Origin of the sequence: Sphingobacterium sp. 1.A.4 (genome assembly GCF_002734245.1) — a bacterium.
In the GTDB taxonomy this organism is placed as follows: domain Bacteria; phylum Bacteroidota; class Bacteroidia; order Sphingobacteriales; family Sphingobacteriaceae; genus Sphingobacterium; species Sphingobacterium tenebrionis.
The window spans coordinates 1-55,635 of record NZ_PEAZ01000034.1 but is presented as its reverse complement, the minus strand read 5'-3'; the positions used below and the strand labels follow the sequence as shown (position 1 = coordinate 55,635).

General features: G+C 39.1%; 69 protein-coding genes. 49 read left to right on the top strand and 20 right to left on the bottom strand.

Annotated features, from left to right (window positions below; translation table 11 throughout):
* Positions 1-59: 59 nt before the first annotated feature.
* From rplC to CRJ00_RS03240, 34 genes are all read left to right on the top strand, one after another.
* Positions 60-677 (top strand): 50S ribosomal protein L3, encoded by a 618-nt coding sequence (rplC, locus tag CRJ00_RS03405; protein WP_099365480.1) that lies wholly within the window; start codon positions 60-62, stop codon positions 675-677.
* Positions 678-682: 5 nt separating this feature from the next.
* Positions 683-1,312, top strand: a complete 630-nt coding sequence (gene rplD, locus CRJ00_RS03400; RefSeq protein ID WP_099365479.1) for a 50S ribosomal protein L4 — start codon at positions 683-685, stop codon at positions 1,310-1,312.
* A gap of 1 nt (position 1,313) precedes the next feature.
* Entirely contained in the window at positions 1,314-1,604 is a 291-nt protein-coding gene (rplW, locus tag CRJ00_RS03395) for a 50S ribosomal protein L23 (protein ID WP_099365478.1), read from the top strand.
* 6 nt (positions 1,605-1,610) lie between these two features.
* Positions 1,611-2,438: a 50S ribosomal protein L2 gene (gene rplB, locus CRJ00_RS03390; protein WP_099365477.1), complete on the top strand. Its 828-nt coding sequence runs from the start codon at positions 1,611-1,613 to the stop codon at positions 2,436-2,438.
* Positions 2,438-2,704: a 30S ribosomal protein S19 gene (rpsS, locus tag CRJ00_RS03385; protein WP_002997495.1), complete on the top strand. Its 267-nt coding sequence runs from the start codon at positions 2,438-2,440 to the stop codon at positions 2,702-2,704. Before rplB ends, rpsS begins: the two co-directional genes overlap by 1 nt.
* A 6-nt stretch (positions 2,705-2,710) precedes the next feature.
* Entirely contained in the window at positions 2,711-3,142 is a 432-nt protein-coding gene (gene rplV / locus CRJ00_RS03380; RefSeq protein ID WP_099365476.1) for a 50S ribosomal protein L22, read from the top strand.
* Positions 3,143-3,153: 11 nt separating this feature from the next.
* Positions 3,154-3,936, top strand: coding sequence for a 30S ribosomal protein S3 (gene rpsC / locus CRJ00_RS03375; protein WP_099365475.1), 783 nt, complete (start codon positions 3,154-3,156; stop codon positions 3,934-3,936).
* Between the two features lie 53 nt (positions 3,937-3,989).
* Positions 3,990-4,412: a 50S ribosomal protein L16 gene (gene rplP / locus CRJ00_RS03370; RefSeq protein ID WP_099365474.1), complete on the top strand. Its 423-nt coding sequence runs from the start codon at positions 3,990-3,992 to the stop codon at positions 4,410-4,412.
* A 92-nt stretch (positions 4,413-4,504) separates the two neighbouring features.
* Positions 4,505-4,723, top strand: a complete 219-nt coding sequence (gene rpmC, locus CRJ00_RS03365) for a 50S ribosomal protein L29 (protein WP_099365473.1) — start codon at positions 4,505-4,507, stop codon at positions 4,721-4,723.
* Between the two features lie 13 nt (positions 4,724-4,736).
* On the top strand, positions 4,737-4,991 hold the full coding sequence (rpsQ, locus tag CRJ00_RS03360) for a 30S ribosomal protein S17 (protein WP_013665010.1): 255 nt from the start codon (positions 4,737-4,739) through the stop codon (positions 4,989-4,991).
* Position 4,992: 1 nt separating this feature from the next.
* Positions 4,993-5,361, top strand: a complete 369-nt coding sequence (gene rplN / locus CRJ00_RS03355) for a 50S ribosomal protein L14 (RefSeq protein WP_037498951.1) — start codon at positions 4,993-4,995, stop codon at positions 5,359-5,361.
* Positions 5,362-5,363: 2 nt separating this feature from the next.
* Positions 5,364-5,708 (top strand): 50S ribosomal protein L24, encoded by a 345-nt coding sequence (gene rplX / locus CRJ00_RS03350; RefSeq protein ID WP_099365472.1) that lies wholly within the window; start codon positions 5,364-5,366, stop codon positions 5,706-5,708.
* Positions 5,708-6,277 carry a 50S ribosomal protein L5 gene (gene rplE / locus CRJ00_RS03345; RefSeq protein ID WP_099365471.1) on the top strand — a complete coding sequence of 190 codons (570 nt, stop codon included), beginning with the start codon at positions 5,708-5,710 and terminating at the stop codon, positions 6,275-6,277. Before rplX ends, rplE begins: the two co-directional genes overlap by 1 nt.
* Positions 6,270-6,539: a 30S ribosomal protein S14 gene (gene rpsN / locus CRJ00_RS03340; protein WP_093364161.1), complete on the top strand. Its 270-nt coding sequence runs from the start codon at positions 6,270-6,272 to the stop codon at positions 6,537-6,539. Before rplE ends, rpsN begins: the two co-directional genes overlap by 8 nt.
* Before the next feature lie 144 nt (positions 6,540-6,683).
* A complete protein-coding gene (rpsH, locus tag CRJ00_RS03335) occupies positions 6,684-7,082 on the top strand; it encodes a 30S ribosomal protein S8 (protein ID WP_099365470.1) in 399 nt (132 codons plus the stop codon).
* 20 nt (positions 7,083-7,102) lie between these two features.
* Positions 7,103-7,657 carry a 50S ribosomal protein L6 gene (gene rplF / locus CRJ00_RS03330; RefSeq protein ID WP_099365469.1) on the top strand — a complete coding sequence of 185 codons (555 nt, stop codon included), beginning with the start codon at positions 7,103-7,105 and terminating at the stop codon, positions 7,655-7,657.
* Between the two features lie 5 nt (positions 7,658-7,662).
* Positions 7,663-8,016 carry a 50S ribosomal protein L18 gene (rplR, locus tag CRJ00_RS03325; protein ID WP_099365468.1) on the top strand — a complete coding sequence of 118 codons (354 nt, stop codon included), beginning with the start codon at positions 7,663-7,665 and terminating at the stop codon, positions 8,014-8,016.
* Between the two features lie 13 nt (positions 8,017-8,029).
* Positions 8,030-8,548 carry a 30S ribosomal protein S5 gene (rpsE, locus tag CRJ00_RS03320; protein WP_099365467.1) on the top strand — a complete coding sequence of 173 codons (519 nt, stop codon included), beginning with the start codon at positions 8,030-8,032 and terminating at the stop codon, positions 8,546-8,548.
* A gap of 4 nt (positions 8,549-8,552) precedes the next feature.
* Entirely contained in the window at positions 8,553-8,732 is a 180-nt protein-coding gene (gene rpmD, locus CRJ00_RS03315) for a 50S ribosomal protein L30 (RefSeq protein WP_099365466.1), read from the top strand.
* A 112-nt stretch (positions 8,733-8,844) separates the two neighbouring features.
* Complete coding sequence (rplO, locus tag CRJ00_RS03310; protein ID WP_099365465.1) at positions 8,845-9,291, top strand: 50S ribosomal protein L15; 447 nt, start codon at positions 8,845-8,847, stop codon at positions 9,289-9,291.
* 6 nt (positions 9,292-9,297) lie between these two features.
* Positions 9,298-10,644, top strand: coding sequence for a preprotein translocase subunit SecY (gene secY / locus CRJ00_RS03305; RefSeq protein WP_099365464.1), 1,347 nt, complete (start codon positions 9,298-9,300; stop codon positions 10,642-10,644).
* A gap of 6 nt (positions 10,645-10,650) precedes the next feature.
* Positions 10,651-11,433, top strand: coding sequence for a type I methionyl aminopeptidase (map, locus tag CRJ00_RS03300; protein WP_099365463.1), 783 nt, complete (start codon positions 10,651-10,653; stop codon positions 11,431-11,433).
* 72 nt (positions 11,434-11,505) lie between these two features.
* Complete coding sequence (infA, locus tag CRJ00_RS03295; protein ID WP_021071231.1) at positions 11,506-11,724, top strand: translation initiation factor IF-1; 219 nt, start codon at positions 11,506-11,508, stop codon at positions 11,722-11,724.
* A 40-nt stretch (positions 11,725-11,764) separates the two neighbouring features.
* Positions 11,765-11,881 (top strand): type B 50S ribosomal protein L36, encoded by a 117-nt coding sequence (gene ykgO, locus CRJ00_RS03290; protein WP_013665024.1) that lies wholly within the window; start codon positions 11,765-11,767, stop codon positions 11,879-11,881.
* A 27-nt stretch (positions 11,882-11,908) separates the two neighbouring features.
* The gene (gene rpsM / locus CRJ00_RS03285) at positions 11,909-12,286 is read left to right on the top strand and encodes a 30S ribosomal protein S13 (RefSeq protein ID WP_099365462.1); all 378 of its coding nucleotides are present in this window, start codon (positions 11,909-11,911) and stop codon (positions 12,284-12,286) included.
* 10 nt (positions 12,287-12,296) lie between these two features.
* Positions 12,297-12,686, top strand: a complete 390-nt coding sequence (rpsK, locus tag CRJ00_RS03280) for a 30S ribosomal protein S11 (RefSeq protein ID WP_099365461.1) — start codon at positions 12,297-12,299, stop codon at positions 12,684-12,686.
* A 67-nt stretch (positions 12,687-12,753) separates the two neighbouring features.
* Positions 12,754-13,362, top strand: coding sequence for a 30S ribosomal protein S4 (gene rpsD / locus CRJ00_RS03275; protein WP_099365460.1), 609 nt, complete (start codon positions 12,754-12,756; stop codon positions 13,360-13,362).
* Between the two features lie 82 nt (positions 13,363-13,444).
* Positions 13,445-14,437: a DNA-directed RNA polymerase subunit alpha gene (locus CRJ00_RS03270; protein ID WP_099365459.1), complete on the top strand. Its 993-nt coding sequence runs from the start codon at positions 13,445-13,447 to the stop codon at positions 14,435-14,437.
* 102 nt (positions 14,438-14,539) lie between these two features.
* The gene (gene rplQ, locus CRJ00_RS03265; protein ID WP_099365458.1) at positions 14,540-15,268 is read left to right on the top strand and encodes a 50S ribosomal protein L17; all 729 of its coding nucleotides are present in this window, start codon (positions 14,540-14,542) and stop codon (positions 15,266-15,268) included.
* Positions 15,269-15,399: 131 nt separating this feature from the next.
* Positions 15,400-16,533, top strand: coding sequence for an aspartate aminotransferase family protein (locus tag CRJ00_RS03260; RefSeq protein ID WP_099365457.1), 1,134 nt, complete (start codon positions 15,400-15,402; stop codon positions 16,531-16,533).
* A gap of 9 nt (positions 16,534-16,542) precedes the next feature.
* Positions 16,543-17,508 carry an acetylornithine carbamoyltransferase gene (locus tag CRJ00_RS03255; protein WP_099365456.1) on the top strand — a complete coding sequence of 322 codons (966 nt, stop codon included), beginning with the start codon at positions 16,543-16,545 and terminating at the stop codon, positions 17,506-17,508.
* Between the two features lie 6 nt (positions 17,509-17,514).
* Positions 17,515-18,303, top strand: a complete 789-nt coding sequence (argB, locus tag CRJ00_RS03250; RefSeq protein WP_099365455.1) for an acetylglutamate kinase — start codon at positions 17,515-17,517, stop codon at positions 18,301-18,303.
* Between the two features lie 41 nt (positions 18,304-18,344).
* On the top strand, positions 18,345-19,145 hold the full coding sequence (gene proC, locus CRJ00_RS03245; RefSeq protein WP_099365454.1) for a pyrroline-5-carboxylate reductase: 801 nt from the start codon (positions 18,345-18,347) through the stop codon (positions 19,143-19,145).
* Positions 19,138-20,211, top strand: coding sequence for a M20 family metallo-hydrolase (locus tag CRJ00_RS03240; RefSeq protein ID WP_099365453.1), 1,074 nt, complete (start codon positions 19,138-19,140; stop codon positions 20,209-20,211). The genes proC and CRJ00_RS03240 overlap by 8 nt, the downstream gene beginning before the upstream one ends.
* Positions 20,212-20,266: 55 nt before the next feature.
* On the opposite strand, the gene CRJ00_RS03235 is transcribed toward CRJ00_RS03240, so the two are convergent.
* A complete protein-coding gene (locus CRJ00_RS03235) occupies positions 20,267-20,737 on the bottom strand; it encodes an Lrp/AsnC ligand binding domain-containing protein (RefSeq protein ID WP_099365452.1) in 471 nt (156 codons plus the stop codon).
* 380 nt (positions 20,738-21,117) lie between these two features.
* Between CRJ00_RS03235 and CRJ00_RS03230 the strand changes: the two genes are divergently transcribed.
* The gene (locus tag CRJ00_RS03230; RefSeq protein ID WP_245153270.1) at positions 21,118-22,167 is read left to right on the top strand and encodes a hypothetical protein; all 1,050 of its coding nucleotides are present in this window, start codon (positions 21,118-21,120) and stop codon (positions 22,165-22,167) included.
* Between the two features lie 39 nt (positions 22,168-22,206).
* Here the strand turns inward: CRJ00_RS03230 and ruvC are convergent, their stop codons facing one another.
* A complete protein-coding gene (gene ruvC, locus CRJ00_RS03225; RefSeq protein WP_099365451.1) occupies positions 22,207-22,770 on the bottom strand; it encodes a crossover junction endodeoxyribonuclease RuvC in 564 nt (187 codons plus the stop codon).
* A gap of 87 nt (positions 22,771-22,857) precedes the next feature.
* Here ruvC and CRJ00_RS03220 point away from each other — a divergent pair, with 87 nt between their 5' ends.
* Both CRJ00_RS03220 and CRJ00_RS03215 read left to right on the top strand, forming a co-directional pair.
* Positions 22,858-23,832 carry a lysylphosphatidylglycerol synthase domain-containing protein gene (locus CRJ00_RS03220; RefSeq protein WP_099365450.1) on the top strand — a complete coding sequence of 325 codons (975 nt, stop codon included), beginning with the start codon at positions 22,858-22,860 and terminating at the stop codon, positions 23,830-23,832.
* 16 nt (positions 23,833-23,848) lie between these two features.
* Entirely contained in the window at positions 23,849-24,949 is a 1,101-nt protein-coding gene (locus CRJ00_RS03215) for a glycosyltransferase family 2 protein (RefSeq protein WP_099365449.1), read from the top strand.
* 21 nt (positions 24,950-24,970) lie between these two features.
* Here CRJ00_RS03215 and CRJ00_RS03210 read toward each other — a convergent pair whose 3' ends face one another.
* Positions 24,971-25,714, bottom strand: coding sequence for a lysophospholipid acyltransferase family protein (locus CRJ00_RS03210; RefSeq protein ID WP_099365448.1), 744 nt, complete (start codon positions 25,712-25,714; stop codon positions 24,971-24,973).
* A 136-nt stretch (positions 25,715-25,850) separates the two neighbouring features.
* Here CRJ00_RS03210 and CRJ00_RS03205 point away from each other — a divergent pair, with 136 nt between their 5' ends.
* From CRJ00_RS03205 to CRJ00_RS03195, 3 genes are read left to right on the top strand one after another with little or no spacing between them, the layout of a single operon-like run.
* On the top strand, positions 25,851-26,117 hold the full coding sequence (locus CRJ00_RS03205; RefSeq protein ID WP_099365447.1) for a DUF2089 family protein: 267 nt from the start codon (positions 25,851-25,853) through the stop codon (positions 26,115-26,117).
* Between the two features lie 5 nt (positions 26,118-26,122).
* Positions 26,123-26,722, top strand: coding sequence for a hypothetical protein (locus tag CRJ00_RS03200; protein WP_099365446.1), 600 nt, complete (start codon positions 26,123-26,125; stop codon positions 26,720-26,722).
* A gap of 2 nt (positions 26,723-26,724) precedes the next feature.
* Entirely contained in the window at positions 26,725-28,089 is a 1,365-nt protein-coding gene (locus tag CRJ00_RS03195; protein WP_180268409.1) for an alpha/beta hydrolase family protein, read from the top strand.
* A 66-nt stretch (positions 28,090-28,155) separates the two neighbouring features.
* Here CRJ00_RS03195 and CRJ00_RS03190 read toward each other — a convergent pair whose 3' ends face one another.
* The 3 genes from CRJ00_RS03190 to CRJ00_RS03180 all read right to left on the bottom strand — a co-directional run bounded on the left by CRJ00_RS03190 (position 28,156) and on the right by CRJ00_RS03180 (position 31,021).
* Entirely contained in the window at positions 28,156-29,097 is a 942-nt protein-coding gene (locus tag CRJ00_RS03190; protein WP_099365444.1) for a hypothetical protein, read from the bottom strand.
* A 108-nt stretch (positions 29,098-29,205) separates the two neighbouring features.
* On the bottom strand, positions 29,206-30,357 hold the full coding sequence (gmd, locus tag CRJ00_RS03185; RefSeq protein ID WP_099365443.1) for a GDP-mannose 4,6-dehydratase: 1,152 nt from the start codon (positions 30,355-30,357) through the stop codon (positions 29,206-29,208).
* 109 nt (positions 30,358-30,466) lie between these two features.
* Positions 30,467-31,021, bottom strand: a complete 555-nt coding sequence (locus CRJ00_RS03180; protein ID WP_099365442.1) for a hypothetical protein — start codon at positions 31,019-31,021, stop codon at positions 30,467-30,469.
* A 402-nt stretch (positions 31,022-31,423) separates the two neighbouring features.
* Between CRJ00_RS03180 and CRJ00_RS03170 the strand changes: the two genes are divergently transcribed.
* Both CRJ00_RS03170 and CRJ00_RS03165 read left to right on the top strand, forming a co-directional pair.
* Positions 31,424-32,350, top strand: coding sequence for a lysylphosphatidylglycerol synthase transmembrane domain-containing protein (locus tag CRJ00_RS03170; RefSeq protein ID WP_099365441.1), 927 nt, complete (start codon positions 31,424-31,426; stop codon positions 32,348-32,350).
* Positions 32,350-33,060: an SDR family NAD(P)-dependent oxidoreductase gene (locus tag CRJ00_RS03165; RefSeq protein WP_099365440.1), complete on the top strand. Its 711-nt coding sequence runs from the start codon at positions 32,350-32,352 to the stop codon at positions 33,058-33,060. The genes CRJ00_RS03170 and CRJ00_RS03165 overlap by 1 nt, the downstream gene beginning before the upstream one ends.
* A gap of 229 nt (positions 33,061-33,289) precedes the next feature.
* Here the strand turns inward: CRJ00_RS03165 and CRJ00_RS03160 are convergent, their stop codons facing one another.
* The 5 genes from CRJ00_RS03160 to CRJ00_RS03140 form a co-directional block, all read right to left on the bottom strand.
* Complete coding sequence (locus CRJ00_RS03160) at positions 33,290-37,060, bottom strand: sensor histidine kinase (RefSeq protein ID WP_099365439.1); 3,771 nt, start codon at positions 37,058-37,060, stop codon at positions 33,290-33,292.
* A gap of 87 nt (positions 37,061-37,147) precedes the next feature.
* A complete protein-coding gene (locus CRJ00_RS03155) occupies positions 37,148-37,921 on the bottom strand; it encodes a succinate dehydrogenase/fumarate reductase iron-sulfur subunit (protein ID WP_099365438.1) in 774 nt (257 codons plus the stop codon).
* A gap of 38 nt (positions 37,922-37,959) precedes the next feature.
* Positions 37,960-39,894, bottom strand: coding sequence for a fumarate reductase/succinate dehydrogenase flavoprotein subunit (locus tag CRJ00_RS03150; RefSeq protein ID WP_099365437.1), 1,935 nt, complete (start codon positions 39,892-39,894; stop codon positions 37,960-37,962).
* A 50-nt stretch (positions 39,895-39,944) separates the two neighbouring features.
* Positions 39,945-40,724 (bottom strand): succinate dehydrogenase cytochrome b subunit, encoded by a 780-nt coding sequence (locus CRJ00_RS03145; protein ID WP_099365436.1) that lies wholly within the window; start codon positions 40,722-40,724, stop codon positions 39,945-39,947.
* A gap of 196 nt (positions 40,725-40,920) precedes the next feature.
* Positions 40,921-41,508, bottom strand: a complete 588-nt coding sequence (locus CRJ00_RS03140; protein ID WP_099365435.1) for a porin family protein — start codon at positions 41,506-41,508, stop codon at positions 40,921-40,923.
* Between the two features lie 72 nt (positions 41,509-41,580).
* Between CRJ00_RS03140 and CRJ00_RS03135 the strand changes: the two genes are divergently transcribed.
* The 5 genes from CRJ00_RS03135 (at position 41,581) to pruA (ending at position 45,567) form a co-directional block, all read left to right on the top strand.
* The gene (locus CRJ00_RS03135) at positions 41,581-41,796 is read left to right on the top strand and encodes a hypothetical protein (RefSeq protein ID WP_099365434.1); all 216 of its coding nucleotides are present in this window, start codon (positions 41,581-41,583) and stop codon (positions 41,794-41,796) included.
* A gap of 1 nt (position 41,797) precedes the next feature.
* A complete protein-coding gene (locus tag CRJ00_RS03130) occupies positions 41,798-42,142 on the top strand; it encodes a tRNA-binding protein (RefSeq protein ID WP_099365433.1) in 345 nt (114 codons plus the stop codon).
* Positions 42,142-42,618 carry a nucleoside deaminase gene (locus CRJ00_RS03125; protein ID WP_099365432.1) on the top strand — a complete coding sequence of 159 codons (477 nt, stop codon included), beginning with the start codon at positions 42,142-42,144 and terminating at the stop codon, positions 42,616-42,618. Before CRJ00_RS03130 ends, CRJ00_RS03125 begins: the two co-directional genes overlap by 1 nt.
* A gap of 92 nt (positions 42,619-42,710) precedes the next feature.
* Positions 42,711-43,322 (top strand): superoxide dismutase, encoded by a 612-nt coding sequence (locus tag CRJ00_RS03120; RefSeq protein ID WP_099365431.1) that lies wholly within the window; start codon positions 42,711-42,713, stop codon positions 43,320-43,322.
* A 610-nt stretch (positions 43,323-43,932) separates the two neighbouring features.
* Positions 43,933-45,567: an L-glutamate gamma-semialdehyde dehydrogenase gene (gene pruA, locus CRJ00_RS03115; RefSeq protein ID WP_099365430.1), complete on the top strand. Its 1,635-nt coding sequence runs from the start codon at positions 43,933-43,935 to the stop codon at positions 45,565-45,567.
* Positions 45,568-45,715: 148 nt separating this feature from the next.
* On the opposite strand, the gene CRJ00_RS03110 is transcribed toward pruA, so the two are convergent.
* From CRJ00_RS03110 to CRJ00_RS03075, 8 genes are all read right to left on the bottom strand, one after another.
* Positions 45,716-46,615, bottom strand: coding sequence for a helix-turn-helix transcriptional regulator (locus CRJ00_RS03110; protein ID WP_099365429.1), 900 nt, complete (start codon positions 46,613-46,615; stop codon positions 45,716-45,718).
* Positions 46,616-46,704: 89 nt separating this feature from the next.
* Positions 46,705-47,001 carry a cyclic-phosphate processing receiver domain-containing protein gene (locus tag CRJ00_RS03105; protein WP_099365490.1) on the bottom strand — a complete coding sequence of 99 codons (297 nt, stop codon included), beginning with the start codon at positions 46,999-47,001 and terminating at the stop codon, positions 46,705-46,707.
* 402 nt (positions 47,002-47,403) lie between these two features.
* Complete coding sequence (locus CRJ00_RS03100; RefSeq protein WP_099365428.1) at positions 47,404-48,051, bottom strand: hypothetical protein; 648 nt, start codon at positions 48,049-48,051, stop codon at positions 47,404-47,406.
* A gap of 508 nt (positions 48,052-48,559) precedes the next feature.
* Positions 48,560-49,690, bottom strand: a complete 1,131-nt coding sequence (locus CRJ00_RS03090) for a hypothetical protein (RefSeq protein ID WP_099365426.1) — start codon at positions 49,688-49,690, stop codon at positions 48,560-48,562.
* A gap of 11 nt (positions 49,691-49,701) precedes the next feature.
* On the bottom strand, positions 49,702-50,571 hold the full coding sequence (locus tag CRJ00_RS03085) for a hypothetical protein (protein ID WP_180268408.1): 870 nt from the start codon (positions 50,569-50,571) through the stop codon (positions 49,702-49,704).
* Between the two features lie 33 nt (positions 50,572-50,604).
* On the bottom strand, positions 50,605-50,775 hold the full coding sequence (locus CRJ00_RS18760) for a hypothetical protein (RefSeq protein WP_180268407.1): 171 nt from the start codon (positions 50,773-50,775) through the stop codon (positions 50,605-50,607).
* 26 nt (positions 50,776-50,801) lie between these two features.
* A complete protein-coding gene (locus tag CRJ00_RS03080) occupies positions 50,802-51,167 on the bottom strand; it encodes a hypothetical protein (RefSeq protein WP_099365424.1) in 366 nt (121 codons plus the stop codon).
* 68 nt (positions 51,168-51,235) lie between these two features.
* Entirely contained in the window at positions 51,236-52,381 is a 1,146-nt protein-coding gene (locus CRJ00_RS03075) for an AAA family ATPase (RefSeq protein ID WP_099365423.1), read from the bottom strand.
* A gap of 384 nt (positions 52,382-52,765) precedes the next feature.
* Here CRJ00_RS03075 and CRJ00_RS03070 point away from each other — a divergent pair, with 384 nt between their 5' ends.
* On the top strand, positions 52,766-54,244 hold the full coding sequence (locus tag CRJ00_RS03070; RefSeq protein ID WP_099365422.1) for a DUF5687 family protein: 1,479 nt from the start codon (positions 52,766-52,768) through the stop codon (positions 54,242-54,244).
* Between the two features lie 38 nt (positions 54,245-54,282).
* Positions 54,283-54,978 carry an ABC transporter ATP-binding protein gene (locus CRJ00_RS03065; protein ID WP_099365421.1) on the top strand — a complete coding sequence of 232 codons (696 nt, stop codon included), beginning with the start codon at positions 54,283-54,285 and terminating at the stop codon, positions 54,976-54,978.
* A 166-nt stretch (positions 54,979-55,144) separates the two neighbouring features.
* Here CRJ00_RS03065 and CRJ00_RS03060 read toward each other — a convergent pair.
* On the bottom strand, positions 55,145-55,635 hold a 491-nt coding region (locus CRJ00_RS03060; protein ID WP_144038088.1), incomplete at its 5' end, for a transposase.

Genomic DNA, 55,635 nt, shown 5'->3' with positions numbered 1-55,635 from the left:
ATTGTGTCTTGAGCGAAGCCCTACTGCTTCGATGGACTTTTAATTAATTTATTTATAACATGTCAGGAATTATTGGTAAAAAAGTAGGAATGACCAGCCTGTTCAACGCTGATGGGAAGAACATCCCATGTACAGTAATCGAGGCTGGGCCGTGCGTGGTAACGCAGATACGTACGGTAGAGAAGGACGGTTATTCAGCTGTTCAACTTGGATTTGATGATGCCAAGGAAAAGAACACAACCGCACCTTTAAAAGGACACTTTGCGAAAGCAGACGTAAGTCCTAAGCGTAAACTAGTTGAATTCAAAACTTTCGAGGATGAGAAACAACTAGGTGACGTTGTTGATGTTACTTTATTCGAAGAAGGCGAGTACGTAGATGTAGTTGGTACTTCTAAAGGTAAAGGATTTCAAGGCGTTATGAAGCGTCACGGATTTGGTGGTGTAGGTGGTGCGACTCACGGTCAGCACAACAGACTACGTGCACCAGGTTCATTGGGAGCTTCTTCTTGGCCTTCCAGAGTATTCAAAGGTACTCGTATGGCAGGTCGTACAGGTGGAGACAGAGTAAAAGTTCAAAACTTACAAGTATTGAAAGTTTATGCTGAGCAAAACCTAATCGTTGTTAGTGGTTCCATTCCAGGAGCTAAAGGTTCATATGTAATCGTAGACAAATAGTAGAGATGGAAGTTAACGTATTAAATTTATCAGGTAAAGAAACAGGTGCCAAGGTGCAACTTCCTGAATCAGTTTTCGGCTTAGAGCCAAACGACCATGCGATCTATTTGGATGTGAAACAATACTTAGCGAACCAACGCCAAGGAACAGCCAAAGCAAAACAACGTAATGAGATCGCGGGTTCAACTCGTAAATTACACAAACAAAAAGGTACTGGTGGTGCTCGTGCGGGCTCTATCAAATCTCCATTGTTTAACGGAGGTGGTCGTGTATTCGGTCCAGTTCCACGTGACTACAGTTTCAAATTGAACAAGAAATTGAAACAATTAGCACGTAAATCTGCATTATCTTACAAAGTACAAGAGAACAATGTTTTAGTATTGGACGAAGTAAACTTCGATACGATCAAAACTAAAAACTACTTGGCTTTAGTAAATGCATTAAACATCGCTGACGAAAAAACCTTATTGGTATTGCCAGCGTACAACAAAAATGTTTATTTATCAAGCAGAAACTTGAAGAAAGCAAAAGTTGTTGTAGCATCAGATTTGAATACATATGATGTATTGCACGCTACAAAATTATTGTTGACAGCAGATTCTGTTAAAACTTTGGAGGAAGCATTCGCTAAGTAATATGGAAATTATTAAAAAACCTATTTTAACGGAGAAAGCTTCATTGTTGACGGAAAAAGGAAACCGTTACGCTTTCAAAGTAGATCATAGAGCAAATAAGATTCAAATCAAAACAGCTGTTGAAGCTATGTTCGGTGTTACTGTGGTAGCAGTAAACACAGCGGTAGTTGCTGGTAAAGCAAAAAGCCGTTATACAAAAGCAGGATTTGTTTCAGGAAGAAGCCCTAAGTATAAAAAAGCCATCATCACGGTGAAAGATGGTGAAACTATTGACTTTTACAGTACACTATAATAAGAAATGGCAGTTAAAAGATTCAAACCGGTTACCCCTGGTACTCGTTTTAGAGTAGGTGCTGATTACTCGGACGTTACAACAAACGTTCCTGAGAAATCATTAGTAGTTGGCATCAATAAGCGTTCAGGTGGTCGTAATAACTCCGGTAAAATGACTATGCGTTACATCGGTGGGGGACATAAGAAAGCATACCGATTAATTGATTTCAAACGCGATAAAAAAGACGTCCCTGCAAAGGTAGCTACAATTGAGTACGATCCGAACCGTACAGCACGTATTGCATTATTGCACTACGCTGATGGTGAGAAGCGTTACATCATTGCTCCAGCTGGATTGACCGTTGGTCAGACAGTAGTTGCAGGCGAGAACGTTGCCCCAGAAGTAGGTAATACTATGCCATTGGCAAACATCCCATTGGGTTCTATCATTCACAACATTGAATTGAACCCTGGACAAGGTGGTTCCATTGCACGTTCAGCAGGTACATATGCACAATTGTCTGCACGTGATGGCAAGTATGCAATCATCAAATTGCCTTCAGGCGAGACACGTATGATCTTATTGACTTGTGTTGCTACGATTGGTTCAGTATCAAATGCTGAGAAATCGAACCAAGTATTAGGTAAAGCGGGTCGTAAGCGTTGGTTAGGCCGTCGTCCAAGAGTTCGTGGTGTGGCTATGAACCCGGTAGATCACCCTATGGGTGGTGGTGAAGGTCGCTCTTCAGGAGGTCACCCTCGTTCACGCACAGGAGTTTTAGCGAAAGGCTACAAAACTCGTTACAAGAAGAAAACATCGAATCGTTACATCATTGAGAGAAGGAAAAAATAATGGCTCGTTCAATTAAAAAAGGTCCTTATATCGATCACAACTTAGAAAGAAAAGTTCTTTCTATGAATGAAACAAACAAGAAGTCAGTAATTAAGACTTGGTCTCGTAGATCAATGATTTCACCTGATTTTGTTGGCCATACCTTCGCAGTGCACAACGGGAATAAATTCATTCCGGTTTATGTAACAGAGAATATGGTTGGTCACAAGCTTGGTGAATTTGCGCCTACGCGTACTTTCAGAGGCCACGCAGAAAAGAAAAAATAATAGGTAATGGAAGCAACAAAAAAACTCAAAAAATCTGTTTTAATTAAACAGCGCAAAGAGCAGGAAAAAGCTCAAGTAGGAGGAGCTTCTACTGCCAAATTATTAAACTGCCCTACATCGCCTCGTAAAATGCGTTTAGTGGTAGATCTAATCCGTGGTCAGAAAGTAGAGAACGCTCTTTACATTCTTAAACATACAAGCAAAGAAGCTGCAGTAAGAGTTGAGAAATTATTATTGTCGGCGATCAAAAACTGGGAAGCAGCAAACGAAGGTTCTTCAGTTGCAGACAGTGGCTTATATGTAAAAGAAGTATCTGTAGGTGGTGGTCGTCAATTGAAGAGATTACGTCCAGCTCCACAAGGTCGTGGTTACAGAATCCGTAAGCGTTCAAACCATGTAACTTTGGTAGTAGATAGTTTAAATAACGTTAATAACTAATAAATAAAAGAATGGGACAAAAAGCAAATCCAATAGGTAGCAGATTAGGGATCATCAAAGGATGGGATTCTAATTGGTTCGGAGGCAACAACTATTCTGATAAGTTAGTTGAAGACGAAAAAATCAGAAAATATCTTTCAGTACGTATCGCCAAAGGCGGAGTAGCGAAGGTTGTTATCGAGCGTACGTTGAAACGTATCACGGTAACTATCCACACTGCACGTCCAGGAATCGTTATCGGAAAAGGTGGTCAAGAAGTTGATAAGATCAAAGAAGAGTTAAAGAAATTAACTAAGAAAGATGTTCAGATCAACATTTTCGAGATCAAACGTCCGGAATTAGACGCGAAATTGGTTGCAGAAGGTATTGCAAAACAATTAGAGGCTCGTATTTCATTCCGTCGTGCAATGAAAACAGCTATCGCATCTACTATGCGTATGGGTGCTGAAGGTATCAAGGTAATGTGTTCTGGTCGTTTAGGTGGTGCTGAGATGGCACGTACCGAGCAGTACAAAGAAGGAAGAACTCCTTTGCACACATTGCGTGCTGATATCGATTATGCATTAGCAGAAGCATTGACAACTTACGGTAAGATTGGTGTTAAAGTATGGATCTGTAAAGGTGAAGTATACGGAAAGAGAGATCTTTCTCCTAACATCGGTCAAGCATCAGGCGTAAAAACCCGTGGTGGAAACGAAGGTGGTAATGACCGTCGTGACAACCGTGGAGGTGGCCGTCGTGATAACAACCGTGGAGGTCGTCGCGATAACAACCGTGGTGCAAAAAGAGATTAATTAATTAAAGATTTAAAACTATCTGTCTAGACAGAGTTAAATAGAATACGAACATGTTACAGCCAAAAAGAACGAAGTTCAGAAAGATGCAGAAAGGCCGTATGAAAGGTAATGCTTCTCGTGGAGCAGAATTAGCTTTCGGTTCTTTCGGTATCAAATCAATGGAGCCAGCATGGATCACTAGCCGTCAGATTGAGGCAGCTCGTATTGCCGTTACACGTTACATGAAACGTGAAGGTCAAGTATGGATCCGCATTTTCCCTGACAAACCAGTTACGAAAAAACCTGCAGAGGTACGTATGGGTAAAGGTAAGGGTGCTCCAGAATATTGGGTAGCGGTAGTGCGCCCAGGCCGTATGTTATTTGAAGCAGAGGGAGTTCCATTGGAAATCGCGAAAGAAGCATTACGCTTAGCTGCTCAAAAATTACCGGTTCAAACGAAGTTTGTTATACGTAGAGACTACGTAGAAGCATAATAATCGTCGGTAATGTCCCATGTTAAGCCTTACAGCCGTTACCTGTAAGGCCTAGTAAAACAAGCGGATAACCCGGCACAACAAATTGAAAAATGAAAAATTCAGAAATCGTAGAATTATCAACTGAGGATTTAACAGCTCGTCTCGCTGAAGAGAAAGCTGCCTTGAACAAATTGAAATTTGCACATGCTGTTTCTGCTATTGAAAACCCTAACGTGATCAAAGCAGCTCGCAAAGTTATTGCACGTATCTCTACCGAGATCTCTAAGCGTAATAATGCAGCAAAATCTGAAACAGCCGCTGAGGCATAAAATTTAAGTCGAAATGGAAAGAAATTTAAGAAAAACAAGAATCGGCTTAGTAGTTAGCAACAAGATGGACAAGTCTATCGTAGTGGCTGTTGAGCGTAAAGTGAAGCACCCAATTTACGGTAAATTCGTTAAGAAAACTACTAAATTTAAAGCTCATGACGAACAAAATACCTGCGGTATCGGCGATACGGTATTAATTATGGAAACTCGTCCGCTGAGTAAGACTAAGAACTGGAGATTAGTAGAAATTTTAGAAAGGGCTAAATAACATGGTACAACAGGAATCAAGACTAAATGTAGCTGACAATAGCGGTGCTAAAGAGGTTTTAGTAATTCGTGTATTGGGCGGTACGCGCAAGCGTTATGCATCTATCGGTGATAAAATTGTTGTTACCGTTAAGAGCGCTATCCCTTCAGGAAACGTGAAAAAAGGATCAGTTTCAAAAGCTGTAGTAGTACGTACGAAAAAAGAAATCCGTCGTAAAGATGGTTCTTACATTCGTTTCGACGACAATGCTGCAGTATTGTTAAATAACAACGATGAACCACGCGGTACACGTATCTTTGGCCCAGTAGCTAGAGAGTTACGTGAGAAGCAGTTCATGAAGATTGTATCACTAGCACCGGAGGTTTTATAATTATGGCACAGAAAACACAAAAAACTACGCACAAAATCAAAATTAAAAAAGGAGATTTAGTGAAAGTTATCGCTGGTAACTCTAAAGGTGTTCAAGGAAAAGTATTGCAAGTTTTAGTGGATGCTAACAGAGCAGTAGTTGAAGGCGCTAACATCGTTAAAAAACACACTAAACCTAGTGCAGCAAATCCTAATGGTGGTATCATCGAGAAAGAAGCTGCCATCAACATCTCAAACTTAGCTTTAATCGATCCTAAGACAGGTAATCCAACCCGTGTAGGACGTAAAGTGAATGCAGATGGTAAAATAGTTCGTTACGCTAAAAAATCAGGGGAGGAAATCAAATAATGACATACGTTCCAAGATTAAAAGTGAAATATGCGGAGGAAATCCGTACAGCACTTAAAGAGAAGTTCCAATACAAGAGCGTTATGCAAGTTCCTAAATTGGAGAAAATCGTTGTTTCCCAAGGTATCGGTGCTGCAACAGCTGACAAGAAATTGATCGATAACTCGATTACTGAGTTAACGACTATTACTGGTCAACAAGCAGTTCCTACGAAATCGAAGAAGGATATTTCCAACTTCAAATTACGTAAAGGTATGCCAATCGGAGCACGTGTTACTTTGCGTGACAACAACATGTATGAATTCTTAGATCGTTTGATCGCAGTTTCATTGCCTCGTATCCGTGACTTCCGTGGTATCAACGATAAAGGTTTCGATGGACGTGGTAACTACAACTTAGGTATCACTGAGCAAATCATCTTCCCTGAGATCAACATTGACAAGATCAACAAGATCGCAGGTATGGATATTACTTTCGTAACATCTGCTAAGAATGATATCGAAGCTTTAGAGTTATTGAAACAATTCGGATTACCATTCAAAAATCAAAACACGAACAACAATGGCTAAAGAAGGAATCAAGGCGCGTGAAGTAAAGCGTCAAAAATTAGTAGCAAAATTTGCAGAGAAACGTGCGGCATTAAAAGCTGCAGGTGATTACGCTGCATTAGACAAATTGCCTAAGAATGCTTCTCCTGTTCGTTTGCACAACCGTTGTAAATTAACAGGCCGTCCTAAAGGATATATGCGTCAATTCGGTATCTCTCGTGTAACATTCCGTGAGATGGCATTAGACGGAAAAATCCCAGGGGTGAAAAAAGCTTCTTGGTAATTCATAAAAAATTTATACTTTTGCCCGGATAAATCGCTTAATGCGATTTATCGGGTTTTTTTTGCATTGCAATATTTTTAACAGATAGCAGGTCTATTTCTTAGGTTAGAAGATAGAAACCGTTATCATAATTTAATACATATAATGAATACAGATCCAATAGCGGATTACCTTACCCGAGTAAGGAATGCCATCAAGGCCAACCACAGGGTTGTTGAAATTCCTGCATCGAACCTTAAAAAAGAAATCACAAAAGTTCTTTTCGACAAAGGTTACATTGCTAATTACAAATTTATTGAAGAAGGACCTCAAGGTTCGATCAAGATTGCGTTGAAATATCACCCAATTAGCAAAGTACCGGCTATTCGCACATTGACACGTGTGAGTAAACCTGGTTTAAGAAAGTATGCAAGTGTTGACAACTTACCTCGTGTATTGAATGGTTTAGGAATTGCGATTTTGTCTACTTCTAAAGGAGTAATGTCAGACAAAGAAGCTGCCGTTCAAAACGTTGGTGGAGAGGTTTTATGTTACATTTATTAATCTAGGAAAAAAACACAAAAATGTCAAGAATTGGAAAAGCGCCAATCGCTATCCCTTCGGGAGTATCGATTACAGTTTCAGACAAGAACCTGGTAACTGTTAAAGGCCCTAAAGGTGAGTTATCACAACAAGTAGACAGAGACATTACGGTACAACAAGAAGATGGTAACATCGTCGTAACTCGTCCTACAGAACAAAAGAAACACAAAGCATTACACGGATTATACCGCGCCCTGTTGAACAACATGGTGGTAGGTGTAACAGAAGGGTACAAAACTACACAAGAGTTAGTGGGTGTTGGTTACCGTGCATCAAACACTGGTAATACATTAGAATTAACTTTAGGATTCTCTCACCAGATTGTATTCGTATTGCCAAAGGAAATTACTGTAACAACAACTGCTGAAAAAGGAAAAAACCCAACAATTACGTTGGAGTCTACCGACAAACAATTGATCGGACAGATCGCGGCTAAGATCCGTAGCTTCCGTAAGCCAGAGCCATACAAAGGAAAAGGTATCAAGTTTGCGGGTGAAGTATTAAGAAGAAAAGCAGGTAAATCAGCTAAAAAATAATAACCATGGCAGGAATTAAATCAGCTCGTAGAGAGCGAATCAAAAAAGGAATCAGAAAACACCTGGCTGGATCAACAGAACGTCCACGTTTAACAGTTTTCAGAAGCAATAAAGGTATCTACGCACAGATTATTGATGATGTAAATGGTAAAACTTTAGCATCTGCATCTTCAAACTCAAAAGACTTTGCGGCCTCAGGCAACAAAGTAGAGCAATCTAAAGCTGTTGGAAAATTAGTTGCAGAGAAAGCGATCGCAGCAGGAATTAGCAAAGTAGTTTTTGACCGTAATGGGTACTTATACCACGGCCGTGTTAAGTCATTGGCTGAGGGTGCTCGCGAAGGCGGTTTAGACTTTTAATCAATTAAGGAAAATGGCATTAAGCAATATTAAAAGAGTAAAATCAAGCGAGATTGAATTAAAAGATCGCTTAGTAAGCATCCAACGTGTAGCGAAAGTAACTAAAGGTGGTCGTACATTTAGTTTTTCAGCTATCGTGGTAGTTGGAGATGAGAATGGTATCGTAGGATACGGATTAGGAAAAGCTAAAGAGGTTACTGAAGCGATCACTAAAGGTATCGACGATGCGAAAAAGAACTTGGTAAAAGTTCCTATCATCAAAGGTACAGTACCTCACGAACAATACGGTAAATACTCTGGTGGTTCAGTTTTGATCAAACCAGCGGTAAGTGGTACAGGAGTTCTAGCGGGTGGTGCTATGCGCGCCGTGTTAGAGTCTGCAGGTATCAAAGACGTATTGGCGAAATCATTAGGATCATCAAACCCACACAACGTGGTTAAAGCAACAATCGATGCATTAGCAAACATGCGTGATGCGTATACCGTTGCACAACAACGCGGTGTCGATTTAAACAAAGTATTTAACGGTTAATATCATGGCAAAAATTAAAATTACCCAGATAAAGAGCGTTATCGACAGAAGCGAGCGCCAAAAGAAAACTATTGAGGCATTAGGATTGAAACGTATCAACCACTCAGTAGAAGTTGAAGCTACAGCAGCGATCATTGGTATGGTTCGTAAAGTGAACCACCTAGTTGCAGTAGAGGCAATCTAAGAATTTCCAAATGGAAGGGATACTCACTATCCTTTCCATTTTGTTAATACTATTTTTTAATTGTTACTACCTGTTTAGTGAGAGCGAAGGGGTAACATCATTCAACAAGAAAATGAATTTAAGTAATTTAAGACCAGCAGCTGGTTCAACGAAAACAAGAAAACGTATTGGTCGTGGTCAAGGATCTGGACGTGGTGGTACTTCCACTCGTGGTCACAAAGGAGCAGGATCTCGTTCAGGTAACTCTACGAAGATCGGTTTCGAAGGTGGTCAGATGCCTTTGCAACGTCGTGTGCCTAAATTTGGTTTCAAAAACCACAACCGTGTAGAGTATGTAGGTATTAACTTAGATGTATTACAAGGTTTAGTGGAGAAACATAATTTAACTTCGGTTGATTTTGAAGCATTACGTGTTCACGGATTGGTATCAAAGAATGATTTGATCAAGATTTTAGGACGTGGTGAATTCACTGCAAAAGTAGAAGTTAAAGCACATGCATTTTCAGCTTCAGCTCAAAAAGCTATCGAAGCAGCAGGCGGTTCTATCGTTAAATTGTAATACTACATGAAGAAACTAATCACAACCTTAACCAATATATGGAAGATAGACGAATTACGTAATCGTATTTTGAATACGTTACTATTTCTTCTAATATACCGCATCGGATGTCACGTGGTATTACCAGGTGTAGATCCAGATGCTCTGGTACAAAATAGGGAAGGTGGTAATGACATTCTTAACCTGATTAATATGTTCGCCGGAGGTTCATTCTCCCGTGCGGCTATTTTTGCGTTAGGGGTAATGCCATACATCTCTGCTTCTATCGTTGTGCAGCTATTGGGGATTGCTGTTCCTGCATTTCAAAAGATGCAGAAAGAAGGAGAGTCTGGTCGTAAGAAAATGACGCAGATCACACGCTACCTAACCGTGGCAATTACGTTGGTTCAAGCAGTTGCTTATGTGAAGACTCAAATCGGTCCTGAAGCTAAAACAATTGCAGATCCTATGTTCTCCATTCTTTCCGCTATCGTTTTGACAGCAGGTACATTGTTTGTGATGTGGCTTGGTGAGAAAATTACGGATAAAGGTATTGGAAATGGTATCTCCTTGATCATCATGGCAGGTATTATTGCTCAATTACCGGCAGGTATTACTGCTGAATGGGCATCTCGTATGACCCAAGGTGGTGGTGGTCCGATTCCATTGTTGATCGAATTCGTTGCTTTATTCTTTGTTGTGATCTTTACGATCCTTATCGTACAAGGTGTTCGCAAGATCCCTGTACAGTATGCGAAGAAAATCGTGGGTAACAAACAGATCGGTGGAGTTCGTCAGTATATTCCTCTGAAGGTAAATGCGGCAGGTGTAATGCCGATTATCTTCGCTCAGGCAATCATGTTTCTACCTATGTCTTTAACCCAGTTCTTTCCGAATGTGCAATCAGACTTTTTGACTTCGTTGAGTAACTATACATCCGTTACGTATAATGTGGTATTTGCTTTATTGATCATTGCATTTACCTTCTTCTATACCGCGATTATGGTTAATCCGCAGCAAATGTCTGAAGACATGAAGAAGAACGGAGGTTTCATCCCTGGCGTTAAACCAGGTTATGAAACAAACTTATTTATTGATAACGTCATCTCTCATATTACATTTCCAGGGGCAATCTTCGTTGCGATTATTGCCATCTTACCTGCGATTGCTACTTTGTTCGGTGTGAACAATCAATTTGCACATTTCTATGGCGGTACCTCCCTTTTGATTTTGGTAGGTGTTGTTCTGGATACCATTCAACAAATTGAATCGCACTTATTGATGCGTCACTACGACGGATTGATGAAAACGGGTAGAGTTAAAGGAAGAAGTACGGCTAGTACTGTGGAAGGTTACGATCAATCAGCATTATAATTCTGAATGTCTAAAGTATATTATAAAACAGCAGAAGAGATTGAGCAGGTGCGGGAGTCAGCAAATGTACTCTCGCAATTGCTTGCTGAAATTGCTGGAATCATTGAGCCTGGGGTAACCACGCTTTCACTTGATAAGTTTGCGTTTGATTTTATCAGTGATCATAAGGGTACACCAGCATTCCTAAATTACCATGGGTTTCCATATTCACTATGTATCTCGGTAAACGATCAGATCGTTCATGGATTTCCAAGTGACTATGCACTTAAAGAAGGGGATATTGTTTCCGTTGATGGCGGTGTTAACCTGAATGGTTTCATTAGTGATTCTGCTTATACTTTTGCAGTCGGAGAAGTATCTGATGAGGCGAAACAATTGCTTGAAGTTACCAAGGCTTCTTTATATGCCGGTATTGAGCAAGCAGTTGCTGGAAAAAGAGTAGGTGATATTTCATCTGCAGTTCAAGAATACGTTCAACCTTATCATTACGGAATCGTCCGTGAACTGGTAGGGCATGGAGTTGGTTTTCACTTACATGAAAAGCCGGAAGTTCCGAATTATGGCAAACGTGGTTCTGGACCAAAATTGGAAGAAGGTTTGGTGATCTGTATCGAACCGATGATCAATGCGGGAAAGGCCGGTGTTAAATTTTGGGACGATGGCTGGACGGTAAGTACAGTTGATGGTAAGCTTTCTGCTCACTTTGAACAGATGGTAGCCATCCGAAAAGGCGCTCCAGATGTGTTGTTGAATTTTGAAGCAATAGAGAAAGTTTTAGAGAAAAAGTAATTGGTTTTCAATTATTTTTATTTATCTTTGCACTCCTGTTTGCGGGTTAATACATAAAATAAAACGGTATATATGGCTAAACAAGCCTCAATAGAACAAGACGGCATCATAAAAGAAGCACTTTCTAATGCAATGTTTCGCGTAGAATTAGAGAATGGGCATGAGATCATTGCCCACATTTCTGGTAAAATGCGTATGCATTATATTAAGATTTTACCTGGAGATAAAGTAAAGCTTGAAATGTCTCCTTATGATTTAACAAAAGGAAGAATTACATACCGCTATAAATAAGAATTTTTTCTTGGAATAGCTTTTAAAAATAATACTCAAGATGAAAGTTAGAGCATCAATTAAAAAACGTAGCGCGGATTGTAAGATTATCCGTCGTAAAGGAAAAGTTTTCGTAATCAATAAAAAGAACCCTAAGTTCAAACAACGTCAGGGTTAATTTTAACATAATCGCTTAAAATATTATATGGCAAGGATCGCAGGTATAGATTTACCTAAAAACAAAAGAGGTGTTATTGGCCTTACCTATATTTTTGGTATTGGTCGCAACACTGCTGCTTATATCCTAGAGAAAGCAGGCATCAGTGAAGACGTGAAAGTTCAAGAGTGGAATGATGATCAATTAGCAGCTATTCGTACTATCATCAATGATGAGATCAAAGTAGAAGGTGCTTTACGTTCAGAAGTACAATTGAACATTAAACGTTTGATGGATATTGGATGTTACCGTGGACTACGTCACCGTAAGCACCTTCCAGTTCGTGGACAACGTACTAAGAATAACTCTCGTACGAGAAAAGGTAAACGTAAGACAGTTGCAAACAAGAAAAAAGCTACTAAATAATAAGTAAGAAATGGCTAAAAGTAAAAAAGTTACTAAAAAACGTATCGTAGTTATCGAGCCTGTAGGACAAGCTCATATCAACGCTACTTTTAACAACATCATCGTAACTTTGACTAATAATCAAGGTCAAACAATTTCATGGTCATCAGCTGGTAAAATGGGATTCAAAGGTTCTAAAAAGAATACTCCATACGCTGCTGGTCAAGCTGCAAGTGATTGCGGGAAAGTTGCTTACGACTTAGGGTTACGTAAAGTTGAAGTTTTCGTAAAAGGACCGGGTGCAGGCCGTGAGTCAGCAATCCGTTCACTGCAAACAGTTGGTATCGACGTTACAACAATCAAGGATATTACTCCACTTCCTCACAACGGTTGTCGTCCTCCAAAACGCAGAAGAGTTTAATAACAATATTTGTTTAAGATAAGATTCGTCAGCTATAGGCTGATAGATACTTCAAACAGCACAAGAAATGGCAAGATATACAGGACCTAAGTCCAAAATAGCTCGTAAATTTAGAGAGCCAATTTTCGGCCCAGATAAGGCCTTAGAGAAAAAGAATTATCCTCCAGGTCAACATGGACCATCAAAAAGAAGAGGTAAACAATCTGAATACGCAATTCAGTTGTTAGAAAAGCAAAAAGCAAAATATACTTACGGAGTTTTAGAGCGTCAGTTCTCTAACTTGTTCGTAAAAGCGGCAGCTAAACAAGGTATTACTGGTGAGAACTTCTTGAAATTATTAGAAGCACGTTTAGATAATATCGTTTACCGTTTAGGAATTGCTCCTACACGTTCAGCTGCGCGTCAATTAGTATCGCACAAACACATTACAGTTAACGGCGAAGTTGTTAACATTCCATCATATAGTGTTCGCCCAGGTGACGTAGTTGCCGTTCGCGAACGTTCTCAATCTCTTGAGGCTATCGTTAATTCCGTAGCTGGAAGAAAAATCAACAAATTTGGTTGGTTAGAGTGGAATGCAAATGAGCTTAAAGGTACTTTCTTAAGCTACCCTGAAAGAGCAGACATTCCTGAGAACATTAAAGAAAACTTAATTGTAGAGTTGTACTCTAAATAATAATTGATAACAACATGCATTTCATAAGGAGATGCATGTTGTTATTTTCTCATGTATAGTAAATAAACTTAAAAGAACATAAATGGCAATTTTAGCATTTCAAAGACCGGATAAAGTTATCATGCAGAAATCTACTGATTTTGATGGTACCTTCGAATTTCGTCCATTAGAGCCAGGATTTGGAGTAACTATTGGTAATGCTTTGCGCCGTATTTTATTGTCCTCACTAGAAGGATATGCAATTACGTCGATAAGATTCTCAGGCGTGTCGCACGAATTCTCTACCATCAAAGGTGTTGTAGAAGACGTTACGGAAATCATCTTAAACTTGAAACAAGTTCGTTTCAAGAAATCAGGTGAACAAGGCGATAACGAAAAGATCTTTGTAGTTATCAATGGTCAAGATCAATTTACTGCTGGTGATATTACGAAATTCTCCAACAATTTTACAGTTCTTAATCCTGATTTAGTTATCTGTAACATGGATAGCTCTGTTACTGTTGAGGTTGAACTTTCAGTAGCTAAAGGACGTGGATATGTAAATGCAGAGGAGAACAAGGTAACAGATGGTCCAGTAGGCGTAATCGCAATTGATTCTATCTATACTCCGATCAAGAATGTTAAATACACCATTGAGAATTACCGTGTAGAACAAAAGACTGACTACGAGAAATTGTTGTTGGACATTTCTACAGATGGTTCTATTCATCCAGAAGAAGCTTTGAAAGAAGCGGCTAAGATCCTTATCCAACACTTTATGTTGTTCTCTGACGAAAACATGTTGTTAGAGTCTCAAACTAAAGAAGAAACTAAGGTAGTTGATGAAGAGATCCTTCACATGCGTAAGATCTTGAAAACTGAATTGGTAGATCTAGATCTTTCTGTACGTGCATTGAACTGTTTGAAAGCTGCAGATATTCGCACATTGGCTGAGTTGGTAACATACGACGTAGCTGATATGTTGAAGTTCCGTAACTTCGGTAAGAAATCTTTGAGTGAAATCCAAGAATTGGTAAAATCGAAAGGTTTATCATTCGGTATGAACTTGGCTAAGTACAAGTTAGACGAAGAATAATAATTAACAATAATAATAAGCGACCTGTTGCGTAATTCCTCTTAGAGGTGGGTTGGTTCAACTCAGGAAATAAGAACGGTACGCACAAAAACAATTAACAAAATGAGACACGGAAAAAAAGTAAATCACTTAGGCCGCACTGACAGTCACCGTAAGGCGATGTTAGCTAACATGGCGACGTCATTGATCAAACACAAACGTATTACGACTACTTTAGCGAAAGCAAAAGCATTACGTACTTATGTGGAGCCTTTGATTACAAAATCTAAAAACGACACGACTCACTCACGTCGTACGGTATTCGCTTACTTAAAAGACAAAGATGCTGTTACTATCTTGTTCCGCGAGATTTCAGAGAAAGTAGCATCTCGTCCAGGTGGTTACACACGTATCATCAAATTGGAAAACCGTTTAGGTGATAACGCGGAGATGGCATTCATCGAATTAGTAGACTATAACGAAGTTTATGGTAAAACTGCTAAGACTGAGAAAAAAGCTACTCGCCGTCGTGGAGCTACTAAGAAAAAAGCTACTGAAGCTACTGAAACTAAAGCAGCAGCAACTCCAGCAACTGATGATTTAACAATCGTTGAAGGTATCGGTCCTAAAATTGCTGAAGTATTAACTGCAGCTGGAATCAGCACTTACGCTGAATTAGCAAAAACTGATGCTGAAAAAGTAAAAGAAATTTTAACTGAAGCAGGATCTAACTTTAACACTGCAGATCCTACTACTTGGGCTGAGCAAGCACAATTAGCTGCAGATGGTAAATTCGAAGAATTAGAAAAACTTAAAGCCGAATTAGACGGTGGTAAAAAAGTTGACGAATAATATTTTCGGTTTATAGAAAAAAGAGAGGTATCAGTTTTGATACCTCTTTTTTTATGGTATTTTAACCCAAATCGTTTTTATTTTATTTGTACATTTGACATTCTAAACTTTATTATTTTATTACACAATCCATGGAACTTTTTAATGTTTATCCTGTAACTCCCATTAATATCGTAAGAGCTAAAGGATCAATCGTTTGGGACGAACAAGGTACGGAATACCTTGACTTGTATGGTGGACATGCCGTAATATCTATCGGACATACGCATCCGCACTATGTAGAATCAATTACCAATCAATTAAATAATATCGCTTTCTATTCGAATTCGGTATTGATTCCAATCCAACGACGATTGTCAACCCTATTAGGGGAAGTTTCCGGAAAGAATGACTTTAGTCTATTCTTGTGTAATTCAGGTGCTGAAGCTAATGAGAATGCGTTGAAATTGGCCTCTTTCCATACGGGAAGAAAGAAAGTCATTGCATTCAGTAAATCCTTCCACGGGAGAACTTCCTTGGCGGTGGCTGCTACCGATAACCCAAGTATTGTTGCCCCGGTCAATCAAACGGAGAATGTTGTTTTCTTGCCATTCAATGATGAGGAAGCATTAACAGAAGCATTTGCTTCATATGGCAATGAAATCGCGGCAGTGATTATTGAAGGGATCCAAGGAGTGGGTGGAATCAGAGAGGCCTCCATTCCTTTCTTAAAATTAATTCGTTCGCTTTGTGATCAATATGGATCTGTATTCATTGCAGATTCGGTGCAATGTGGTTATGGAAGAACCGGACTTTTCTTTTCCCATGATTATGCAGGGGTGGTAGCTGATATCTATTCCATGGCGAAAGGAATGGGCAACGGTTTCCCAATAGGAGGAATCATTATCTCTCCTAAATTTAAGGCCTCATTTGGACTTTTAGGCACTACCTTCGGGGGTAACCACTTGGCCTGTGCTGCAGCGGTTGCTGTTTTAGAAGTCATCAAACAAGATAATCTGCTGGCAAACGCAGAAGCTATCGGAAATTACCTGATCGAAGAATTGAAAAAATTTGATAAGGTTTTGGAGGTACGCGGAAGAGGATTGATGATCGGTATTGAATTACCTGAGGAATTGGCCCAAGTGAAAAAGGATCTTTTATTGAAAAATAGAATCTTTACGGGTGAAGCCAAGCCAAATGTTATCCGGTTGCTTCCGGCATTGAATATGAACAAAGAAATGGCAGATCGTTTTTTAACTGCATTTGACGAAAGATTAAAAGCATAAATCAACAAAATGAAGAAGTTTTTTTCCGTTGCGGATGTCGATAACCTAAAGGATATTGTTGCAGAAGCATTAGCTATAAAGGCGAATCCGAATGCCCAAGAAGCATTAGGAAAACATAAAATGTTAGGCTTGGTATTTTTGAATCCCAGCCTGAGAACACGTTTAAGCACGCAGAAAGCTGCCATGAATTTAGGGATGAATGTCATGGTGATGAATATGGACAAAGACGGGTGGGCGTTGGAGACACGCGATGGTGTAGTGATGAATGGTACGACCGTAGAACATATTCGTGAGGCTGCGGCTGTTATGGGCGAATATTGCGATATCCTCGGCCTACGATCTTTCCCAACCTTGAAAGATAAAGAGGCAGATTATTCAGAAGATCTATTCAATAAGTTCATCAACTATTGTGGGGTTCCCGTAGTTTCCTTAGAGAGTGCTACCAGACATCCACTACAGAGCTTAACGGATCTTATTACGATTACGGAACACAAGAAAAAGGATAAACCTAAGGTTGTTCTGGCTTGGGCTCCACATGTGAAGGCGCTTCCTCAGGCTGTTCCTAATTCATTTGCCGAATGGATGAGCAAGGCACAGGCGGAAGGGCTATTGGATTTTACTGTAGCACAACCTGCCGGATATGAGCTGAATGAGGATTTTACCCAAGGAGCACATATTACTACTGACCTTCAAGAAGCCTTGAAAGATGCCGATTTTGTGTATGTGAAAAACTGGTCTTCCTATAAAGAATACGGCGCTGTCTATCCAGTGAATGAAAACTGGATGATGGATAATGAGAAATTGAAATTGACCAATGATGCGAAGGTTATGCACTGTTTGCCGGTCCGTCGGGATTTGGAATTATCCTCCGAGATTTTGGATGGACCAAATTCGTTGGTGATCAAAGAAGCAAGCAATAGGGTGTGGGCTGCTCAAGTGGTATTGAAAAGAATGTTGGAGGACTTGAAAAGCTAAGAATTCATGTCGGTATTAAATATTATTAAGATTGGTGGGAATGTGATCGATGATGCCAATCAATTATCTGCCTTTTTGGAGAAATTTTCAGCGCTGCCAGGTCGCAAAATCCTGGTTCATGGCGGTGGTAAAATTGCGACCCGTATCGCAAGCGATATGGGAATTGAGGCCAAAATGGTAGAAGGAAGAAGAATAACGGATGCAGCGATGTTGGATGTGGTTACCATGGTCTATGCCGGGTTGACCAACAAAAATATTGTTGCTGAACTTCAAAAATATAACTGTGATGCTGTCGGCTTATGCGGGGCAGATGCAAACGTGATCAAAGCTGTAAAAAGACCTGTAAGAGAAATCGACTATGGTTTTGTGGGTGATATTCTTGCCGATTCCATCAATGGTTTAGCCATTAAAAAGCTATTGGAAGCAGAATTTATCCCGGTATTCTCTGCCATTACCCATAATGGACATGGGCAGCTCCTGAATACCAATGCAGATACTATTGCTTCTTCATTGGCGGTTGCACTGTCTAAACTATACGAAGTATCACTGATTTATTGTTTCGATAAAAATGGTGTTCTAAAAGATGTAAATGATGATAATTCCGTGATTGAGACCATTAAATCCTCGGAGTTTGAAACTTTAAAGGAAGGAAAAGTAATTCATGATGGCATGATCCCAAAGCTATTCAATGCTTTTGATGCCATATCCAAAGGAGTTACCAACGTCTATATTGGCCATGCCAATAACCTGCATCTTTTTCAACAGCGTAAATTCGGAACCTGTTTGATTGCTTAACAGCGGGGAACTATTTTCCCCCTATAAACGAACCTAAACACATGAATAGAATTACGATTATTGGCGGAGGAAACATAGGATTATCCTTAGCTAGAGGCTTGGTAAAGGCAGCTTATTGCGATGCCTCATCTATTACGATTACACGCCGCAACCTTTCCTCTTTAGAAGAGGAAAAGAAAGATGGGTTTAACGTAAGTGACCAGAACCCCGAAGCTATTTCTGATGCTGACTATATCGTATTGGCTATTCTTCCTCAACAGATCCGAAAAGTGATGGATGAGATTGCGCCTACACTAAGAGCCGATCAGACCATAATTTCGGTTGCATCAGGTGTATCCTGTGCAGATATCAAAGAGGTATTAGGACAAGATAAGGTCGTCATTCGGGCCATGCCCAATACGGCTATTGCCATTGGACAATCCATGACCTGTATCTCCACAGATCAAGCAGACCAAGAAAAGATCGATGAGGTTTCGAAAATGTTTGAATCCGTAGGGTCTGTCGTGGTAATCAACGAAGATCTGATGACCTCGGCCACAGCCTTGTGTGCCTGTGGGATTGCCTTTTTTCTGAGAGGTATCCGAGCCGCCAGCCAAGGAGGGGTAGAGATTGGTTTCCATGCGCATGATGCCCTTAAAATGGCCATACAGACGGCCAAGGGAGCTGCTGATCTCTTACTTCAAATGGGAAGCCATCCTGAAAGCGAAATCGATAAAGTTACTTCACCAAAAGGTTGTACCATTGCCGGGTTGAATGAAATGGAGCATAACGGCTTCAGCTCAGCCTTTATCAAAGGCATTAAATTATCAGCTAAAAAAGCAGGAGGATTATATAATGACTGATGTAGATTTACTGATTGCAGAAAGTACTGATCTCTTACAGCAATTGATCCGGACAACCTCCTATAGCAGGGAGGAAGCCGAAACCGCAGACATCATAACCCAATTTTTAATCAATGCGGAGATACCTTCCGAACGCGTAGGTAGTAATGTGATTGCATACAATAAGTATTTTGAGGACTCCAAGCCGACCATTTTACTCAATTCGCACCATGATACCGTAAAACCAAATCCTGCCTATACCAAGGATCCCTTTCTCCCGCAGATAGAGGATGGTAAACTTTTTGGATTAGGAAGCAATGATGCAGGAGGATGTTTAGTTTCTTTGATTGCCGCATTCCGGTATTTCAATGAACTCCAGGGCCTTCCTTTCAACCTCTGTCTCTTAGCTTCGGCCGAAGAGGAGGTGTCTGGTAAGGGTGGGGTAGAAGAGGCTTATAAATACCTAAAACCATGTGATTTTGCCATTGTAGGCGAACCAACCCTATTGGATTTGGCTATTGCCGAAAAAGGATTGATGGTACTCGACTGTGAAGCAATTGGCGAAGCTGGCCATGCTGCAAGGAACGAGGGAGTAAATGCCATCTATCAAGCATTGGAAGATATACATTGGTTTCAGACGTATGAATTCCCTAAGAAGTCTGCATCCTTAGGGCCGGTGAAAATGAGTGTCACCATGATCGAAGCAGGCTCACAACATAATGTAGTTCCGGCAAGTTGTAAGTTTGTGGTGGATGTGCGCACCACCGATGTTTATAATAATGAAGAAGTACTTCAGATTATTAAAGATAACATAAAGAGTGTAGTTCAGGCGCGTTCTACGCGGTTAAATCCATCTTCTATCCCCATGGACCACCCTATAGTAAAAGCTGGACTAGCTTTAGGGAAAAAGACCTATGGCAGCCCGACTATGAGCGATCAGGCATTACTGCCGATTCCTTCTGTAAAAGTAGGACCAGGAGACTCAGCAAGATCCCATTCGGCCGATGAATTTATTTATCTGAAAGAAATTGATGAAGGGATCCGATTTTATATCGCCCTATTAGAAAATATGAAAAGCGGAATATAATTCATATCCCGCTTTTCTTTTTCACATGTAGCGTCTCCTTTGGAATACGCTTCTATTATAAAGTGATCTGTCTTTTAATGCTTTCTTCAAGCGAGATGATCGTCTCTGTACGTTGGATTCCCTTTAAGCCTTGGATATCCTCGTTCAAAACTTTTCTCAAATGAGAGGTGTCGCGGCAAACTATTTTAGCGAATGCACTGTACTGACCCGTACAATAGTGCAATTCCACAACTTCTTTAACCTGTTTTAGCTGTTCCACAGCATCTGCATACTGCGAACCTTTCTCTAAATAGATACCTAAGAAGGCGGTGATGTCAAATCCGACCTTTTGAGGGTTGATAATTAGGTTCGATCCACTAATTATGCCTAATTCTTCCATTTTTTTCATCCTAACATGGATGGTTCCTCCGGAAACTATCAGTTTTTTTGCAATTTCAGTGTATGGAATCGAAGCATCTTCCATTAAAATGGATAAAATTTGAACATCCAGGTTGTCTAAATCGTAATTTGAATAGTTTTTCTCCATAAAAATGGTATTTATTTGTTATTAAAATAGTTTATTTTTAAAAATATCGAAAAAAATCAAATAATTTTCAATTTTTTTCGATTAAATATTAAATTTGATTCAACAAACATGGTAATTCATTGAAAATATCATGTTCCTTCCCTCAAAATAACATAGGTTTATAATTGGTTAGCGTTGAAGCTTCTCGCCCGAGAAGCTTCTTCCATTTAAAATCCAACCTCAAAAACCTGAGTATTTTATATTTTTTCAAAAATAACAACATTTATTGGTATTTTAATAATCGATTAATAATATTTTGGTAATTTAATTAACATATTTGCATTTGACTATTGGAGTTATAATTACTTAATATTTTGTACATTCGAAAAGCTGATAAATTAATGGATATGAAAGAGGATGATGTAAAGATTTCGAGGAAGAAGCCGATTTTTCCAGTTGGCCCCGGCTTATTAAAATACCTAAAAGCCTATCAAAGGGATGGGAAATTACCTCTGGCCTATCGCGATCTATTGAATTTTCATGAAACGATTCCTTCTATCGATAAAAATGGGGATGATACCCTTTGGGAAATCCCGCTTTACCCACCACATGTACAGGACCAATTGTATGATCAACTGAAGATTGTTTATGCACAATTGAAAGCTTCGGGAAATACCCGTATCGTACAGCATAAAGTAATCGAAAAAATCGAATTCTGCGCCTTTGGCAATACCCATCCTTTTCGAATCAAGATCGTCAACCGGTTGAACGATGTGTATGATTACTTCTATATCAAGCAAGCCGATGCTTCCAGAATATATGGATTGGAATTGGAAGAGATCCTTTCCCCCAATCAGGTGAATTACCTGTATGATCGGGATACCCTAGTGGAGGAGCATATCGTCGGGATACCAGGTGATACCTTTAGTAAAGGTCGGATGTTTTCACCAGATTATAACCAGACCAGGATTGCCAAGGAATTTGTGAAATTTAATGAACGATGCGTGATTTCCATGTTAGGCGATATGAGGGCATATAACTTTGTGATGCAGATTACCCCTGATTTTGATGATTTCCAATTCCGGATTCGGGCCATTGACTTTGATCAGCAGTTTTACGAAGGTAATATCAAGGTATATATGCCACAGTTCTTCAAAGAGAACTTTCCTTATGTAAAGCTGTCTATGGAACATCTCAATGATAAAACAGTACTCCAATACCAACAAGAAGAGCGATCCTCCATTGTACATCGGGTCCGTAGTGAAAGACATCGAATCAAAGATTTGCGGGATGCATCCAAAACCCAACAACTTTCCACGCCAGAGAATATCGAACGATTAAAGGTACAATATGCCAAATATTATGATAATGAAAATTATTTCCATTGCGAATCCATGACCGACATCATCGAAATGAATGTGAAAAACGTCATCCGCCAAGTCCAACTATAGCAAACTGGCTCAGCGGTTCTGAAGAAAAGACATCATTTTTTACTTTACTCTTTTCTGATTGTCCTTGACAAAGGCCTCCCAACCTGAATAGGATTTACCGGTTTGAGTATCGTTTTGTTGGAATGAATGACATACCGCTACGGCAAGGCCGTCAGTGGCATCCAAAAATTCAGGAGTTTCTTTGAACCCCAATAAATTCTGCAGCATAGCAGCCACTTGCTCCTTACTGGCATTTCCATTCCCGGTAACTGACTGTTTAATCTTCCGAGGGGAATATTCAAAGATGGGAATATCCGATTGCAGTGCCGCAGCCATCGCCACGCCCTGTGCCCGACCTAGCTTAAGCATCACTTGGATATTCTTTCCGTAAAATGGGGCCTCCAAGGCAACGCAGTCGGGTTGATACTGTTCAATCAATGCAGAAGTCTTTTTGAAAATCCGCTGAAGCTTTAGGGCATGATCATCCAGATGCCCCATCTTGATCACGCCGAGGGTGATCAGGGAAATCTTTTTGTTCACTTCTTTTACAATACCATAACCCAGAACTACCGTTCCAGGGTCGATACCTAAAATAATCCTTTCCTTCGCTTTTTCCTTTTGCATGCTACAATATTACGATTTTGTCAATCATTGCACATTAAAAACCGTTATTAATTAAAAAATTGTTAAAATTGTGCTTTCATAACGGAGTTGACAAAGATTCAAAAAAAATATCTCAATATTCTCATTAAAGTCGGCATCGTGGCTTTGGCCATGTGGTTCGTCTTTTCTAAAGTCAGTAACCAAAATAACCTTATTGCCTTCAAGAAACTGATCCAGAATATTGATCATACCACCATGTGGTTCATTATTGCAGTAGTTTTCTTGTTAATGTTCCTGAACTGGTTTTTGGAAGTCGTAAAATGGAAATTCCTCGCTCGTAAAATTGAAGAATTATCCTTATGGAAGGCTACAAAGTCCGTCTTTTGCGGATTGACCTGGGCTATTTTTACACCTAATAGAATAGGGGAGTATGGCGGTAGAATCATGGTCCTAAAGCCCGAACATCGAGCAAAAGCAGCTGTCTCTATGGGGGTAGGCTTGTTCGGTCAATTGGTGCTTACTTCGGTATTTGGTGCCCTGAGTATTGCTTGGTTCGTCACTAAATTCATAGACACCCCAACTTCGGTCGACTTTGGAATCTGGATATTGGCCATCATCTATGCCCTGGCATTCGTCGTCCTTTACTTCAATGTCTCCTGGATCGATTACCTGGTTGGAAAAATCAAATTTCTAAAGAAAATCAAGCCCTTTTTCGCCGTATTGGAGGATTATTCCACGAAAGAATTGGCCTATGTGTTATGGCTTTCCACCTGCAGGTTTGCCATCTTTACTTCCCAATATATTATCCTGATGTTGATCATTCTACCTGAACTACCAGTGGTTTCCATGGTATTGATGATTTTTATTATGTTCTTCATTCAATCGGCCTTGCCTACCTTGGATATTTTCGACTTTAGTGTCCGCAGTTTTGTGGCTAGTAATTTATATGCCTATATTACGACCCAAGAAATTGCAGTCATGGCTATTGTGTCCTTTGTCTGGTTCGTCAATTTGATCTTTCCGGCTATTATTGGTTCTTTTTTTGTATTAAACGTGAATTATATCGGTGATTCTAAGTCTTAGTTTCTATTTGTTCATCATGACCATCGTTTATGTGGTCCTTGTCCTATACATGCGAAATGGTTGGATGCGGATTCCATATTTTCAAAGCGAGGAGCATTTTCCGAACGAAAAGGTCTCCATTATTATTGCCGCGCGAAATGAAGAGCAGAATATAGGAAAGACCTTGGATGCCATCATGGCTCAAGATTATCCAAAAGAATTACTGGAAGTTATTGTCATTGATGATCACTCTACCGATAAAACCGGACTGATCGTTCAATCCTATGCTACACGAGGTGTCAAACTGATCACCCTAAATGAAGGCAGCAAATTGAATTCCTACAAGAAATTTGCCATCAATAAGGCGATCATTGCTTCTGAAGGTGATATCATCATTACCACAGATGCCGACTGTCAAATGGGCCCTAAATGGGTCAGGACCATCATCTCCTACATGGTATTGAACCAAAAACAGATGGTTTCCTCCCCCGTATCTTATCATGAAGAAAAATCCTATTTCGAAAAATTACAAACATTGGAGTTTCTGTATCTGATAGGCTTAGGGGCTTCGGGAATTGGAAATGAGAATCCAACTACCTGTAATGGGGCTAACCTGGCGTATAGAAAATCTTTATTCTTTGAAATGGGAGGGTTTAAAGGTATTGATGACCTGGCTTCAGGCGATGATGAACTATTGCTTCATAAGGTAGCCGAGAACCATTCGGCTTGGATCGGATTCTGTAAATCTAGAGAGGCAGTCGTCTATACGGATGCGAAGGAGAATCTCAAAGCATTCCTGAGCCAGCGACGCCGTTGGGCATCTAAGAGTACAAAATATAAGGATAAAAAAGTGGTGGTTTTAGGCGTATGTATTTGGATCTTTAATCTTGTTTTCTTGGGTAGCCTGCTCTCCGTGTTGGTCTTGGATAAAGATGCCCAAACATTGGTGCTTGTTTCCCTCATCTTTAAATTTTTGTGCGAACTGGCTTTTCTTTACCCTGTTTTAGCTTTTATGAGGCGGAAAGAATTATTGGTCAACCTACCTTTGCTTACCGTTATACACCCTTTATACCTCGTTTACATCGGAATCATGGGGAATATCGGAAAATACGATTGGAAAGGCCGAACGGTTAAATAGACTCGACCGACTAGGAAACACTTAATTTTCTTCTTTTACTTTTGCCCGGATTGCCTCTTCTGCCTTTTTCACCACTTCTTCCAAGCTTAATCCTTCCGTAGGGATAGGATCGAGTACTTCCCAAGTCATATGGGTGAACGGGCGTAATGGAAATGAACCCCACTGGACCATTTTATAGGATCCGTTGATCGCAATAGGTACCACCAAGGCATCTGGGTTTTTCTTTAACAAGGTGGCTATTCCTCCCACCGAGAAAGCTTTCATTTTACCCGTTTTCGTTCTGGTACCCTCCGGAAATATAAATGCCGACCAGTTATGTTGTTTCATGTTATTAGCAAGCTTTAATATCTCCGCAATAGATTGTTTGGGATCCTTACGGTCGATGTTTGCGGCTCCTCCATGTTTTAGGTTAAAAGAGATGCTGGGGATATTGGCCGTCATCAGTTCCAATTTGCTGATGAATTTGCCATGAAATCTTCTCAAAAAGAAAATCAAAGGTGGTATATCGTAGGTACTTTGGTGGTTCGCAATAAAAATGACAGGTCTACCTGTAGGCAGGTTTTTATTGTCGATAAATTCTGTTCTGTTGAATAAAGTATAATTACAGGCCACCAACAGACCATTCAGGATATCAACACTTTTTTTATGAGCACTATAACCACCCAATTTTAAACATAACCATTGAATGGGATGGAATATCAATAATGAAAGTGCAAATGACAAATAAAATATAGGGGTTAGGATATATCCTAATACTTTTCTCATAATCAAATTAAAATTGAGCAAATATACATAATTGAATATTATGCATCGTTTAATGTTTTAAAAACAAAATAATATTCAATTAAATTTGAATTTTATTAAATCAATTTTTAATTTTATTAAAATTAAATGTGAAAAAATGAAATTTCCACTGCATTGCCCCGCATGTAACCATGAAATGACCGTTGTAAAGCTTCATTGCGAATCCTGCCATACCGAAGTAGCTGGAAAATTTGGATTGCCCCTGTTCCTCAAACTGGAACCTGATGAACAGGATTTTATCATGCAGTTCTTGCTCGACTCTGGAAGCCTTAAAGAAATGGCCAATAAAATGGGGAAGAGTTATCCTACTGTTCGGAACAAACTGGATGAACTCATTGACAAAATTAAATTACTTCAAGATTAAGGAAAATGAAAACCAATTTGATATCAAAAATATTTTACCCATTTGAAAACAATACCAGCAATTTTTTGCTGATTCTTGGCAGTTGCTCCTTTCTAATATTATGCTTTTTAGGCTATCAATGGGAATTTATTTCCGATGGAATCATTCAGATGCATATGGCAACATATAAGGAGTTTTGGAAAGTTCTCATCAATAATTTGATCAATACAGCTTCCCTCAGCCTGCTGATGTTTTTCCTTGCACGGCTAATATATGCCAAATCAAGGTTTATCGACGTATTAACCGTGGTGTTAATTGCGCAGGCCAATCTAGTATGTATAGCGCTTGCTCTTTTTAATCCCATGTTAAAAGAAACAACGCAAGCAATTATTCCTTCGATGGTAAATGGAACTATCAAACCCGATGAAGGGATGTTAAATCAATTGGTATGGTTATCGTTTGCTGCGATACTGGCCTTGGTTTTTATATTGTGCTTTTTCTTTTTGTTGGTTCAGGGTATGAAAATTGCCATGAATAGCAAAAAGGGATATCATGGAATCATCATTATACTGATGACTCTTTTATTGGATGCGTTATTATGGATCACACGACCTTATATCAATTAAAAATGAAGAAATATTTATTTATACTATTTACGCTGTTCGGATGCAGCTTAAGTTTTGGCCAATCGTTTGAAGGCACTTGGGAGGGAAGTTTGGAAATTCAGGGCATGGAACTCCCCTTGGTTTTTGAACTGAAATATGATGGCGAATGGAAGGGTACCATGCAAAGTCCGAAACAGTCGAAACAAAAGGCACCTTTATCGAGCATCAAAGCGAGTGCAGATTCTATTTTTATTGAAATGAAAATGATCGGCCTCAAGTATTCCGGTAGGCTAAGTCCCGACAAACAGGCTATTGATGGTATTATCCAACAGGGTGGTTTGAAAGCGCCTATGCGGATGCTTAAAAAAGATCCCGCAACAATTGTTACGGATTTTCCTAAGGTGCGATCGCAAAAAGTAAACCCACCTTATAGTTACGACACCTTGGATGTCCATTTTTCCAATACAGCCGAGAAGATCAAATTTGCTGGCACCATCACCAAACCGAAAGGGGAAGGAAGGTATCCAGCGGTAGTTTTGGTCAATGGTTCAGGACCACTTGATAGGAATTCGGCCATGTATGGGCATGAACCCTTCAAGGTATTGGCAGATTATTTGACCAAGCAGGGAATAGTGGTATTGCGATACGATGAACGAGGGGTTGGCAAATCGGAGGGGGATTTTAAAACTGCTACCTCTGCAGATTTAGGGAAAGATGCCTTGGCGGCCATCAAATACCTAAGAACCCAATCGAATGTAGACCCTAAAAAAGTGGGCATTATCGGTCATAGCGAAGGCGGACTTATTGCCTTTTTATTGGCAGGACAACGAATTGCCGGTTTGGATTATATTGTTTCCTTAGCTGGTCCAGCTATTCGTATCGATTCCTTGATGATCCTCCAGAACGAAGCCTTGGCCAAAAATAGTGGTACAACGATCGATCCCAAACAATTGGCGATGATCAAACGGAATTATGAGATTTCTAAAAGTAATCTATCCACAGAGAAGGCTTTTGAAGCTATTATGACTAACATGAAAGTTATCCCAGGTAGCCAAGAAGCTGATTTTGCTGATCAGATTGCCGTGCTCATTACACCATGGTACAGGTATTTCCTAAAGATAAATCCTACCACATTTATCCGAAAGATTAAGGTTCCTGTTTTTGCAGCATATGGAGGAAAAGATGTTCAAGTCACCTCCACCGAGAACTTGGAAAGTTTAACCGATAATCTGGCAAAGCAACCGAAGAATGAAATAAAGTTGTACCCCAACCTGAACCATTTGATGCAACCCGCTAAAACCGGTGGAATCGGAGAATATTCAGAGATCCCTATCAGTTTAGATCCGGAGCTGATGAAAGATATCGCCAATTGGATAAAGGCCTTATAAGGGATCAGCCTATAAAAAAAGGGGAACATGATAACATGTTCCCCTTTTTTTATATATCCTATTTAATTATTTGAATACAATGGAAGAGCGCCCCATGATGGAGTTGTCTGCATACAGCAAAATGGTATAAGCGCCTTTTTCAAATTTATGGTCCTGATCAGACCAAGCCATTTGATATTCTTGGCCATTATTCGAAAAATTGATCGCCTGTTTGAAAGTATATTGCAATTTCTCACCATGTACATAGAAAAGATCTTCAGAATCAGCAATCAAATTTCCTTTTGGATTGATGATACGTACATAGATATCTTTTTTACCCGTTTCGGCCAATGGATTATCCGCAATGGTAAAGTTGATATGCATCTTATCGATACGTTTTGCTTTCGTTTCCAATTCCACATCACCACTCTTCTTCATTTCCACTCCCGCAATATGAATGTTGGAAACCTTTAGGTTAGAAGCTTTGGAGATCTTGTCCGTTAGCTGTCTCTTTTCGGTGCTAAGGGTATTTGCCCTTGTTTTATTAATTTCAGATTCCTCCTTCAATTGCAGGTTGGATTCTGCTAATAATTCATTTTTTATCTTGAGCCCAGTAACTTCATCCTTCATTTTGGATACCTGATCTTTCAATCGTGCAACATCCTGTTTCGCGCGTTCCACCTGAACATCCGTTACTTCGCCTTTTTCCAATGCCGTACGTAATTCCTCAATTTTAATGCGGGCAGTTTTCTCTGCATTGATCAAAGCCTCACTGCTCTCAAAATCTTGAGCCTTCAGGTTGTCCAATTCCGCTTCGATGCGGTCTATCTCCGTTTGTAGATTCTCTTTTTGAAGGGTTACTGTATAAAGCTTTTCTCCTGAGGATTTAAACTTTACGTAAAAATATATGTTTGTAGCTAGCAAAGCTGCAATAGCAATAATAAAAAAGTAAACCTTTGAATTATCTCTCTTTCCAACGGGATCATCAACCGAATTCTGGCTGTTTACTTTATGTTCCTCAGTTTTCATATTAATTAACGCTGATATTTATGTGGATCCTATACAGGACAAACATAAATGCAAAAATGATTCCTAATAAATAATAAAGTTTGAAAGCAAATATTGTTCCAAATGCTGTTACTCAAAATAATTTAGGGTATCAAAGCCGCCTGCTTTAAGGTATTCCTCCTTTTGCATGAGCTTAAGATCAGATAGGACCATCTCATTTACCAGCATTTCCAAGCTGTATTTGGGTTTCCATCCTAATTTTTGATTAGCTTTTGTAGGATCGCCGATCAATAAATCTACTTCCGTTGGTCGGTAATATCGAGCATCTACCTTGACAACGGTCTGACCTAATTTTATTTTTTCTGGGTCTAGGCCCAATGCTTTCAATTTCTCGTCGTTGCGATCGATGATAACACCTTTTTCCGCTTCTGCTTTTCCAGAAAATTCCACTTCTACACCCAGCTCTGCAAAGGCCATCCGCACAAATTCCCTTACCGTGGTAGTGATACCAGTAGCAATGACAAAGTCTTCCGCAATTTCCTGCTGAAGGATAAGCCACATAGCTTCCACATAATCTTTCGCATGTCCCCAATCGCGTTGCGCAGAAAGGTTTCCAAGGAATAATTTATCCTGCAAGCCTAAAACGATCTTCGCAGCTGCTCTTGTGATTTTTCGGGTCACAAAGGTTTCCCCACGTACAGGGCTTTCATGGTTGAATAATATACCATTACAAGCATACATGTTATAAGCCTCGCGATAGTTGACCGTAATCCAGTAGCCATATAGTTTGGCTACTGCATAAGGGCTACGCGGATAGAATGGCGTTGTCTCACTCTGCGGCACCTGTTGCACCAAGCCATATAGTTCAGAAGTAGATGCTTGATAGATCCGACAGTGTTCAACCATTCCCAGCAAACGAACCGCCTCTAAAATCCGAAGGGTCCCCAAGCCATCAGCGTTAGCTGTATATTCTGGGGTGTCGAAACTAACCTTAACATGCGATTGTGCGGCCAGGTTATAGATTTCGTGTGGTCTGGTTTCTTGAATAATGCGGATCAGGTTGGTAGAATCGGTCAGATCGCCATAATGAAGCACGAAATTACGACCCAATTGATGTGGGTCCTGGTATAGATGGTCAATCCGATCGGTATTGAAAGAAGAACTTCTTCTTTTCAACCCATGAACGATATAACCTTTTTTTAGTAAAAACTCAGCTAAATAAGCACCATCCTGACCAGTAATACCGGTAATCAGCGCTACTTTTTGATTCTCTTGACTCATTCTACTGTTAATATCCGACAAATATATTGCAAATAAACAGCAAACGATTGATATATAAAAAATAAAGCCGCAGATTTCTCCGCGGCTTTTTCAAATATTTTAGGAAAACTTAGTTCGCCACGCGACTAAATTTAAATAATAAGGTACCTTGTCCATTGTCCAATGGAATCGGCATACGCATTTCCAAACCATTTTCATCGGCATAGGATAGATCCAAACGGTATCCACTTGTTACGTTGGCAGCCTTATCTCCGGCATACAATTTCTTGAATTGGAAAGATGGTTGTCCACCTGTTTTGCCTGGGTTGAAGATAGACCAAACGATGGTACGAACCGCACCATTGGCACAAAGATTACCTTCCGCATTGAACGTGATGGTTCCGCGTTGGTTTCCTCCTGGCAAATCCCAGATCGATCCAATGAAACAATCTACTGGTGCCTCATCAAAAATGTTCTTAATGGTATAAGAACTTGGAATGTTCTCCCGAGTAACGGAATTTAAAACCCATTTTCCTTTTACTCCTGAACGCCATTGCGATGCTGTAGGTCCTTGTCCTGATACTTCAGTGCCGGCGCCTGTACCACCCTTTTTCTGGGCTCCACAACTACCCAAGATTAACACACAGGTTAACAGGGTTAAAAATGAAAAAATACGTTTGTGCATATTACAAAGTTTAAAATAGTATATTAAATGTATATTCGTAGCAAAATAACGTTTGAAATTTTGATGAACAAAACATCCAAAAATCATACCATAAGCAAAATTGTTGCCAAGGCTATTCTAAGATTTATCTTAATTGTTCTCCTCCTTGGAATCGCTTTCAGCTTCAGCAAAGATGCTAATTTACTCGATAAGGTCTCCCTCTTTTTTCCCCATAAATGGGCTATATTTGCACCTATAACATTATTTGTCATCTTCTTGTTGCTGATGTTCATTATGTTAAGAGAAAAATATAGGAAAACAGATATCAACTGGCTTTTTAGTTTGAGCGGAGCTTTTCTGCTTTTTTATTTGATCATGCTCTATTCCCGCATCTATCCGATGCTTTAAAAAAAATATTTTAAAATGGATAAAACAAAGATTTGGGCCATTAGTAAAAATTTGCTGAAAGTACTCATTACTGTGGGCGCTTTTTACTGGTTGTTCAGCAAATTGGATCCAAAAGATATCCAGGAGGTAAAGGAAGCGCTGCTTTCCAGTAATCCTTTGTACCTGCTCTTGGCGCTAATTTTCTATTTTATTTCCATCGTTATTGCGTCATCCCGGTTAAATTCTTTCTTTAAGGCGATTGGGTTGAATCTACCTGAGCGTTATAATTTCCGTTTGTATTTATTAGGCCTATTATATAATTTCTTTTTGCCTGGTGGAATTGGAGGCGATGGCTATAAGATCTTTTTTATCAAGAAGAATTTTAATATATCGAGGAAGAAAGTATTGGGGGCCGTGTTTTTTGATCGATTGAGTGGTCTTTGGGCATTAGGGATTGTCTCAGGAGCACTTATTATTTTTATGCCGCGTTTTGCTATTCCTAATTCGGTTACTATTGCGGTATTGCTCATCGGAACAATTAGTTACCTCTATGTGCTCCGTTTATTCTTCAAGGAATTTCTAGCGAACTTTGTGATCACGCATCTCAAGGCATTATTTGTTCAGGGTTTTCAGGCAGTAGCTGTAATCTGTATCTTATATTCCATCGGATTTGAAGATAAGTTTTCGCCCTACATATTCATATTTATGGTGACCTCACTGACGGCTATTATACCATCCATCGGAGGAGCTGCAGGGGTTCGGGATTATGCGATGTTATCTCTTACTGATTATTTAGGGCTTGATAGGCATTTCTCTTTAATCATTTCCATGACATTTTATATCATCTCCTTGATCGTTGCATCAAGTGGGATCTATTATATTTTTAGACCTCAACGTTTAGGGGCCGATCGCTTACCATCGGCTAAAGAAGTAGAGGCAGAAATCGATAAAGAAGAAGAATAATGGCAAATATTGTTATCACAGGAGCAAGCAGCGGGATTGGTTTTGAAGCTGTGCTGGATTTAACCGCAAATAAGGATCATCAGGTAATTGCGTTGGCAAGATCAGCAGATAAACTTCGAAAATTACATGAAATTGCAAGCTCGTTGAATCATGATGGTGGGAAATTGTATCCTGCCCAATTTGATATTGTATATGATAATTATCCGGATTCTTTAGTGCCATTTATCCAATCAAAATTCGGTACGGTGGATATCCTGATCAACAATGCCGGAGCATTGATCAATAAGCCATTTTTGGAATCTACTGCGGAGGATTTTGCACAGATGCTGCAGTCCAATCTGATCGGACATGTGAATATGATCAGGAATATCGTACCTCTGATGACAAATGGTGGGCATATCGTGAATATTTCCAGTATGGGTGGTTTTCAGGGGTCTTCCAAATTTCCCGGTCTTTCTGCGTATTCTTCCAGTAAAGGCGCTTTGTCGATTTTGACGGAGTGTTTGGCGGAGGAATTTAAGGATAGGAATATCCAGGTTAATTGTCTTGCTTTAGGGTCGTCGCAGACAGAGATGTTTGAGGCGGCGTTTCCAGGTGTTGAAGCAGGTACATTAGCCTTTGAGATGGGAAGATATGTTGCTGAGTTTGCGCAGAACGGTAATAAATATTATAATGGCAAGGTCTTGCCGGTCGCTAATACTACACCATAGTTTTTAAGTATGGCTCTGCATCACGTCATTGTGGGGAACTCTACGTCATTGCGAGGAACGAAGCAATCTTTGGACTTTGTCATCCTGAGCATCGTCGAAGGATCTGTACGGTTACTTACGAACAGATGCTTCGACTGCGCTCAGCATGACATGAGGGAAGATTGCTTCGTCGTGCCTCCTCGCAATGACGTTGAAGATTGCTTCGTCGTACCTCCTCGCAATGACGTTCCTACTCCATATCCGAGTCCTTGAACAAAGGCAGGACAATCGTAAAGGTAGTTCCTATCCCTTCAAAAGTCTTAAACGTAATATCCCCTTTCATAGACTCCACCGTTTTCTTCACAAAGGCCAATCCCAATCCCGTTCCGGAACTTTTCGTTGTAAAATTAGGTTGGAAAATCTTTGGTAATACCTCCGCCGGAATACCCATTCCATTATCCTTTACCGTAATCTTCACATGTTCCTGATCAGGATATTCCAGAATAATACTGATCAAATGTTTCTTCCTCGTAATAGATGCCTCAATGGAGTTTTTAATCAAATTATTAAAGGTCCTCAATAATTGATCCCTATCCCCATACACCCAGATATGCTCATCTTCCGTATTATTGATTACCTTAATGTACGTATTATGGCTATTGTGGAAAACATTCGCAGATTTATTGATCTTCTCAATGATATTGATCTTGGCCAATTCCGTATCCGGAAGTTTCGCGAAATTCGAAAACTCTGTCGCAATCCGCGATAAACTATTGATCTGCTCAATAAAGGAATTGGAAAATTTATGGAACCTTTCTTCAAATCGAGGGTCATTTTCACTATAGCTCCTCGAGAGCATCTGAATTCCTAATTTCATCGGTGTCAACGGATTCTTGATCTCATGTGCAATCTGTCTGGCCATTTCCCTCCAGGCATATTCCCGCTCAGTATTCTTCAGCTGTTTCGCATTCTCCTCTAACTTCACGATCATGAAGTTATATTCCTTCACCAATGCACCAATTTCATCATCCCGCTCCCAATATAGTGGTTCATTGGGCTTGTTACTAAATATCGTCTCCGACAATTTTCTTCCGATTAAACTCAATGGTTTGGTAATGGAATTGGCAACCAATACCGTCACAAAACCCATCCCCAATACAATGATGGTATAGATATTCAATAAGGTATTCAATAACAGGTTCTGACTCCTATTTTCTTCCTCCTGAGAGGTGAAATATGGAATGCTCAAAAACACTAAAGTGTTAAAGTCGTTGTTCCTGATGGTAGCATAACTGGCGTTGTAGTTGAACCGTACTATCCGTTCAGGAATATAGGCATCTGTTTTCTTGGCTACATTGAGTGCATTGAACGCCAATGGATTCATGAAGTTGGAAAGTAGGTTGGTGTCGTAGATCCGTGATTGGGTCGTAAATTGTAACTTCCCGTTCTTGTCATATAGGTTGAAATCGGTAACCGTGGTCTCCGATAGTTGTCTTACAATCTCTCGGATTTGGGCCTCCGAATCTTCCCAGGTTGTTTCCAATCTGTTTTCGATTTTCTTGACCACATCTAAGATATAGGCCTGCCGCTGTTGGATCTTCGATTTTTCAAATTGCCTATTGATACTGATAAAGGAAATAAATCCCGAGATGACAACGGCAAAAATCACCACACCAACAATCATCGTTTGAATCCTGGTACTGTACTGTATCCTATTGATGATCAATTTGAAATGGTACTTTATACTTAAAAAGTTGAACGATTTTTGGGCAATCGTGGAAGTAATATACCGAACCGTATTGAACAAAAGGAAAAAGATGTACAAAGACAGAAAAAGGAAAGAAAAAATAGCCACCGATTGCCAGAAGGTCATCAATGGTGAACTGACCACCAAAGTAGAATGCTGGTCGGGTTTATAGACCACATGGAAATAGCCATTGAAATCCTCAATATTCTCGTATTGTTGGATTTCTCCGCCAAAGTTTGTGTCCTTATTCGGATAGGTAAAAGAACCATTCTGGGTCAAAAGATTACCATCCCGGTAAAGCGCAAAGGAGGAGGAATTGATATGGTAATTTCGAATGAATTCGATCTTGCTGTCAACAAGGATCTCAGGATAGGGTAGGGCAGTTCCAAATGCTCTATTCTTGAAGTTTAAAAAGACCTGAACCGTTTCATCTTCCCTTCCTTCCAATGGGATATCAAACTGAAGAAAATATTCATGTGTCCCCAGTTCACTCCGCAAACGATAAAAATGCTCGGTTTGGGGAACCTTGGTCGATTTGTTGATTACCTTTTCCCGATATTCCTCGATCTTATCGTTCGGATAATTCTCCAATGGCACATTATTCAGGTAGAAGTAGGAATTGAATTCAAACTTGGAAAGGTATCCACTGAAATAATTTGCCTTAAGGTAATTATTAATGCTAGTTGTATTCAGGATTTCCCTATCCTGCTGTTGGAGCATATAGGTCAAGGACTTTCTCAGTTGATTATCCTGAATTATCCTTTGTTCCATATCCACAAACAATGCGGTGGCGTTCAGGTCATCCTCGGCTTCCAATTGGTTCAGCGTGATTCTCATCTCCCGCTCCATCTTATCATGTAAGCTCCGCATATAGACCGAAGTCGTCATGAAGGCCAAGAATACCAAGGTAAGGATAAAGGTAGACATGGTGAGACTTACGCGAACCTTACTATAGGCCCGTAGCATAATCACACCTGCCAAAAAGATGTTGAAAAAGGTGTTCTCCCCAATAATCAACGCATTGATGATAATGGCTGATACCAAGGCGATCAATTGTATGTTCAGAAAGGAGGTTGTATTGGGCAGTATGGATTTTATAATCCCAACAATAGAATCAATAAAATATAAAAGGATGACCATGTTGATACACATGATCAGGATATTCAACCAGCTATACTGACTAAAGGATAATAGATTCGTCAGGTCTAAAGTTACGGCCGAACTATTGGTAATCAACGTTGAAAGGTGAAAGAACAACAGATTACTGATGATATAAATACTCAGGATACCCAGCAATGCCAAGGTATTGATCAAGTAGGGCGATAATTTCCTTAAAGGGATCTTGAGGTAAGGTTGGATGGAACGGATGTAGAATACCAACCAGACCACACTGATGGTCGTCATAAAGAATGCCCATAAATTCGGCAATATCGGACTATAGGCATAATATTTTGGGTCAAAAAGCCCCATGGAAGACTGCGCACTCAACCAGTTCGTGTTCAGATCGACCACCCTTGTTAAGGCTAGCGTGATGGCAAAGAATAAGATGGAAAACCAGGGTCTACCATTTTTCGCCAACATCAGACATATATTGTTTACAAGAATGATAAAACAGATAGAAGCGAATACCCAACAGATGAACTGTATGGTCATGTAGAGGTTATCCTGTTTACCTTCCTTCAGTTTTACGGAAAATAAATAAGATCCATTCTTACTGTAGATGTTCTTGACCGTTTCTTTGTCATTATATTCTGCCACTTCCAAATTGTTCGTGCTGATCAATTTAGTGGAAAATATATTGATGAGGTATTCGTTGTTGAAGGGAAAATTGGTGTTCACCGGAATTAAACTCAGCACGGTCATACGTTCGTTTAGTTTCTTCCGCTTAACGACATATGCCCGATTATCGGCTTTGTGAAAAGACACATCCGTCTGAAGCCCTTTGTCTGTAACTGGTACGTAATGGTTATTGCTCCAAAAAACTGGTTTATTATCCTTGTAGATGTAAAAATACAAGCGGTTTTTTTCTGACTGCTTTTCCGTGAATTCCAATACCTGGCTTGGATAGAGTTCTACATTGGAGAAGGCTTTCATGATATTTTCATCGTTGAAAATATCATCCACCATATCTTCATAATCGTGAATGTTGTTGGCCACCGTTCGAGTGTCCAATTCCAACATATCATCTTTGGTGACGATATTGTTGATGGTAATTGCGGTTACCAAGAAGGAAACCGTTAAAATCAAAAGTAGAATCCGTATTTTATTACCCATTCAGCTATAATCTGACCGTAAATATAATTAATAAAAAAGTCCTCGCAATATTTATTGCGAGGACTTTATAAAGATGTACCGTTTTAACTAAGCGTGAACATCTTCTTGACGGAAGAATTTCGCGGTGAAGTATTCACGGTTCATTCTTGCGATATTTGTTAATTTGATACCTTTTGGACATTCCGCTTCACAAGCTCCTGTGTTTGTACAGTTACCGAAGCCTTCAGCATCCATTTGGTCAACCATCGCCTGAGCACGCTCATAACGTTCGGTCTGTCCTTGTGGCAACAAGGCGAATTGGGATATTTTTGCCGATACGAACAACATCGCAGAAGCATTTTTACATGCCGCCACACAAGCACCACATCCGATACAGGTAGCCGATTCGAAAGCCTCGTCAGCTACTCGTTTAGGGATAAGGATATTGTTTGCGTCTTGCGCACCACCGGTATTGATGTTTATATACCCACCAGCCTGTTGGATGCGGTCAAATGATGTTCTATCTACTGCTAAATCTTTCAATACTGGGAAAGCTGCTGCACGCCAAGGTTCGATCACGATAGTTTGCCCATCATGGAAGGAACGCATGTGCAATTGACAGGTAGTGATGCCGTATTTAGGACCATGCGGACGTCCGTTGATCACTAAGGAACACATTCCACAGATACCTTCGCGACAGTCGTGGTCGAAATATATAGGGTCTTCGCCTTTGCGGGTTAAATCTTCGTTTACCACGTCCAACATTTCTAGGAAGGACATATCATCTGCGATGTCTTTCGCTTGAACGGTTACGAATTGACCTTTATCGTTTGTATTTTTTTGACGCCAAATCTTTAGCGTTAAATTTAAATGTCCACTCATAATTGTAATATTGAGTAACAATAGGACGCGCCTATCGCTTATTTATAACTTCTTTGTGTTAACTTAACGTTTTCGAATACTAACTCTTCCTTGTGCAATACTTCAGGTTGGTTTTCCCCTTTGTATTCCCAAGCTGCTACGTATGCGTAGTTTTCATCGTCACGTTTTGCCTCTCCGTCTTCTGTTTGTGATTCTAAACGGAAGTGACCACCACAAGACTCATTACGTTCTAGGGCATCCACAACCATCAGTTCTCCAAGTTCCAAGAAGTCAGCTACACGACCCGCTTTTTCAAGGGACATGTTCAACTCTTCGTTCTTACCAAGAACACATACATCAGACCAAAACTCTTTGCGTAGCTCCTGGATCAATCCTTTTGCTTTGGTCAATCCTTCTGCTGTACGAGCCATTCCACAGTATTCCCACATAATGTGGCCTAATTTCTTGTGGATATCATCTACAGTTTTGCTACCCTTCAAGGATAATAGTTTATTGACATAATCCTCTACCTCTTTGCGGGTTTGCTCGAAAGCAGGATTATTCTGATCTACAGGATTAAAGTTTCCGATTTTTGCTAAGTAATCTCCAACAGTGTAAGGGATTACAAAGTAACCATCAGAAAGACCTTGCATCAATGCCGAAGCACCTAAGCGGTTCGCGCCGTGATCCGAGAAGTTAGCTTCTCCCAAACAGTATAAACCAGGGACCGTAGTCATTAGGTTATAGTCAACCCAAACACCACCCATGGTATAGTGTACCGCAGGGTAGATACGCATTGGTTGCTCATAAGGGTTTTCGTCGGTGATTTGGTAATACATGTCGAACAAGTTACCATATTTCGCCTCTACTGTATCTTTACCTAAACGGTTGATCGCATCCGCGAAATCCAAGAATACCGCTACACCCGATTTACCAACACCACGTCCTTCATCGACCATTTCTTTCGCATTACGAGATGCCACGTCACGTGGTACCAAGTTACCGAAGGAAGGGTATTTTCTTTCCAAGAAGTAATCGCGATCGTCTTCTTTAATATCTTTAGGTTTGATTTCGCCTTTGCGAAGTTTTTCCGAAAGTTCAATAGTTTTTGGAACCCATACACGGCCATCGTTACGAAGAGACTCCGACATCAAGGTTAATTTTGATTGGTGGTCTCCCGTTACAGGGATACAAGTAGGGTGGATTTGTGTATAACATGGGTTAGCGAAGAATGCACCACGTTTGTGTGCTCTCCAAGCTGCTGTAACATTACAGCCCATCGCATTGGTTGAAAGGAAAAATACGTTTCCATAACCACCAGTACATAATAATACCGCATGTCCAGCATGGGATTCGATCTTTCCGGTAACCATGTCACGCGTAATGATCCCTTTTGCTTCGCCATTGATTTTCACGATGTCCAACATTTCATGGCGTGTGTAGGATTCTACTTTTCCTTTTTGGATCTGACGGTTCAAAGCAGAATAAGCGCCTAACAATAATTGTTGTCCAGTTTGACCACGTGCATAGAAGGTACGGGATACCTGCGCACCACCGAAGGAACGGTTATCCAATAAACCTCCGTATTCGCGGGCAAAAGGCACACCTTGAGCCACACATTGGTCGATGATGTTTACAGATACCTGTGCCAAACGATAAACGTTTGCCTCACGAGCACGGTAGTCACCACCTTTGATCGTATCGTAGAAAAGACGGAAAACAGAGTCACCGTCGTTTTGGTAATCTTTTGCTGCATTGATACCCCCTTGCGCTGCAATCGAGTGTGCACGTCTTGGTGAATCTTGGTAACAGAAAGTCTTTACATTGTAACCTAGTTCGGCTAAAGAAGCCGCAGCTGAAGCTCCAGCCAATCCGGTACCAACAACGATAATGGTGAATTTACGTTTGTTGGCTGGGTTAACCAGCTTCATATCAAATTTATGTTTTGACCATTTTTCGGCCAGTGGGCCTGCAGGTACTTTTGAATCTAACATATTCTCTTATTTATTTAGTAGATCTCGCGAAAGCTGAATCTGTAAATAACCTATTTAACAAAATAAAAATACAATGGCATGGATGCGAATAGGATCGGGATGATGATACCGAAGATCCAAACGCCTAAGCCTCTGATGATTCCATTGTAACGTCTATGGTTGAAACCAATCGTTTGGAATGCCGATTGGAATCCATGGATCAAATGGAAAGACAATGCTGCCATTCCTAAAACATATAATCCTACCAATAATGGGTTCTGGAATGTCACTTCTACCTGCTTGTAAAGATCCTTAGATTTTACCGTTTCGATACCATCGTTTACATAAGTTACATAGCCTGTGTAGTCTGCAGGTACATTTTCAGCAAAGATGGTCTCCCTGTTTCCAGTTGCCAATTCCGTGTGGTACTCCACATATGGAGTCGTACCGAATTTGTATTGGTACCAAAAGTTTTGCATGTGGGTAACAATGAAAACTAATAGAACAGTACCCAAGATTCCCATGTTGCGAGAATTCCAAGCGCTATTTGCCTTGCCATCATACTGGTTGTAACCAATAGGACGTGCCGACTTGTTCTTAAGCGTTAAGATCAAGGCATAAACTGCATGGATGATAATAGAAGCGTAAAGTAAGTAGGATACTACTTTAATTGGGGTAAAGTGGGTCATGAAATATGCATAATTGTTGAACGCATATCCCCCGTCATCTTTAAATAGTTGTAAGTTACCAATCAAATGGACTATTAAGAACGTACATAAGAACAATCCTGTCAAGCTCATGATTAGTTTCTTCCCTAATGAAGATGTTAATACTGGCTTTGATTTACTCATTATTACTATGAATTTAATTTAGTTTCGCAAATCTATTCAATTGGTGACACATAACACGGAATTATGTTCAAATTTCCACTAATTTAGAATGGTTCTAATGTTTTATAAACAACAATGGCCAGATTTGATAACAAATCTAGCCATTGTTGTTTTTTTAGGTGATGAAGGGCTATGCCTACACCTGTCCTGAGCCTTTTTATAAAAAGGAATATCCTAGACCAATAGACCACATGCTGATCTTCTGGCTTCTATTGCTTTCTTGACTGATATTGTTCAATCCATGTTCATAACGCAAGTCGATCGTGATGCTTTTGATATCTGCACCAATACCGCCGATGATTCCTGTAGAAGATTTTTTGTAGTTCTCAAAATCTGTTGCACTGTTGAAATCCACTTTACCATCTTGGGCAAAGGAAAATACCGGTCCAGCTTGAATACGCACGCCCAAAGGCCCTAATCCAATCTTGGTTCCCAATAAAATCGGAAGATCCATGCTTTTTAATGTAGCTTCTCCTTCTTCATTATTTTCTTGGTCCTTAAAACCTGCTTTTTTCTGGGTATAATACAGCTCCGGTTGAACATGGAATCCGGCTGCTCCAACACGTCCCCAAACACCCAACTGATACCCGGTCTTAGTGTCTGAGTTTAACCATTTTCCATCTGATTTTAGGCTTGAGAAATTCAATGCCCCTTTAACACCTAACTTTAAGCTCGGTAATAATTGAGCTTGACTCGCCTGCACACAGAATAGCAATGCAGCAACTCCTAGTATGATTTTTTTCATATTAAAAAATTAATATATTTACTATTTCCAATTACTAAAGTAGTAAGATTTTATCAAATAAGCGTTAAACTCATGTATAATTTCAAGATTCAGGCGAAAGATTGGCCAGTTCTAAAACTAAAATTAAAAAGAAAGTATAATACCTTAACTGAAGAGGATCTACAGTTTCAGGATGGTCAAGAGGATGAACTTTTAAAACGCCTGGCTGTTCGTCTAAATAGAAATATTGATTACGTCATTTTCACCTTATCAAAAGAAATGGTGGACTTGGATTCCAATCGCTTGTAAGATGTCGGAGAAACTGATTTCCTGGGAGGATTTTGAACAGGTGGATTTACGGGTAGGAACGATCAGGAGCGCCCATGATTTTCCGAAAGCTAAAAAGCCAGCCTACCAATTGGAGGTAGATTTTGGGCCTGAAATCGGAATTAGGAAATCCTCTGCGCAGATCACTGCCCATTATTCCAAAGAAGAACTGATTGGAAAACAGGTGCTGGCAGTAGTTAATTTTCCAAAGAAACAAATTGCCAACTTCATGTCCGAATGCCTGGTAACCGGCTTTGCCGATGAAAACGGTGATATCATCCTAACAACCGTCGAACGTCCTGTTCCCAATGGCTCCAAATTAATATAATGAAGATCTATAATTTTGAAGATGATCCTTTAGCTGCTGTTCCCAATGTGGATGAACAGTACATGATGGAAGCCCTGAAATTGGCCAAGCGGGCGGCCGAAGAGGATGAGATCCCAATAGGTGCCATTGTTGTGGCCAATGGAAAGATCATTGGTAAAGGATACAACCTAACCGAAAAACTGAATGATGTAACGGCGCATGCCGAAATGCAGGCCTTTACGGCTGCTGCCAATTTCTTGGGCGGAAAATACCTGCGCGATTGTACCTTATATGTCACCATTGAGCCTTGTGTGATGTGTGCCGGTGCCAGTTACTGGACGCAGATCAGCAAAATTGTCTATGGAGCCAAGGATATCAAAAGAGGGTATTCCGTTATTCAGGATAAAATCATCCATCCAAAGACCACCATTGTTTCCGGTGTACTGGAAAAAGAATGTGCAGAATTGATGACATCATTTTTTCGTCAAAAACGATGAATCGACCAATAATTAAGGCCCGAAAGCAAACTATACCGGGCATTAATTGTTATATTCGTACATAAATTAATAACATCAAAAATAATAATATTATGGCATTTCAATTAGAAGCGTTACCCTACGCTAACAACGCATTAGAACCACATATTGACGCAGAAACCATGGAAATCCACCATGATCGTCACCACCAAGCATACGTAGATAACTTAAACAAAGCAATCGCAGGAACAGATGCAGAAAATGCTTCATTAGAGGATATCATCACGAATATTTCTAAGTACCCAGCTGCTGTTCGTAACAACGGTGGTGGTCACTTTAATCACCAATTGTTCTGGACAGTTTTAGGTCCTAACGCAGGTGGTGAACCAACTGGTGAATTAGCTGATGCAATCAATGAAACATTCGGTTCATTTGATGAATTGAAGAAAAAACTTCAAGAAGCTGGTGCAACCCGTTTCGGTTCTGGATGGTCTTGGTTGATCGTTGGTAAAGATGGTAAATTAGCGGTTACTTCTACGCCTAATCAAGATAATCCTTTGATGGATGTAGCTGAAGTTCAAGGTACGCCAATCTTTGGTATCGATGTTTGGGAACACGCTTATTACTTAAAATATCAGAACAAACGCCCAGCTTATCTTGATGCTATCTTCAATGTAGTAAATTGGGATGCAGTAGCAGAGCGTTACGCGGCAGCGAAGAAATAGTCTTTAGATATTAGATAATAGACATTAGATAATAGATATGGTAAAGCGGACAGATATTGTCCGCTTTTTTTTTGATGTTTTTTTGCTTTGTTTTTTTGGATCATCTTCGTCATTGCGAGGAGGTGCTGCGTCATTGCGAGGAGGTACGAGGAAGCAATCTTTGGACTTTGTCATCCTGAGCTTCGTCGAAGGATCTGAACGGGTACCAAATGTAGATGCTTCGACTGCGCTCAGCATGACATGCGGAAAGATTGCTTCGTTCCTCGCAATGACGCGGCTCCCCACCACGTCCACCACCAAGTCCAACACAACTCCATCCACACCCCACGACCTCGTCCCACAACCACGCCCCGCTACCTCGCCCTACTAACAAACCCTATTAACACACCCAAGGTCTATCATCTCACATCTATCATCTATAATCTTCCACTATCATCTATTATCTATCATTAACATATTTTAGCTAATCATAGCGCTTTCATCCCACCATCTTTAACCAAAATATGTTAATGATAAGTCCGAATATGTTATATAAATGCCTGATAATATGCGTAACTTAGTGCGAAAAATTTTTTTTAGAATATAAATAGATAAAAAAGGATATAGAACTATGTTAAAAGGATTCTTTAATGTACCTACTCCAACCAATGAGCCGGTATATTCTTATGCTCCAGGAAGTAAAGAAAGAAGCTTGTTAAAAGAAGCTATCGCTGCCGCTCGTGCAACAGAAATTGATGTACCTATGTATATTGGTTCGGAAGAGGTTACTACAAGTAAAAAAGTAAAATTAACACCTCCACACGATCACAAACATGTGTTGGGATATTATAACCAAGGCACGAAAGCCCATGTAAAAGATGCAATTGATGCAGCTTTGGCTGCTAAATCGGCTTGGGAAAACCTTCCATGGGAACAACGTGCTGCGATCTTCTTGAAAGCTGCCGAATTGATCTCTAGCAAATACCGTTACAAATTGAACGCGGCAACCATGTTAGGCCAATCTAAAAACGCTTACCAAGCGGAGATTGACTCTGCCTGTGAAATCGCTGATTTCTTGCGATTCAATGTGAAATACATGTCGGAGATCTATCAGCAACAACCGCCGATCAGCCCGAAGAATGTATGGAATAGGGTAGAGCAACGTCCGTTGGAAGGATTTGTTTTTGCTTTAACGCCATTCAATTTTACTGCAATTGCCGGTAACTTACCTACCAGTGCGGCGATGATGGGTAACGTAGTGGTTTGGAAACCATCCAATGCACAGATCTACTCGGCGAACGTGTTGATGCAGATCTTCAAAGAAGCGGGAGTACCTGATGGGGTAATCAACTTGGTTTATGTATCAGGTCCTGATGCTGGAGATGTAATCTTCAAACACCCTGATTTCGCTGGTATCCACTTTACAGGTTCTACTGGCGTATTCCAGGATATCTGGAAAACGATTGGTGAGAACATCCACTTGTACAAAACCTATCCACGTATTGTTGGTGAAACAGGTGGTAAGGATTTTATCTTAGCTCACCCTTCTGCGGATATCGAAGTGTTGAACACGGCATTGGTTCGTGGTGCTTTTGAATACCAAGGACAAAAATGTTCTGCGGCTTCTCGTGCTTATGTACCGAAATCATTGTGGAAAGAGTTGAAGAAAATGATGGAAAGAGACATCAAATCCTTCAGAATTGGTGGAACGGAAGACTTCAGTAATTTCATCAATGCGGTGATCGATGAGAAAGCGTTTGATAAGATCACAAAATACATCGACCGTGCAAAAGAATCTAAAGATGCGGAAGTAGTTATTGGTGGTGATTATGATAAATCTAAAGGATACTTCATCAACCCTACAGTTATTGTTGCTAAAAAAGGTGATTACGAAACATTGAGCGAAGAATTGTTCGGTCCAGTATTGACCATTTACGTATATGATGACAAAAAATGGGAAGATACCTTGAAATTGGTAGATACTACTTCGATCTATGCATTAACAGGATCTATCATTGCACAGGATCGTTATGCAGTTGAAGAAGCGACTCATTATTTACGTAATGCAGCAGGTAACTTCTACATCAATGATAAATGTACAGGTGCAGTAGTAGGACAGCAGCCATTCGGTGGTGCAAGAGGTTCTGGTACAAACGATAAAGCTGGTTCCATGATCAACCTATTACGTTGGGTTTCTCCAAGAACAATCAAAGAAACTTTCAACCCGGATACAGATTACCGTTATCCATTCTTATTGGAAGATTAATCCTGAATTACCTTTTTAAAAAGGTAATTCTGAAATTATAAAAGGATTTTCTTGATATATATCCCGTTATGCCAAGCATAACGGGATTTTTTGTGTTTAATAATATAAAAGAATCTAATTTTCTTCATCTATTATTTATGTAATTTTACTAATCGTACATCCTTTGAATATTTTTACTTGTAGAAATTAAATCATCTATCAAAGTTTGGGGAGATAGAACTTTAAGATTTTGTCCAAAAGATAATAATTCCATAAAAAAATCATGAGTAATAAATAGTCTTAGTCGTATTCTAAGTTCATCTTGATTATCCAATAATATTTCTTGAGAATCGTGCAAAGGTAACGATTTGATGTATTTTCCTTGAAATGCATTAAATGAAAGTATAACATCTTCTGGTAGATGTCCATTCGGACTGATTATGCCAAAGCAGTATTTATAATGTTCAATGACATCAAAATCTTTAGGAAAATTAAACTTTCGTTTAGAAATTTCCAAATCTGCTAAACGATCAAGCGCAAAACTCTTTATTGTGTTATCATCAAAATCTTTTGATAAAACATACCATCTATTTTTAAATTCTTTAAGAGCAAGAGGCTCTACAGTACGCTCAGTTAATTCATCATCCCAATATTTTCGATACACAAATTTTATTTGAAAATGATTTTTTATAGCATGTAATATGCCATTTAGATGCTCAGTGCCATGAGGTTTCCGCTTTTCAAAATGAATGTAGTTAGATAGCCTATCGGCTACATTCAATGCATTAAAAATTTCAAAAGCTTCCAAAATTCTTTCACTGACTTCTGGTTGATCATCAAAGTCTATGAAATAAACTTTTTTAGAGAAATCATACAAAATTTCAATATTATACAAAGAACGAATATCTTCTCTGTCTCGTAGAAATGTACGTTTTGAAATGTTAAAATTGTAAGCTTGAATTTCTGATTCCAATGCCAAATATTCCTCAATATCAGAAAATGAAGCTGGGTGCTTCCGTAATTTTTTAATAATGAGACTGTATCTTGCTATCGATTCTCTTTTTGACATAATAGGAAAATAAGTTGAATTTAATAATTACAAAGTAATTTGACCACTATTTTAATCACTTGGTTGAGTTAAATAAAAATCGTTCATTACTATCTACTATATCCTTTAATTTTAAAATTATAGAGTAATGATGAAATATTTTCTTTTCCAACAGGATTTTGACTATGCACCTCAAAGTCAGGTAGCATCAAAACATTATCCATACAATAATTAACTAACCAAATAGCACAGTCATATCCACTTTTTTCTAATCCCAAATCGTGATCAAATGAAATGAAATCAGGTAAACCATTTTTTTCAATATATTTGACAAACTCTGCGTATGAACGTGCCCCAAAATATCCATTAGGGATAGGACGAATATCATCAAGATATAGCTTTTTCATTAAGATAGTTTTAAATTCAAAAACAAATAATCGCATTTTTTATATGATCCATAATTTCACTCCGCTGATAATAAATAATCTATAAGGTCAATGGAACTTCAGATATTAAATCGAGAAGACATTTTTGATTAATATTTGAAATTATTATATATTGGTGATATTCATGTTTCAGCTTAGCGTGACTCATATCCTTTTTCAAAGATGTCACTTAAGGCGGACAAATCATGGCTTAGTTGAAATTAAAATTATACAATCCAAAAGATTTTAAGCTTTTGGATTGTATAGTATTGATAATTAAGATGATAATCTTTTGATTTTTTTTATCTCTTCAAGTTTTAACCATTAAAGGTAAATCCGTTTGAATTTATTTATCGTATTTAATTTTTCAATCGGAAGCATTAATTATTTCAAAAGTGGTATTTGTTCTGGAATAATTTTATTAAGATAATCATTCCATGCATTCCATTGGAAATATTGACTCGGATGAGCTATGAAGATTAATTTGTAAACTTTGTCGTTATATCTCAATTCATAGACATAAGACCTACGGTTGTCAGTAACTTTGTCCCAATGTGTACATTTATGAAGTGCTTCAGAAAAAATTTCTTCTTCAAATTTCTTGTAATATTGGGTAGCTGATGTTCCTAGAAATAGTGCAGTAGCAAATTCATCATTAACGATCAGGCTTTTTAAACACTCAAATCCATGTAAAAAATGTTGTTTAGATGGTCTTTCTGTTTTTAATTTCATAGGTTCCTGAATAAAATTATAAAAACCAACTTTAGTCCAAAACTTTTCTATATTAATATCCTTTGTACCATATAATGCTCTGTACAAATTATCAAAAACCTTCCAGGTTTTTTCACCCTTGATTAAGGATTCTATAATCCATTGAGTAGAATTTCTTTTTTGTGTAAACTCATCATAGGCTACTTGACAAAATTCACCGTATTTATCTACTGCATAATGGCTTTCCCCAATGATCATCAATCGATTTGGTTGATTATTAAAATCCTCCCCCAACCAAGGATCTCTTGCTAAATTTTTCATTCTTTTAGATTAATAATTAAAAATATGTCTATAATTCATTGAATAACTATTTAAGGTATAATGGTCGTAAATTTATTTAGTGGTTAGTTTTTAAATAAACTTCTACTGTGAATTATTAACTACAAAGCTGGTGAATGCATACCTTTATTAGCCCCATTGGGATGCCTGAAACAGTAACCATTGGTAAGGTTTTGGATACTGGTTTGGCTCGAACCACAATACTTGCAGGTATATTTAGATTTTTCGCTGCCTTCATATAATTTGTGCCTACCTTTGTTCGCACCGTTAGGATGCTTAAAGCAATATCCGTTCATCAGAGCTTGGACACTGGATTGTTTATTCCCACAATATTCGCAATAATAATATGCCATAATTTTATTTTTAAAATTTAACCTACTTTATTGATTTTTCGGCTATTCTTTAATTAACTACTAAATTAAGATGAAACTCAGTCAAACTATGTCACAATTAGATTAACACTTCAAGTTTATTAAAAACTTTTGGACAATCAAGACAATAATTCCCATACTTTTTCTATTTTAAAGTATCGCATATAATATTCTACTATTTCCTCTTTTCCAAAACCAGCTTCAATAAAATTTCTTAAATTCTTATCTATTTCACCCCTTGTCAAGCGTGCGATAATGGAATTTAAAAAAACTTCATCTCGTTGTGTTTTTTTATCGGTAAGCAATAAATAATAGTATGCTGCAATACAATTGTCTCCCAAATTTCTTTGTATAAAATCGAAAAGTTCTTGATTTCCTTTATCTCTCTTAATCATACCAACTAAACCGTCCCGAATTTCAATATCATTTACATCCATGATTTTCCGGAAGTAGCCTTCCTGCATATATTCATTGAAAATCCAACTAGGTAATACCTGTGTTTCTGATGCATAAATCTTTGGACCGTAAGGCCAATAGAAACGGGGAAGAAATGTTTTGAAGGAAGATTCTCCCCCAGAGCCATTTAGAAGTGATGTTAATTTTTTCCTTTGCGAAAATTTAAAATAGGGATATCTTAAGGCGTAGACAACGTTTTTACCAAAGAAGACATGGAATATCTCTGCATTGCATAAATTTCTTGCGTGTTGCAGACTCTCTTCATGAACCAAAAACCTTTCTTTTAAATTTTTACTATACGCGTCATATTGGTGAATACTTTTACAAATAGTATACTCCATCACTTCACGGAGCAGCTCCACTAAATTGAAACTGCTTTTCTCCAATTGATACAACATCCTGGAAATCGTATTGAAAAGATCAAACCTTAATCCTTCCGTAGAATAAAATGGTTTATTGAATTCAGTTTCTATTAGCTCATCAAGATTGTGACATTTTTTAAAGTGCAAATATTCTTCAGGGCGAAGAAAAATAGCATTACGTATGGTTTCTTTTATCAGATTATGATGAAGATATATATCGAACTTTTCTTTTTTCAAAAAATTGAAATTCTCGCAGTAAACCACTTTCGGCTTAGGTTTGCCCAAACGATAGGAAAATAGCCACTCTATTCCTGCCTCAAAGAGTGAGTCATAAATTCTCCTTTCTGGCTCAGAGCCAAAATACTCAATTCCGATAAGAAATTGAAAGCGGGTATTACTGATTATTTCGCGTATAATATTTTTGTTCAGCATGTTAAAAATTATCAGCTTGCATCATGTGACCATCGATATTCTACGTATTCTGGAACAAAGCTTGGTCTTAAAAATTTGGCAGCTTTAAGAGCATCTTTAAAATCTGCAGAATTATCAATGAGGTAGGTAGCTCCTGTGCTAGGACAAGTAAATTCACTCCAGCAGTATGGTTGACCAGATCTTCCTCGTCGATCCTGCAAATAATCAAATTTTTCTTTACTCTTGTATAACCTTAAAACTTCTGTATATTCTGAATTGTGTTCTACTAATTTCTCGTCTATTAATTCTGCCTGTAAAAAATCCAATAAGCCCCTTTCGCCAACTCTTTCTTTAACAAAGGATATGATACCCGACCTGATATCTTCGTTATTTTCCATTAAAAATCTTTGATATAGCAAATCAGTTCCATAATAGCTGAATATCCATTCCGGCATTTCTCTTCCATGTATATAATATGCCTTCCCTCCAAACGGCCATTCTATAGCTGGATATACCGTAGAATGCAGTTGGCAGTCTTCATTCTCTCGTATAATAGGGTTAGGGATGGCCAGTACAAAATCTTCCCAGAAAAAAACATTATAAACACCGGAACAAAATAATTTTTTCAAGTATGAAAAGTCAGGGATAGTAAAATCTCCCAAATTTATATGAAAATCCAGGAAAGCTAATCGTTCTAAATTCCCTTTTAAGATTTTACCGTTTTTACTAAATTTAATTATAATATCCTGTACTGATTGTTTATGATTGAGATGAAGATGTTCCGATATTGTCCTTTTTAAAAGTATATCATCCCATTGCTTAATAGATTTCCTTGTAGTATTATCCATAAATCTATTTAATGCATTATCTACAGTCAAGATATTTATCTTTCTTGATTTCACATCTTTGAGCAAACCTAAATCTAGACCGCTGTACTAACCAATTTTAGGAATGGCGCGAAGCAGTAACTTTTCATATAACCATTTTATACCTTGCTCAAAATCTTCCTTACAGATCTGGTTGTTAATCAATACGGTCCTATATTCATGAAGTATATTATTAAGGACAGTGCTATTATATAGGTATTTTTCATTCTTTTTCTCCATAACAAATGTTAAGTTTTAATATATTTTTAATCCCTAACTGCAAGCAAATGATTTTCTCTCGGGTCAAATCTTTGTTGAATACCAACTCTAAAAATTCCTTTGGGGATAATCGTGTGTCTATGATCTTTTTTTTCCAAGATCTCGGCTTTATCAAACATTAATATGTTGTTTACCAAATTGTTTGATATAGAATGATTTAGAATACAGTCTTCTTTTGTCTCAATGATAAAACTATTATACAAATCATACATATCATAATCACCAAATAATGCATGAAAGGAGGCGGAATGTTCAGAAGTCGAAATAAACTTTTTGTTTACTTTTCTAGCTTCAGATGGAACTTTATCAATTTTAAACCATTGTATATCGCCTTGATGAGCAAATTGATTCATAATTTACTTTTTTATTAAATTTTTGTATAATGAATATTAATCAATACGTCTTAGAAGTTTTCGCAACCTTATTTACTATTTAAACCTATTTCAAACCCTAAACTTGTCTTTCCTTTCTTAGGTATAAATTCCTGCTCTTCTTGGTTATATATATCTGTTAATGTCATAGAATTAATAATTTGTGTTTTAAAACCTAATTTGTTGGAAAGTGCTTGAGCTTTTGAAACATGCAATTCCGTAAATTCATATTTTGCAATGAGGCGACCCTTGCGTAAAAGTGCTCTGTCAACATTGGCTAGATTAGTGTTAAATGAGCAGATTACTTGAATGTGAAGACAATCTGCTAATAAGCCATCGGCGAGGTTCAATAGTGTTGAAACAGGTGACTGGTCGTTGAGATCCCTCTCTAATATAATTTTCTCTGCATCTTCGATGACTAAGATAGAATTACGGTTGTCCATGAGCAAGGAAATTAGATCAGGTTTGGTCATAGCAGCCGCCATATCAGGTGGAATGAAAATAATCTTTTTCTTTATTGTACTGGCTAAAAAACGAAGATAGGAAGTTTTTCCAGTGCCGGGTTTACCGTGGAGTAACACTAAACCTTTGTCGTTTTTCTGATTAAGTCTTCGAAATATGGTTTCGTGTATAGGCAAAAAGTCATTGTTATAGTTGGATTCAATATCCATTTTTGGCTTGGTAAGATTTAATTTTTTAGTTTCAATACCATTTCTGGAATTGACTAGTAGATGGATTTCTGGTTTTTCTTTTTTCCTGTGAAAAAATTGTGATAGTCTGTCTATAATCTCTTTCACTTTTGCCACATCAGTCTTTTTAAAAAGATATGTTATCCTTCTGCCTACATCGAAGTGCACTATTAGATCCTCATACAAAAAGTAATAATAGTCTTTCAACCTTAGCTTTCCTTGATCGAAATCCTCGGCATTAATTCCCCCCTCAAAAGCATGGTTTTTAAATTCATTTTGATAGTTAATATTAAAATAATCATTAGCCTCCATGAAAGATATTTCTTCTTGGTGGAAAACATTAGGAAGATCCCCAAAATAACTAACAAATAGTTTTTGGAATCTAATATCTCCGAAGTCATCAAACGCAGTATTTAAATCTGATTTAGGTCTAGGCTTTTCAACATTGTTTTTAATTTGTAATTGTATTCGTTGGATGTTTTCTTTCCATAATTCTAATTTTGTCATATAGCTTTGCTTTTTTACCAAAAACAAAATTAGAACAGGTGTCAGCCAATATATGACCTGGTCTAAATTTTAATTGAATTTAATTCAATGATATATATCCCGTTATGCCAAGCATAACGGGATTTTTTTATGTTCATTCGGCTGGAATTGGGTAAAGATTTACCAATATTGTCATCGAGATCGCTTCGAGATGATAGTGAGGTGTAAGTATGGTGTAAGTGAGGTGTAAGTGCTAAAAGACACTTAAAACCTACTTCCATGCCGCCATCATCTTACTTAGACCTCGAACCAAATAAGTTTATTTTGTAACATATGTCCTATATTAGGAACTAACTCTATAAAATAACTATCTTAAATAAATTATTTACTAAATAACCTACGCTTATGTTTTTTCGTTTATTGAAGTTAGAATGGAAATCCTTTTTTCGCTCTGCCAGTTTGGGTAGAGGTTTGGGGGTTAAAATATTCTTGGGCTTCTTGGCTGTTTACTTTCTTGTCAGCTTTTTGGGGTTGGGGATTGCTTTATATCCGATCATGGAGGAGGTTTATCCTGGTGAGCAGCCTATTAAAATGGTAAATGGTTTCCTGTTACTGTGGTTTGTGGGAGAGTTTGTGATGCGGTTTCTCCTGCAGAATCTCCCGGTCATGGATATCAAGCCCTTACTCACCAAAAGGATAACCCGCAAAAATATCCTGCATTTTCTGTTGGCAAAAACCAGCTATTCCTTCTATAATTTCCCGACCTTGGTAACGGCTGTGCCTTTTGCCATTTACAGTTACCATATGCAAAGTATCAGCTTGCCGCAGATGCTGGCCTGGTTGATCGCTGTAGCAGGAATAGTATATTCATCCAACTTTTTTATCTTTTGGGTTCAGAAAAGATTTTCCAATAACCTAAAAGCACTGATCCCATTCATTGTCATCTGCCTTGGATTGTATGCGATCGAATATTTTGGCCTTTATTCCCTCAGTAACTTATTTGGTTCCTTTTTCGATGCGGTACTCCAGTATCCCATACTTTGCCTGATCCCTGTGATATTGGCGGTTACCTCGTATTGGGTAACCTATAAAGATCTGAAGGAGAATCTCTACTTGGATGCGTATATGGAAGAAAAACAAGGGTTTTCTGGTGCGGCAGATCTGAGCTGGACTAGTAGGTTTGGTGCGCTTGCGCCATTCCTGCAACTGGACCTCAAACTGATCTGGAGAAATAAACGAACCAAATCTGCACTATGGTTGAGCCTGGCCTTTCTGGCTTATGGCTTGTTCTTCTATACCAATCCTAAGTTTGATGGGGGCAACATGATGGTGTTTGTAGGGGTGATGATCACTGGGATCTTTATCATCAATTTCGGACAGTATATTCCGGCTTGGGACAGTTCCTATTTTCCTTTATTAAGAACAAGACCGATCACTATGGAAAAATATTTGGAATCGAAAGCAGTATTGATGTATGGTTCAGCATTGATCTTGATGGTCTTGAGTACACCTTATCTGTATTTTGGTTGGGATAAAGTATACACCAATTTTGCATGTGCGATTTATAACGTGGGCGTTAATGTTCCGGTGATATTGTTTTTTGGTGCTTATAATAAAAAGCGGATTGATCTGTCTGCCGGTAGTGCCTTCAATTATCAGGGAATCGGAGCGGCCCAATGGTTGGTGGGGATTCCTTTGTTATTGGCTCCAACCTTAATTTGGTTCGGCGTTTCTTTCCTAAAGGATCAGAATACGGCAAACCTGGTGTTGATCGCCTTAGGATTGATCGGCTTGCTATTGCGGAAAGTCATCATCAAAGGGATCGCGGAGATGTATGTGGAGAAGCGTTATGTGATGCTGGAAGGCTTCAAGCAAAAGGATTAATGGTTTTATAATAATATGGGATTTTAAAGATTGTAAAGATGATACATATAGAAAATTTATCAAAAGTATATAATGGGGTTAGGGTATTGGGCGTAGAGAGCTTGGATATCAAAAAAGGGGAGAGTGTAGGATTGGTAGGGAATAATGGGGCCGGGAAAACGACCTTGTTCAGTTTGATGTTGGATCTGATTCAACCTTCAACTGGAGAGGTGAGTATCAATGGGGTGAAGGTGAATGAGAGTGAGCGATGGAAGGATTTTACGGGATGTTTTGTGGATGAGAGTTTTCTGATCGGGTATTTGACTGCGGAGGAATATTTTTATTTTCTGGGGGAGCTGCAGGGTTTGTCGAAACAGGATGTGGATGCGCAGGTAGGAACATATGAGGAATTTTTCAATGGGGAGATCTTGGGGAAGAAGAAGTTTATACGGGATCTGTCGAAAGGGAATCAGAAGAAGGTGGGTATTGTTGGGGCATTGATCGGGAAACCGGAACTGTTGATCTTGGATGAGCCTTTTGCGAATCTGGATCCTAGCTCGCAGTTCAGGTTGAAGAATATGATCAGGGGATTGATGGAGAAAAAGGATTTGACGATCTTGATTTCGAGTCATGATTTGTCGCATACGGTGGAGATCTCGGATAGGATTATTGCGCTGAATAAAGGCGTGGTGGAAAAGGATTTGGTGACTTCTAAGGAAACTTTGGAAGAATTGACGAGGTATTTTTCGGTGTAAGGTTTTTGGGAGGGTGGTATTGGGGTGGCATCGGGTGGTTTTCGCGTCATTGCGAGGAGGCACGACGAAGCAATCTTTCGCCTAGTGTAAAGATTGCTTCGTTCCTCGCAATGAACTGTGTATATATCCAAATAATAAATTAAATTTTCTCCAAATAATATTCTGATTAGGCCGCTTTTGCGATGTAGCCCTTTCCAGATTTTGCGATGGCGAATGCCTGTTTGATCAGTTTGTTCACCACTGCTATGATTGCGACCTTGTATGGCTTTCCTTTTTCCATCAACCTCCCATAAAGCTCACTGCAGGCGGTGTTGCTCCTGATGGCGGATATTGCCGCCATGTACAGCACCTTTCTGACCTGGCCCATCCCCATCTTGCAGATATGTCCCTTTCCCTTTACGCTGGTACCGGATTCGAATATCCTGGGCGCCAGTCCGAAATATGATATCAGCTGCCTGTACCCCTCGAACCGACTGAAACCGTCCGTCAGGATGATAAGCAGTGCTGCGCTGCGCGGGCCGATGCCCGGGATGCTCCGCAGGTTTTCATTGAGTTCCCCGTAATTCTCCATGATGATCTGCTGGACCTGCCTTTCATGTTCATTGATGTCCTGATCATAACGTTTGATCCCTTCCTCTATGGTCTTCCTGAGCGTGG

Excerpts from the sequence above, each read along its gene's own strand:
- CRJ00_RS03140 (WP_099365435.1), bottom strand. The coding sequence starts at position 41,508 with ATGAAAAAAATCATACTAGGAGTTGCTGCATTGCTATTCTGTGTGCAG.
- rplD (WP_099365479.1), top strand. The coding sequence starts at position 683 with ATGGAAGTTAACGTATTAAATTTATCAGGTAAAGAAACAGGTGCCAAG.
- CRJ00_RS03125 (WP_099365432.1), top strand. The coding sequence starts at position 42,142 with ATGAAGATCTATAATTTTGAAGATGATCCTTTAGCTGCTGTTCCCAAT.
- CRJ00_RS03160 (WP_099365439.1), bottom strand. The coding sequence starts at position 37,060 with ATGGGTAATAAAATACGGATTCTACTTTTGATTTTAACGGTTTCCTTC.
- CRJ00_RS03155 (WP_099365438.1), bottom strand. The coding sequence starts at position 37,921 with ATGAGTGGACATTTAAATTTAACGCTAAAGATTTGGCGTCAAAAAAAT.
- secY (WP_099365464.1), top strand. The coding sequence starts at position 9,298 with ATGAAGAAACTAATCACAACCTTAACCAATATATGGAAGATAGACGAA.
- rpmD (WP_099365466.1), top strand. The coding sequence starts at position 8,553 with ATGGCAAAAATTAAAATTACCCAGATAAAGAGCGTTATCGACAGAAGC.
- CRJ00_RS03065 (WP_099365421.1), top strand. The coding sequence starts at position 54,283 with ATGATACATATAGAAAATTTATCAAAAGTATATAATGGGGTTAGGGTA.
- CRJ00_RS03105 (WP_099365490.1), bottom strand. The coding sequence starts at position 47,001 with ATGAAAAAGCTATATCTTGATGATATTCGTCCTATCCCTAATGGATAT.
- CRJ00_RS03260 (WP_099365457.1), top strand. The coding sequence starts at position 15,400 with ATGGAACTTTTTAATGTTTATCCTGTAACTCCCATTAATATCGTAAGA.
- rplF (WP_099365469.1), top strand. The coding sequence starts at position 7,103 with ATGTCAAGAATTGGAAAAGCGCCAATCGCTATCCCTTCGGGAGTATCG.
- rpsD (WP_099365460.1), top strand. The coding sequence starts at position 12,754 with ATGGCAAGATATACAGGACCTAAGTCCAAAATAGCTCGTAAATTTAGA.
- ruvC (WP_099365451.1), bottom strand. The coding sequence starts at position 22,770 with ATGCAAAAGGAAAAAGCGAAGGAAAGGATTATTTTAGGTATCGACCCT.
- rplX (WP_099365472.1), top strand. The coding sequence starts at position 5,364 with ATGGCACAGAAAACACAAAAAACTACGCACAAAATCAAAATTAAAAAA.
- CRJ00_RS03075 (WP_099365423.1), bottom strand. The coding sequence starts at position 52,381 with ATGACAAAATTAGAATTATGGAAAGAAAACATCCAACGAATACAATTA.
- CRJ00_RS03165 (WP_099365440.1), top strand. The coding sequence starts at position 32,350 with ATGGCAAATATTGTTATCACAGGAGCAAGCAGCGGGATTGGTTTTGAA.
- CRJ00_RS03070 (WP_099365422.1), top strand. The coding sequence starts at position 52,766 with ATGTTTTTTCGTTTATTGAAGTTAGAATGGAAATCCTTTTTTCGCTCT.
- CRJ00_RS03195 (WP_180268409.1), top strand. The coding sequence starts at position 26,725 with ATGAAGAAATATTTATTTATACTATTTACGCTGTTCGGATGCAGCTTA.
- infA (WP_021071231.1), top strand. The coding sequence starts at position 11,506 with ATGGCTAAACAAGCCTCAATAGAACAAGACGGCATCATAAAAGAAGCA.
- rplQ (WP_099365458.1), top strand. The coding sequence starts at position 14,540 with ATGAGACACGGAAAAAAAGTAAATCACTTAGGCCGCACTGACAGTCAC.
- rplO (WP_099365465.1), top strand. The coding sequence starts at position 8,845 with ATGAATTTAAGTAATTTAAGACCAGCAGCTGGTTCAACGAAAACAAGA.
- CRJ00_RS03215 (WP_099365449.1), top strand. The coding sequence starts at position 23,849 with ATGACCATCGTTTATGTGGTCCTTGTCCTATACATGCGAAATGGTTGG.
- CRJ00_RS03235 (WP_099365452.1), bottom strand. The coding sequence starts at position 20,737 with ATGGAGAAAAACTATTCAAATTACGATTTAGACAACCTGGATGTTCAA.
- rplB (WP_099365477.1), top strand. The coding sequence starts at position 1,611 with ATGGCAGTTAAAAGATTCAAACCGGTTACCCCTGGTACTCGTTTTAGA.
- rpsS (WP_002997495.1), top strand. The coding sequence starts at position 2,438 with ATGGCTCGTTCAATTAAAAAAGGTCCTTATATCGATCACAACTTAGAA.
- rplV (WP_099365476.1), top strand. The coding sequence starts at position 2,711 with ATGGAAGCAACAAAAAAACTCAAAAAATCTGTTTTAATTAAACAGCGC.
- CRJ00_RS03135 (WP_099365434.1), top strand. The coding sequence starts at position 41,581 with ATGTATAATTTCAAGATTCAGGCGAAAGATTGGCCAGTTCTAAAACTA.
- rpsM (WP_099365462.1), top strand. The coding sequence starts at position 11,909 with ATGGCAAGGATCGCAGGTATAGATTTACCTAAAAACAAAAGAGGTGTT.
- rplP (WP_099365474.1), top strand. The coding sequence starts at position 3,990 with ATGTTACAGCCAAAAAGAACGAAGTTCAGAAAGATGCAGAAAGGCCGT.
- CRJ00_RS03090 (WP_099365426.1), bottom strand. The coding sequence starts at position 49,690 with ATGCTGAACAAAAATATTATACGCGAAATAATCAGTAATACCCGCTTT.
- CRJ00_RS18760 (WP_180268407.1), bottom strand. The coding sequence starts at position 50,775 with ATGGAGAAAAAGAATGAAAAATACCTATATAATAGCACTGTCCTTAAT.
- CRJ00_RS03240 (WP_099365453.1), top strand. The coding sequence starts at position 19,138 with ATGACTGATGTAGATTTACTGATTGCAGAAAGTACTGATCTCTTACAG.
- rplC (WP_099365480.1), top strand. The coding sequence starts at position 60 with ATGTCAGGAATTATTGGTAAAAAAGTAGGAATGACCAGCCTGTTCAAC.
- CRJ00_RS03150 (WP_099365437.1), bottom strand. The coding sequence starts at position 39,894 with ATGTTAGATTCAAAAGTACCTGCAGGCCCACTGGCCGAAAAATGGTCA.
- gmd (WP_099365443.1), bottom strand. The coding sequence starts at position 30,357 with ATGAGTCAAGAGAATCAAAAAGTAGCGCTGATTACCGGTATTACTGGT.
- CRJ00_RS03270 (WP_099365459.1), top strand. The coding sequence starts at position 13,445 with ATGGCAATTTTAGCATTTCAAAGACCGGATAAAGTTATCATGCAGAAA.
- CRJ00_RS03230 (WP_245153270.1), top strand. The coding sequence starts at position 21,118 with ATGGATATGAAAGAGGATGATGTAAAGATTTCGAGGAAGAAGCCGATT.
- CRJ00_RS03255 (WP_099365456.1), top strand. The coding sequence starts at position 16,543 with ATGAAGAAGTTTTTTTCCGTTGCGGATGTCGATAACCTAAAGGATATT.
- rplW (WP_099365478.1), top strand. The coding sequence starts at position 1,314 with ATGGAAATTATTAAAAAACCTATTTTAACGGAGAAAGCTTCATTGTTG.
- CRJ00_RS03190 (WP_099365444.1), bottom strand. The coding sequence starts at position 29,097 with ATGAAAACTGAGGAACATAAAGTAAACAGCCAGAATTCGGTTGATGAT.
- CRJ00_RS03205 (WP_099365447.1), top strand. The coding sequence starts at position 25,851 with ATGAAATTTCCACTGCATTGCCCCGCATGTAACCATGAAATGACCGTT.
- CRJ00_RS03200 (WP_099365446.1), top strand. The coding sequence starts at position 26,123 with ATGAAAACCAATTTGATATCAAAAATATTTTACCCATTTGAAAACAAT.
- pruA (WP_099365430.1), top strand. The coding sequence starts at position 43,933 with ATGTTAAAAGGATTCTTTAATGTACCTACTCCAACCAATGAGCCGGTA.
- CRJ00_RS03180 (WP_099365442.1), bottom strand. The coding sequence starts at position 31,021 with ATGCACAAACGTATTTTTTCATTTTTAACCCTGTTAACCTGTGTGTTA.
- argB (WP_099365455.1), top strand. The coding sequence starts at position 17,515 with ATGTCGGTATTAAATATTATTAAGATTGGTGGGAATGTGATCGATGAT.
- CRJ00_RS03145 (WP_099365436.1), bottom strand. The coding sequence starts at position 40,724 with ATGAGTAAATCAAAGCCAGTATTAACATCTTCATTAGGGAAGAAACTA.
- map (WP_099365463.1), top strand. The coding sequence starts at position 10,651 with ATGTCTAAAGTATATTATAAAACAGCAGAAGAGATTGAGCAGGTGCGG.
- rplR (WP_099365468.1), top strand. The coding sequence starts at position 7,663 with ATGGCAGGAATTAAATCAGCTCGTAGAGAGCGAATCAAAAAAGGAATC.
- rpsN (WP_093364161.1), top strand. The coding sequence starts at position 6,270 with ATGGCTAAAGAAGGAATCAAGGCGCGTGAAGTAAAGCGTCAAAAATTA.
- CRJ00_RS03080 (WP_099365424.1), bottom strand. The coding sequence starts at position 51,167 with ATGAATCAATTTGCTCATCAAGGCGATATACAATGGTTTAAAATTGAT.
- CRJ00_RS03210 (WP_099365448.1), bottom strand. The coding sequence starts at position 25,714 with ATGAGAAAAGTATTAGGATATATCCTAACCCCTATATTTTATTTGTCA.
- rpsH (WP_099365470.1), top strand. The coding sequence starts at position 6,684 with ATGAATACAGATCCAATAGCGGATTACCTTACCCGAGTAAGGAATGCC.
- rpsE (WP_099365467.1), top strand. The coding sequence starts at position 8,030 with ATGGCATTAAGCAATATTAAAAGAGTAAAATCAAGCGAGATTGAATTA.
- CRJ00_RS03100 (WP_099365428.1), bottom strand. The coding sequence starts at position 48,051 with ATGAAAAATTTAGCAAGAGATCCTTGGTTGGGGGAGGATTTTAATAAT.
- CRJ00_RS03110 (WP_099365429.1), bottom strand. The coding sequence starts at position 46,615 with ATGTCAAAAAGAGAATCGATAGCAAGATACAGTCTCATTATTAAAAAA.
- rpsK (WP_099365461.1), top strand. The coding sequence starts at position 12,297 with ATGGCTAAAAGTAAAAAAGTTACTAAAAAACGTATCGTAGTTATCGAG.
- proC (WP_099365454.1), top strand. The coding sequence starts at position 18,345 with ATGAATAGAATTACGATTATTGGCGGAGGAAACATAGGATTATCCTTA.
- rplE (WP_099365471.1), top strand. The coding sequence starts at position 5,708 with ATGACATACGTTCCAAGATTAAAAGTGAAATATGCGGAGGAAATCCGT.
- rpsQ (WP_013665010.1), top strand. The coding sequence starts at position 4,737 with ATGGAAAGAAATTTAAGAAAAACAAGAATCGGCTTAGTAGTTAGCAAC.
- CRJ00_RS03130 (WP_099365433.1), top strand. The coding sequence starts at position 41,798 with ATGTCGGAGAAACTGATTTCCTGGGAGGATTTTGAACAGGTGGATTTA.
- rpsC (WP_099365475.1), top strand. The coding sequence starts at position 3,154 with ATGGGACAAAAAGCAAATCCAATAGGTAGCAGATTAGGGATCATCAAA.
- ykgO (WP_013665024.1), top strand. The coding sequence starts at position 11,765 with ATGAAAGTTAGAGCATCAATTAAAAAACGTAGCGCGGATTGTAAGATT.
- rpmC (WP_099365473.1), top strand. The coding sequence starts at position 4,505 with ATGAAAAATTCAGAAATCGTAGAATTATCAACTGAGGATTTAACAGCT.
- CRJ00_RS03120 (WP_099365431.1), top strand. The coding sequence starts at position 42,711 with ATGGCATTTCAATTAGAAGCGTTACCCTACGCTAACAACGCATTAGAA.
- CRJ00_RS03170 (WP_099365441.1), top strand. The coding sequence starts at position 31,424 with ATGGATAAAACAAAGATTTGGGCCATTAGTAAAAATTTGCTGAAAGTA.
- rplN (WP_037498951.1), top strand. The coding sequence starts at position 4,993 with ATGGTACAACAGGAATCAAGACTAAATGTAGCTGACAATAGCGGTGCT.